Source organism: Nocardiopsis endophytica (assembly GCF_027706725.1).
In the GTDB taxonomy this organism is placed as follows: Bacteria; Actinomycetota; Actinomycetes; order Streptosporangiales; family Streptosporangiaceae; genus Nocardiopsis_A; species Nocardiopsis_A endophytica.
Genome location: NZ_JAQFWQ010000029.1, coordinates 1 through 57,671 on the forward strand (window position 1 = coordinate 1; position 57,671 = coordinate 57,671).

The following is a 57,671-nucleotide window of genomic DNA, read 5'->3' on the forward strand; positions in this document are numbered from 1 at the left end:
GTCCCCACCTCCGCCTTTCCCGCCCCGGTGCCGATTTCAGGCACCGGGCCGGGCCCGGGGGGCGTCGGCCGGGCCGAGTTCGGGTTCGGGCCCGCTCAGCGGCGCGGGCTCCATTCCGGGGGCGGCCGGTTCGGAGGCGGGCATCGCCTATCCCACGGCCCAGCTCGTCCAGTCAGAGGAAATGCGGGCGCGGGCGATGACCACCCGCCACACCGCATCCTTCGTGCCCCTGCTGGTGTCCGGTCCCAGGATCAGGTCTCGGACGGCGAGAAGGGGGCCGGTTCGTCCACCAGCCGCCGGGCCGCCCCCTACGCATCCGCCCACGGGTGGGTGGACTGGTACAACAACACCCGCCTGCACGATGAGCTCGGCCACGTCCCGCCGGTCGAATACGAGGCGTCCTACTACGCCCGGAACACCCAGGAACCACAGGTCACAGCACAGAAAGCGAGTTTCTAAACAACCCCGGGGAGATTCACTGTGCTGCGCCGCCTGGAGCGCGCCATGGCCCCACACCGGAAGGTGATGGCCGAGATCATCGCGCAGGACCCAGGTGAGCAGCAGCGGCGTGCCCATTTAAAGAACAAGACCCGCACCGCGGACGCTGCCGGGCTGTCGTCCTGGACCACGAGCGACCTAACGCTCGAGAAGGCGCTACAGGACCCGAACGACCTGGCCGAGAACCTCATCGACTAAGTCAGGAGGTTCTCGTCGCACCTGGACACATTCAAGTCGTTCGAGTTCGAGAGCGTGATCCACACCCTCGAATCACGCAAGCGATCGGACTCGATCAAGTCCGGACCGGCCAACATAAGCATGCATTAATAGGAATAAAGCAATCCTTCCGATACCCCTTCGCCATTTGAACATCCACTCCCTCCCCAAATAAAAATCCCGCCCTCCCCAAGAAGGGATTCAGAAGCCCCATTGCATCTACTGGGAAACTCACTTGACCGCCAAGAATAAGATTTCATTCCCGGAATTGACAATCGACTGATTCCGCGATCCGAGATAGAATAAATAGATTCTCCGTCAATCCAACTCATTCCGACATTCAGGGGGTATTGCATCAAATCAATATCGCCTACATACTCACCGCTTACCCTTTTGGCTTGCACCCCCTCCTTATCAATCTCTACAAAAGAAGTCGCATCATCACCATCGACTATCCCGTACACTGTTCCTGAATTCGAGCTCACAAGACTTACACTTCCTCCCATTTTTGATACTGGGATGCGATCAAGTCTACTAATCGCACCGCTTTCGACATCCACGCGAAGTAAGCCGACCTCATCTCCCCTGTTCCCAAATGTAGCAGCCACAAGAGTACTAGTATTTAGTGCGGCCAGGCCAAGGACTTTTTCCCCCAAATCAAGACGAGTCCATGATTCGTCCTTAAGTGAAAATACGTCAATACTCTCGGCACCTATGGCCGGATCTGCATTCCCACCAAAAATATACACACGATTGGAATGATAAATCGACCTCGCTGACGCGCGGGCCACCGGCGCATCAGGAAGTGTTCTCCATTCGTCACTCTCAAAGTCAAACGCTGCCCCATTTTTAAAGAAACTCCTGCTGTCCTCCGGAGCGTCACCTCCCCAGATCAACATCTCACTTCCTGCTAGTACCGCAGTATGGCGCATTCTGGCTTCCAGGGGGGCCTCAGGGAGCAATTCCCAAGTATCTTCACTCAGATTGTACAATAGCCCATCGTTTGAGACAGAACCAGAGTCAAGGCCTCGCCCTCCCCAAATACCTACTCCTTCTGGGGCCACAACTGCTGAATGACCGCTCCTGGACTCCGTCGGGGCCGAATCTGTCGTTTTTCCAGTAAATGGAAAGTCATTAGCTCCTTGCCAAGAACACGAAGTACCGAACAAGAAAATAGATACAAGCCCGTAAGATATAATTGACCGCTTCTTGTAGAAGCCTATCCTGAGACTCCGATCTTCTTCAGACATTCGGCAGTCCCTTCTTGAGATGCATGCGAGTTGCTTTCAGCCTGCACCCAGGCAATCCTCTCCTGATCATCAACGCAACTCCTTACCAACGAGTCACTGGCAAGTGGATCGCGTGGAGCATAGCCACTGGTTGACGTGCGGCCAATTGCGTCGCGCACAAGTTTTCGCAGTTCACCCCCGACAGTCGGGAAGCCCGTGCTCCTGCCTTCCGCGCCCCAGCCCTATCGGCTAAGAATGCATGACCTGGGCGTTCCTTACTACGCAACCCCCTCTCTATAGTGACCGAATCCGGCCGTTCACTTCTCATCCGATGGGAAGGTATAGCGCAGCAGTGCCACGCCGTTGCCGAAGATGTGGTGCTCGGCCAGGGTGAGGGACCTGAGGCCGCCCTCGTCGAGGAAGAGGCGGCGGCCGCCGCCCACGAGGACCGGGTGTACGTACAGCCGGAGCTCGTCCACCAGGCCCTGTCGGAGGAAGGCTCCGGTCAGGTCGGTTCCGCCCAGGTAGAGGTCCCCGTGGAGCTCCTTCAGCCCGCGGATGTGCTCCGGGTCCACCTCGCGGACGACCGTGGTGTTCCACCCGGCCTCCGCAAGCGTCCGGGAGAAGACGTACTTCGGCTTCTCCCGCCACATGCGGGCGAAGTCCGCGACCGGGGCGGGGGCCTCGGGGTCGGCGTCGGCCTCCGGCCACACCTCGACCTCCAGCTCGTAGCCGACCCGGCCGGACATGAACGCCCCGGCGCCGCGCAGGACGTCGTTGAAGTGCGTGTGGAGTTCGTCGTCGACCATGTGCCAGGCCAGGCTGCGCTCCGGCCCCTCCATGAACCCGTCGACCGAGACCGATGACATCACGATGACCTTTGCCATGCACCGACGCTAGTGCGCACCGGTGACATTCGCGGGGACCCACACCGCGGCGGGGCGTCGGCGCCGAGGTCCGGAGCGCCGCGCCCGGGGCGCGGGGATCCCCGTGCTCAGGGCAGGAAGTCCAGGAACGCCTCGCGGCCCGCGATGCGCCCCAGCGTCGGCAGCCCTGTCGTGCGGGTCCACAGCAGGCGGTCCACGACCCGGTAGGCGACCCCGGTCATCTCCGCGGGCGCCGCGGGCGGCACCCGCAGCACCACCGCGTCGCCGCGCGCCGGGCGCTCGGCGGCCAGGTAGGTGACCGCCTCCCCGGCCCGGCCGCCGCCGGTGCGCACCTCGATGCGCAGCAGCGCGAAGCGCTCCCCCGCCCGCGCCGACCAGGCCTGCGACGACGCGCTCAGCTCCTCCAGCAGCATCGCGTGGCGGAGCGGGACGGACGCCTCGGGCCCGGGGGCGCGGGCGGCCTGCCCGCCGTCGCCGGCGGGCGGCACTACCGGGCCGCCCGGGCGCAGCGCCTCCACCAGCGCCGCCGCCCCCGTGCCGGCGTCGACGCGCACCCGTCGCTCCCGCCCGCCGGGCCAGGAGGCGATGATCGCGGGCCGCTCCCCGGTCAGGTCCACCGTGTGGACCAGGAGCCCGTGCGCGGCCCCGGCCCGCTGCACGCTCGCCAGCCGGTACAGCAGCGGGGCCCACCACTCGCCGCCCGCCCAGGAGCCGCGGCGGGTGGCGGTGCCCGCCGGGACGGCCGGAGGCGCCGGGTCGCCCCCCTCACCCCCGGTGCCGCCCGCGCTCGCGGCCCCGCCCGCGTCCCGGACGGCATCGACCCCGTCGCTCTCCGTGCCCATGGCCGCCTCCCCTGCCGCCCGGACGGGGGCGGCCTCCCGTCTCAGCCCTTTGAGGAGTCCTCCCCAGGCCCCGTTCCGGGCGGCCCGGTGCCGCCCGGCGGGGCGGTCATTGGCCCCCGGTCTCTTCGGTTCCGCATTCATCGGCCCTGTCGTCATCGATTCCGGCTTTCATGGTCGAACCGCACGGACAATGCCCCGCGACCGTAAACAGGCGGCCGCGGGGCGGACAGGGCCGAGAGTCCATCGACCGTCACGGTCGGTAGCCCCGGCGCCGCCACCTGCCGGGGCGGGCGACAGGGCGCGTGGCCGACTCCGGTCAGGGATGCGCGTGTCGGTTCACGTGCAGGTTCATACGGCGGAGCCGAGCCAGAGGGAGGCCGCCACGGGGGCCAGGTAGAGCAGCGGCGCGGGGATGTGGGAGTAACGCCGCGCACGCAGGACGGTGATCTCCGCGCCGATGAAGTACAGGACCAGGCCGATTCCGGCGGCCGCCCCGATGGCGGGGACGAAGAGGCCGACGAGCAGCCCGAGGGCCCCGGCCGCCTTGGCGGCGCTCAGCCACGGCCACCAGGAGCGGGGGACTCCGTAGATCTCCATGGAGTGGGCGATCCAGTCGACCCCGCGATAGAGGACGACGGCGGAGAACCCCACCATGGCGGCGGCGAGCAGGGTCACGGCGATGTAGGCGATGGTCATCTCGGATGCTCCTCGGGTCGGGGGACGTTCTCACCGCTCTGACGGAGCGCACCGCACATGTGTGACCGGCGGGGCGGAAGGCCGCGTCCGTTGGTGTGGTGTGATTCCATCCGCACAGGTGGACCGGTCACATCGGCCCTCGGTCGAAGCGATCCGGCCTTCGCCGGTCCCGACCGGCGGCCCGCCCGTCGGCGGCGGCGGCCGAAGGTTCCACCACTCCAGCGGACACCATCGGGCGGAACCGCGTCCCGACGCTCCTTCGCTCCATAGCCCCCTCGCCGAGGCCCCGCGGAGCCGATCCCCCGTTCTGGGGACGACACCGTCCCGCGCGGCCCCACCGCCCCGTCGGGATCCCTGGATTCCGTGAGGCCCCGGGGCGCCCGCCCGCCGCAGACTTTGCGGTACCGGCCTCCGGACGCCCCGAATCCGGACACCTCGAACGCCGCCAAGCCGCCCATGGGAACGGAACCATGCGCACTCGCCCCGGCCCGATGTCCCCCCACTCCCCCGACCGCCGGCGCATCGGCCACTGGAACCCCGAGGACGAGGGGTTCTGGCGTTCCACCGGACGCGCCGTCGCCCTGCGCAACCTGCGCGCCTCGGTGTTCGCCGAACACCTCGCCTTCTCCGTGTGGGGCATGTGGTCCGTGCTGCTGCTGTTCATGACGCCCGAGCGCGGGTTCGGCCTCGCGCCCTCGCAGGGCTTCCTGCTGGTCAGCATCGTCACCGTGACCGGCGCCGCGCTGCGCGTCCCCTACACCCTCGCCGCCGCCCGCTTCGGCGGACGGACGTGGACCCTCGCCGCCGTCGCCGTCCTCCTGGTGCCCGCGTCCCTGGCGGCCGTCCTCGTCGACCGCCCCGGAACGCCCTTCTGGCTGCTGTGCCTCCTCGCCGCCACGGCGGGCCTGGGCGGCGCCAACTTCTCCTCCTCGACGGCCAACATCGACCGGTTCTTCCCCGGGCGCGAGAAGGGATGGGCCCTCGGCGCCAACGCCGGCGGCGGGAACCTCGGCGTGCCCGCCGTCCAGCTGCTCGGCCTGGCCACCGCCGCCGTCCTCGGCCAGGAGCACGGCCGGGTGCTGCCCCTGATCTACGTTCCCCTGCTGCTGGCGGCCCTGTGGACGGTCCGGCGGTCGATGGACGACCTGCCGGCGCCCCGCGCGGCGGCGGCCCCGCGGTCGGCCGTGCTCGCGGACCGGGACTTCTGGCGCCTGTCCCTGCTCTACACCGGCACCTTCGGCTCGTTCATCGGCTTCTCCTTCGCCTTCGGCCTGCTGCTGCAGAGCACGTTCGGCCGCACCCCGGCGGAGGCCGCCGCCGTGGCGTTCGTCGGCCCCCTGCTCGGGTCGCTGGCGCGCCCCCTGGGCGGGCTGCTCGCCGACCGCTGCGGAGGCGGCGCCGCGACCGCGTGGCTGTTCGCCGCCATGGCGGCCGGGACCGGCCTCATCCTGGCGGCGTCCGCCGCCGGAGCACCCGCCGCCTTCATCGCGGGCTTCGTTGCGCTGTTCCTGCTCAGCGGCCTGGGAAACGGAGCGGTGTTCACGCTGATCCCCTCGGTCTTCGCCGCGCGCCCGGCGGCGGGGCCGGACGGCGGGGGCCTGTCCGGAACGGCGCTCGGGCTGACCGGGGCGATCGGCGCCCTGGGCGGCGCGCTCGTCAACCTCGTGCTCTACCGGTCCTTCGCGGCCACGGGCGGGGCCGAGCACGCCTACGCCGCCTTCATCGCCCTCTACGCCGTGTGCATCGCGGTGACCGTCCGCCACTACCTGCGCCCGCGCGCCCCGCACCGAGAGGCGGCCGACCGGTGACCACCACCCACTGCCCCTACTGCGCCCTGCAGTGCGCCATGCACGTCGAGCCCTCCCCCGGCGGGGGATGGCGCACGCGCCCCGCCGACTTCCCCGTGAACCGGGGCGGCCTGTGCCGGAAGGGCTGGACGGCGGCCGGGCTCCTCACCTCGCCCGACCGCATCACCGCGCCCCTGATGCGCGCCTCCCGGGACGCCCCGCTGCTCCCGACCGACTGGGACACCGCGCTGGACCGCGTCGCCGGCCGCCTGGCCGCCCTCCGCGGCGAGTACGGCCCCGACGCGGTCGCCGTCTTCGGCTCCGGCGGGCTGACCAACGAGAAGGCCTACCTGCTGGGCAAGTTCGCCCGCCTGGCGCTGCGCACCTCCCGGATCGACTACAACGGGCGGTTCTGCATGTCGTCGGCGGCCGCGGCGTCCTCGCGCGCGTTCGGCGCCGACCGCGGCCTGCCCTTCCCCGTCACCGACCTGGCGGGCGCCCGCACCGTGCTGCTCGCGGGCGCCAACCCCGCCGAGACCATGCCCCCGCTCATGGGCCACCTGGCCGCGCCGGCGCTCGTGGTCGTCGACCCCCGCCGCACCGCCACCGCCGAGGCCGCCCTCCGCGGCGGGGGCCTCCACCTGGCGCCGCGGCCGGGCACCGACGCCGCCCTGGCCCGGGGCATGCTGCACGCCGCCCGGGAGCTGGGCCTGCTGGACACCGCCTACATCGAGCGGCGCACCCGCGGATTCGGGGCGGCCTGGGCGCAGGCGGCCGCCTGGTGGCCCGAACGCGCCGAGCGCGCCACCGGCGTGCCCGCCGCGCACATCCGGCGGGCCGTCCGGACCCTGGGCCGAGCCCCGGGCGCCTACGTCCTCACCGGCCGCGGTACCGAGCAGCACTCCACCGGTACCGGGACCGCAGCGGCCTGGATCGACCTGGCGCTGGCCCTGGGGCTGCCCGGCAGGCGCGGGTCCGGGTTCGGCTGCCTGACCGGGCAGGGGAACGGGCAGGGCGGCCGCGAGCACGGGCAGAAGGCCGACCAGCTCCCCGGGTACCGCCGCATCGACGACGAGCGGGACCGCGCGCACGTGGCCTCGGTGTGGGGCGTGGCCGCCGCCGACCTCCCCGGGCCGGGCCCCAGCGCCTTCGAGCTGCTGGACGCCCTCGGGACGGAGGGCGGGCCGCGCGCCCTGCTGGTCTTCGGCTCCAATCCGGCGGTCTCGGCCCCGGACGCGGGGCGGATCCGCTCCCGCCTGGCCGCCGCCGATCTTGTGGTGGTGGCGGACTTCGTGCCGTCGGAGACGGCCATGGCCGCCGACGTGGTCCTGCCCGTCGCCCAGTGGGCCGAGGAGGAGGGCACGGTGACCAACCTGGAGGGGCGCGTCCTCCGGCGCCGGGCCGCCCTGCCCCCACCGCCCGAGGTGCGCACCGACCTGGAGGTCATCGGCGCCCTGGCGGCCCGCCTCGGCCAGCCCGCCGAGCGCTTCCCGACCGACCCGGACCTCGTCCTGGAGGAGCTGCGCGCCGCCTCCGAGGGCGGGACGGCCGACTACTCCGGGGTCGGGGCCGACCGCCTGGAGGCCGGCGAGGCGCTGTACTGGCCGGTGCCGCGCGGCGGCGCACCCACGCCCCGCCCGTTCCTCGACCGCTTCGCCCACCCCGACGGCCGCGCGCGCTTCGCCGCTGCCCCGGCGGGCACGCCCGCCGAGGCGCCCGACGACCGCTACCCGCTCACCGCGACCACCGGGCGGATCATGGGCCACTACCAGTCGGGCGCCCAGACCCGCAGGATCGGGGAGCTGGCCGAGGCCGAACCAGAGGCGTTCGCCGAGGTGCACCCGGACACCGCCCGCGCCTACGGCCTGTCCGCCGGGGACCGGGTGCGGGTCGTCTCGCGCCGGGGGTCGGCGGCGGTCCGCCTCCGGCCGACGGGGGCCTGCCCGCGCGGCACCGTCTTCCTGCCGTTCCACTTTCCCGACGGCCAGTCCGCCAACAACCTCACCAACCCGGCGCTCGACCCCGTCAGCCGGATGCCCGAGTTCAAGGTCGCCGCGGTCCGGCTGGAGCCCGCGGACGGCCCCACCGGAGGTGACCCGTGAGCCCTCGCCCCGTTCCTTACCGCCCCCGCCGTCCCCGCCGCGTCGTCGTCATCGGCAACGGGATGGTCGGCGCCCGGTTCGCCGAGGAGGTGCGCCGCCTCGACCCCGGCGGCGACCGGGTGCGGCTGACCGTCGTGGGCGAGGAGCCCGGCCCCTGCAACCGGGTCCTGCTCCCCGGGGTCCTCTCCGGTGCGCTGCGCCCGGAGGAGGTGGGGATGCCGCGGCCGGAGGGGCCGGGCACCGCGGTCCTCGGGGCGCACGCCGCGGCGGTGGACCGGTCCGGGCGCCGCGTGCTCCTCGCGGACGGGCGGGCGCTCGGATACGACCGGCTGGTGCTGGCCACCGGGGCGCGGCCGGTGGTGCCCCCGGTGGCCGGGCTGCGGGCGCCGGACGGCGGCCCGGGTCCGGGTGCGGCGGTCCTGCGCGGCCCGGACGACTGCCGCCGCATCGCGCGCCTGGCCCGGCCCGGCGACCCGGTGGCCGTGCTGGGCGGCGGGCCGCTGGGCCTGGAGACGGCGCGGGCGCTGGCGGTGCGCGGCCACCCGGTGACCGTCGTGGAGGCCGCGCACCGGATCATGCCGCACCGGCTCGACCGGGCGGGCGGCCGCCTCCTGGCGGAGCTGCTGGAGCGGCGGGGGGTGCGGGTCCTCAGCGGGCGCGCGTGCACGGCGTGGGTGCCCGGCCGGGGCCTGGACCTGGACGACGGGACGCGCGTCCCGGCGCGCGCCGTGGTGGTCGCCGTCGGCGTGCGCGCCTCGGCCCGGCTGGCCGAGGAGGCCGGGATCGCCGTGCGCGGCGGCGTGCTGGTCGACGACGCGCTGGCCACCAGCGACCCGCTGGTGCACGCGATCGGCGACTGCGCCGAGCACCCCGGAGGGGGCGCGGGGCTGGTCGGCCCCGGCTGGGAGCAGGCCGCGGTGCTCGCCGGGCGGCTCACCGGCCGCACGCCGGACGCCGCCTACCGGGGCGCCCGTACGGTCACCCGGCTGAAGGCGGACGGGATCGAGATGGTGTCCGTGGGCGAGGTCGGCGACGGCCCGGGGGCACAGACCGCGGGGGATCCGCCGGAGGAGGTGACCGTCTCCGACCCGGCCGGCGGCCGCTACGCCCGGCTGCTGCTGCGGGCGGGGCGGGTGAGCGGGGCCGTGGTCGTGGGCCTGCCGGGGGCGGCCGCGGCGGTCACCGCGGCCTTCGACGCCGACGCGCCGGTCCCGCCCGACCGCCTCGGACTGCTCCTGGGCGCCGACCTCGCCTCCGCGGACGCGGGCGGCGGGAGCGGCGACGGGCGGGCGCCGGTGTGCCGCTGCAACGGGGTGTCGCGGGACAGGATCGAGCAGGCCTGGCTGGAGGGCGCCCGCGACCTCGCGGGGATGGCGCGGGCCACCCGCGCCACGACGGGCTGCGGGGGCTGCGCCGGCGACGTGGGGGCGCTCCTGGACCGCTGGTCCAAGGACACCCCGGAGCCGGCCCGCGGCTGAGGGCCCACCGCCGGTGCCGTGCCCGGCGGCGGCCCCGGCGGGTGGAGGCGGGTGGATGGTGTCCCGCCGAAGAGCGGGTCTCAGGTCGGGACGGGTCGACCCCGCCCCCCGGGGCCGTCACCGGCGGGCCGACCCGGGCCGATGGAAAACACACCACTCCGAGGACACTGTTGGTGGATTTCCCATGGACGAGGACCGGTGGAGCGGGAGGACCGGGCGCGCTCGGACAGGCCGTGCGCCCGAACGCTCCCGGCCGGGTGCGCAGGGGCTCGGCGGCACGGGCCCCGACATCGGCCCGTGCGCGGCCCGCCGCCGTCCGGCCGGGTCACGGCTTGGAACACGCACGCGAAAGGATTCGCCGACAGTGCCCTCCGAGGGACACGGCCGGCGGGTGTCCTCCGCCGTGCTCGGGCGGGGAGCGGCGGAGGCGGGGCGGCACCCTGTCCCCCGCCCCGCCTCCGGTCTCCGGCGGGTCACTGCTCCCGGCAGTACTCCTCGATCGGATAGCCGACGTGCCGGTCCTCGGTGGGCAGGTGCCCCAAGACCTTGTCGCCCGGCTTCAGCTCGGTGGAGTTGAGCACCGCGTCGCCGGGTCCGAGGACGCGCACGTGCCAGTCGTCCTGGAGGATCAGGTTCACCTCCTCGCCGCCGTCGGCCACCGCGCGCACCGACAGCAGCGGCCGGGTCTCGATCTTCACCCGCCCCACGGTCACCATCCGGGTGCGCCCGGAGGTGTCCACCGCCATCACCTGGCCGCCCGATCGCAGCTCGCTCAGGTAGTTGGTGCGCCCGTCGCGGGAGAGCGTGTAGGAGTGGATCGCGCCGGCGTTCACCCGGAACGGGCGCGTGGGCATGTACGGCAGGGGGTGGGTCTCACTGACGCACAGGATCATCCCCTTGGAGGTGGAGCCGACGAGGATGCCCTCGTTCTGCTCGAAGTAGGTGCAGGTGTCCACGCACGCGCGCTCGCCCATCCCCACGTGCTCGACCTCGGTCACGGTGAGCTCGGCCAGCCCCACGTCGGGGACCTGCGCGGCGGCGGTCTCGCGCAGCCGGGTGGCGTCCCCGACGGCGCGCGGGGCCATCATCACCCCGTCGGACCCGTGCTCCAGCACGCCGAAGATGATCTCGGCCTCCTGCACGTCGGCCGCGCGGGTGATGATGCCGCCCTCGGCACCGTGGGCGGCGGCCAGCACGATCTCCAGGGGGATCTTCGTGGGGTCGCGGAAGTCGAGCACGCTGAAGCGCTCCTCCCGCGCCGCCCTGCACGCCGCGTCCAGGGTCGGGGCGTCGACCACCTCCACGTAGAGCCCGGTCTCCACCTCCGGGTGCTCTTCGGCGAACCCGGCGGGCACCCCGCCGTCGGGGAACAGCACCACGTCGGCCCCGGCGACGTCGCCGGGCACGCCGCCGCGGGGCAGGTACACCCGCCGGACGGTCGGCGGCACCAGCGCGAGGCCCCCGGTGTCGTCGGAGACGATCGCGTCCACCCGCTGGTGGACCGCCTCCTCGATGACGGCCTTCTTGGCCTCGCCCAGTCCGCGGATGTCGATCCAGCACAGTTTCATGTCCGCTCCTTCCCGATCCTGTCGCATCGTGCTCGGTGCGCGCCCCGCGCGGCATCACGTGTACGCGGGACGGCGCCCGCGCCCGTCCCCCCGTCCCGGAACCGCGTGAACACGTGACGTGTGCGCACGCGGCCGCGGCACAGACTCGGGGGCACCGGCAGGCGGACCCGGACCTGCCGGCGGAGGCCACGGCGAAGGGACGCCACACCGCCATGAACGCAATCGCCGTCCAGAAGTTCGGCGGGTCCTCGCTCGCGGAGCCCGGGCAGGTGCTCCGGGCCGCCGGGCTCGTGCGGAGCGCGCACCGGGCCGGGAACCGCACCGTCGTGTGCGTGTCCGCCCGCGGCGACACCACCGACAGGCTGGTCGCCGAGGCCGGGGCGTTCGGCGCGCCCGACCCCCGGGAGGCGGACCAGCTCCTGGCGACCGGCGAGACCGCCTCGGCCGCGACCATGGCCATGGCGCTGGGCTCGCTCGGGGTGCCCGCGGTGTCGATGACCGCGGCCCAGGCCGGGATCGCGGCCGCCCCCGCGGGCGGGGAGATGCGCATCTCCGGCATCGACACCGCGGGCATCCGCGCCGCCCTGGGCGCCGGACGCGCCGTGGTCGTCGCCGGCTTCCAAGGGGTCGACGCCTCCGGCGCCACCCGCACCCTGGGCCGCGGCGGATCCGACACCACCGCCGTCGCCCTCGCCGCCGCGCTCGGCGCCCCGCGGTGCGCGATCTACACGGACGTGGACGGGGTCTACACCGCCGACCCGCGCACCGTCCCGGACGCGCGGGCGATCCCCCGGCTCCCGCTGGGGGTCATGAGCGAGATGGCCATCTCCGGCGCGCGCGTCCTGCACGCCCGGGCGGTGGAGCTCGCCGCCGTCCACGGCATCACGATCACCGTCGCCGCGCCGGATTCCGGGCGCCCGGGGACGGTCGTCCACGGAGGGAGCACCGACGTGCTGGAAGGAACCGGATTCGCCGTCGCCGTCACCCACACCCCGCGTGTGGCGCGCATCCTGCTGCAGGGCCCGGGCGGGCCGCTGACCGGCGTGCTGGCCGGCGTCCTGGCCGAGCGCCGCATCCCCTTGGAGCCGGTGGGGTGGACCTCGGGCGCGGCGGGGTCGGAGTTCGCGGTCCGCGCCGAGCACCTGCCCGCCGCGGAGGAGGCGCTGCGGGAGGCGGCCGCGCACACCCGCCTGACCTACGCGGTCGACGCGAGCGCGGGCCAGGTGTCCCTGGTCGGCGTGGGCCTGCTGAACCGGCCCGAGTACACCGGCCGGATCCTGCGCGCCCTGGAGGAGCGCGGCATCCCCGCCGAGTGGGCGCTGACCACCCAGTCCCGGGCGAGCGTCCTCGTGCCGGCCGAATCGGTCGGGCGGGCCGCGGCGGCGGTGCACGAGGAGTTCGGACTCGCCCGCCCGGACGCGTCCCCGGCCGGGGCCGCGACGTGAGCCCCGCCCGCACGCCGAACCGATCGCACGGAGAGGACCTGGGAGCATGACCCCATACCGATCGTCGGCGGCGCTGATGCGGCTGCGCCGCCTGCACCGCCACGGCGACGACCGGCTGTTCGTGGTGCCGCTGGACCACTCGGTCGCCGACGGCCCGATCGTGGCCGCCGAGCGCCTGGACCCCCTGGTGGGCACGCTCACCGACAACGGGGTGGACGCCGTCGTCCTGCACAAGGGCCGGGTGCCGTTCATCGACCCGGCCCGCTTCGCGGGCATGCGGCTGGTGGTGCACCTGAGCGCGAGCACCGGCCACGCCCCCGACCCCGACGCCAAGTACCTGGTCGCCAGCGTGGAGGCCGCCGTGCGGATGGCGGCCGACGCCGTGAGCGTCCACGTCAACCTGGGCTCGGACGACGAGCGCCGGCAGATCGCGGACCTGGGCGCGGTCGCCGAGGCCTGCCGGGAGTGGAGCGTTCCGCTGCTGGCCATGGTCTACCCGCGGGGGCCGCGGGTCGTCGACCCGCGCGACCCGGCGCTGCTGGCCCATGCCGCGTCGCTGGCCACCGACCTGGGGGCGGACATCGTGAAGCTGCCCTCGACCGCCCGGCCCGACGAGATGGCCGACGTGGTCCGGCAGAGCGCGCTCCCGGTGATCACGGCGGGCGGCCCGGTCGGGGACGAGGCGGGGGTGCACGAGCACGTGCGGCGCCTGCTGGAGGCCGGGACGTCCGGGGTCGCCATGGGCAGGAACGTCTTCTGGGCGGCCGACCCCGGGCGCGCCGCCCGCCGCCTGGCCGAGGTGGTCCACCCCTGCCTGCGCCCGGGCCTGGGGGCGCGGGGAGGGCCGGCGTCGCTGCCGGCCGGTGTGTAGCCGGTTCCGAAGAAGCGGGAGGGGCGGGCCGCGGCGGCCCGCCCCTCCCCGTCCGCGCCGTGGGCCCCTACTCGGGCTGGCCCTCGTAGATGGTGACCCGGTAGCCGTCGGGGTCCTGGAAGATGAACTCGCGCCCGCAGGAGCCGTCGCACAGCGGCTTGACCATGGGCCCGCCCGCCTCCTGCATACGCGCGGCGAGCTTGTCGGGGTCCTGGGCCTTGATCCAGACCACCACACCCCAGGCGAGCTCGTCGACGGCGTCGAGGTCGTCGGTGGCCTGCCGCAGTGCGATCTTGATGGGCTCGGCCCCGAGGACGGCCGCGTTGGGCACCTTCGAGGGGACGGTCGTGAAGCCCACGAGTTCGGTGTAGAAGCGCTTGGACCGCTCCAGGTCCCGGACCTGCAGGGTGAGGAAGTCGGGGCCGACGACGTTGGTGTTCTCGCTCATGGGTGCGGCTCCTATGCGTCGAGTGAGCTGGGAGGGCCCGTCCCGCCCGTGGTGGGACCGGCCGTCCCAGCCTCGCCCCGGCCCGGGGCCGGGAGCATCCCTGCTTCCCGCCATCGCCGCACCGGGGCCGAATCACGCGATCACGGGACGTGCACGTCCGCGGCGTGGGACCAGACTGCCCGGTGGAGCGATGTCGCGCGCCCGCCGGACGAGGAGAGGTTCGCTGATGACGGGATACCGAAAGAGACTCGACACGGTGGTCATCGGGGCCGGTGTACTGGGCCTGGCCGCCACCGACGCCCTCGCACGCCGGGGCGTGGACGTGGTCTGCTTCGAGGGCCGGCGGCCCGGGCAGGCCCAGTCCGGCGGCCGGTCGCGGACCTTCCGGCACCGCCACGACGACCCGGACGCGGTCCGCCTGGCCGCCGACGCGCTGGCGCTGTGGCGCCGGTGGGAGGAGCGCGCCGGCGCGGTGCTGGTGGGCGGCGAGGGCGCCGTCTACGCGGGCATGACCGCTGCCGACGCCGAAGGGCTGCGCCTGCACGGCGTCCCCCACGAGTGGGCCGACGGCGCCCGCCCCTCCCCCCACTTCGGGGCGCTGGCCCCGGTCTCGGGACCGCTGCTGGTCGACCCCACCGCCGGCGCCATCCGCACGCGCACCGCCATCGAGGCCCTGTGCGACTGGGTGGGCGACCGCATCATCGCCCAGGACGTGCACGGGGTGACCGTGCCCCCGGACGGCGAGGGCGTGGAGCTGCACACCGAGGACGCGATCTACCGGGCGCGGCACGTGGTCGTGTGCGCGGGGGCGCAGACCCCGGCGCTGGCCGCGGGGGCCGGGATCGGCATCCCCCTGGAGCAGGCCCTGCACACGCGCCCCCACTACCGGGTGCGCCGGGAGTTCGCTGACACGCCGCGCCCGTGCTGGGTGGACCGCGGCGGCGAGTTCGGGGAGACGGTCTACGGGTCCGCGATCGGCGGCACGGACACCTTCGTCGTCGGCCTGATCGGGCAGGGCGTCGACGTGCCGATGGACGGCGGCCTGCCGGTCGGCACCGAGATGGAGGAGCACGTCCGGCGGCTCACGGCCTACGTCGCCAAGGCCCTTCCCGGCCTGGAGCCCGAGCCGGTCGGCGTCCGCGTGTGCGTGATGACCAAGCTGCCCGGGGGCAGCGACGCCTTCGGGGTGTGGACCGCCCCCGGGGTGACCGCGGTGACCGGGCACAACCTGTTCAAGCTCGCGCCGCTGCTGGGCGAGGTGCTCGCCGACAGCGCCCAGGGCGGGGAGCTCCCGCCGCCGGTGCGCAGGCTCACCCGGGCCGGGACGGTGGCGGCGTGAGCGCCGCCGCGCCGGACCCGGTCCTGGTGACCGGGGCGACGGGGACGGTGGGCCGGATGCTCACGGCCGGGCTGGCCGCCCAGGGAGTGCTCCCCCGGGTGATGCTCCGGCCCGGTTCGGAGTCGGCGCCGCCGGAGGGCGGGGTCCCGGTGAGGGCCGACGCGGACGACCCGGCGTCGCTGCGCGCGGCCTTCTCCGGGGTGCGGTCGCTGTTCCTGCTCACCCCGCTGGGCAGGCGCCAGGACCTGCGGCACGCGCGGCTGCTGGAGGCCGCCGAGCGGGCCGGGGTGGAGTGGATCGTCAAGGTGTCGGCGCTGGGCGCCGACCCCGCCTCCCCCGTGCCGGTGCACCGCGAGCACGGCCTGTCGGATGCGGCGCTGGCGGCCTCCGGCATCCCGCACGCGGTCCTGCGGCCCAACGCGTTCATGCAGAACACCGCCCAGTGGAGGGCCACGATCGAGCGCATGGGGGCGATCCGGCTGCCCATGGGCCGGTCCCGGGTGAGCATGGTGGACGCGCGCGACGTGGCCGCCGCGGCGTGCGCGGCCCTGGTCGCCCCGGGCCCCGGGCCGGTCGCGGTCGACCTGACCGGGCCCGAGGCGCTGTCCTATGACGAGATCGCCGCCGCGGTGTCCGGGGCGGCCGGGGTCCCGGTGCGCTACTGCGACGTGTCGCCGGAGGAGGCGGCCGAGGGGATGCGCGCGAACGGCATGCCCGACTGGGCGATCGAGTCCAGGCTGGCGCTGTACGCGACGATCCGCGCGGGCGAGGCGGAGGCGGTGACCGACGGCGTGCGGATGCTGACCGGGCGCCCGCCGCGCCGGCTCGCCGACCTGTTGGCCGAGACCGGGTACCCGCTGTGACCCGGGAGAGGGAGGGGAAGCCGATGCGGATCTTCGCCGTCGGGGCGACCGGCGTGCTGGGCGGCGCGCTGGTGCCTGAACTGCTGGGGCGCGGCCACCGGGTCACGGTGATGGCCCCCGACCGCCTGGACGGGGTGCCCGACCGGGCCGAGGCGGTGGCCGGCGACCTGCTCGACGCCGGGACGGACCTGGCGCCGCTGGTGGAGGGGCACGACGCGGTCGTCAACGTGGCCACGAGCATGCCGCGCGACCCGTCCCGGCCGGGCGCCTGGGCCCTGGCCGGGCGGGTGCGCTCGGAGGGCACGCCGCGCCTGGTCGACGCCGTGCGCCGGGCGTCGGTGGGCCGGATGGTGCAGATGAGCATCACCATGGCCTATGCCCCCGGCGGTGACCGGTGGCTGCGGGAGGACGCCCCCTTCGACCCCGACCCGGCGCGCCGTGCGCTGGTGGGCCCGGTGGCGGAGATGGAGGACGCGGTCACCGCCGTGCCGCCGGGCGAGCTCGCCTGGACGGTGCTGCGCGGCGCGCGCTTCGTCGGCCCGGGGACGGTCCAGGACGCCCAGCGGGACCTGCTGTCCCGCGGCGCCCTGAGCGTCCCGGGCGAGGAGGGGTCCTATGTGTCCATGGTGCACGTCGCCGATTTCGCCGACGCGGTCGTCGCGGCCGTGGAACGGGGGCTCGTCGGGCGGGTCCTGAACGTGGCCGACATCCCCGTGCGCGTGGGGGACTACTACCGGGCGCTGGCCGAGCGGACCGGCACCCCCGCCCCGCCGACCGACCCGGGGACCGCGCCGGACCTGCCGTCGCACCGGGTGTGGAGCGGCGCGGCCGGGACGGAGCTGGGCTGGGCACCGCGCCGGGGCGTGCTGCCCGAGCCGGTGCCCGCGCACGGGTGACCGGCGCCGCCGTCGGGACGGCGGGGGCCGCCGGGGACGGGTGTCCGTCCCCGGCGGCCCCCGCGGTCTCAGGGCGGGTCTCCGCGGTCTCAGGGCAGGCGCACGGATTGCGCGTGGTGGAACACGTCCTTGGGGTCCCAGCGCTTCTTGGCCTTCTGCAGCCGCTTGTAGTTCCCCTTGAAGTACAGCTCGTGCCACGGGGTCCCCGAGGTGTTGTACTTCTCGTCCGAGAGGTCGGCGTCGCAGTAGTTGATGAAGCAGCCGTCGGTGTCGGCGTTGGGCACGGGCACGCCCCCGGTGTCCGCGTAGACGGCCGAGTAGAGGCCGCGGTGCCACTCCAGGTGGCGGTCGTCCTCCTTCTCGCTCTGCCAGGCGGTGCCCCACAGCAGCAGCATGACCGCGTCGCGGTGCGGGTTGGCCGTGTCCCCGGGTGCGAGCTCGTTGATGCGGCCGCCGTAGGAGGCGATGGAGACCACGAACGGCGGCTGGGCGTAGTCGGTGTCGGAGAGCCTCTGGTAGAAGGCCGCGATCTGGGCGTCGGTGAACCCCTTGCGGTGGTAGCTGGACTTGTACTTGTAGCGGTCGGTCGGGTTGCTCATCCACATGCCCGGCCAGCCCGAGGCGTGCAGCCAGGGCATCCTCCGGTGGTCGGTCACGGTCGGGGTGACGCCCGAGCCCGCGTTGACCTCGGCCAGGAAGTCGTCGAGCAGCCCCTCGGCGCCGGGCTTGCCCGCGTCCATCTGCACGACCAGGTGGAAGGCGCCGGAGGGGCGGGTGGTCAGCTCCAGCCGGGAGAACAGGCCCGTGTAGGGGGTCCCGGCCCCGCTGTTGGCCTCCAGCCAGGCCCCGTAGTTGCGCATGATGGTGGTGAACGCCTTCTCGGTCATGGACTCCCAGGACCATTCCGAGCGGTGCACCCAGACCTCGGACGGCGGGGCGGGCAGGGCCTTCTCGGGGGTGGTGCCGCCGCCGGGCGAGCGGAACCAGAACCGGGTGGCGATGCCGAAGGAGCCCCCGCCGGCGCCGGTGTGCGCCCACCACAGGTCGCGCGCGGGGTCGTCCTTGCCGCGGGTGGCCACGACCTTCCTGACCGTGCCGTCGGCGTCGGCCACGACCGCCTCCACGGCGCTGAGGTGGTCGCTGATGAGCCCGTGCTCGCGGCTGAGCTGCCCGTACCCGGCGCCGGGGACGTGGCCTCCGGCGCGGACCGTGTAGCAGGACCCGCCGGGCAGGGTGCGCCCCCACTGTTTGATCAGGGTGTAGTAGACGTCCCCGAGCGCGGCTCCGGCCTCCACGCACACGGCGTTGCGGTCGGCGTCCCAGGAGATGCCGTCCATCCGGCTCATGTCCACGACCGCCCCGACCCCGGGGCGGTCGACGAAGTTCTCATAGCAGTGGCCGCCGCTGCGCACGGACAGCTCGTGGCCGGATTCGAGCGCCCGCTCCACGGCGGCGACCGCGTCGTCGGCCGAGGCCGGCAGGTGGACCCGGTCGGGCGCCCCGATCCAGCGCTGGTTCTGCCCGCGGGTGAGCGCGGGGTAGCGCGGGTCGTCGGCGCCCAGGGACACGAGCCCGCCCGCGGGCGCCGGCGCCGCCTGGGCGGACCGGGCCGGGGCGAGGAAGGCGGCTCCCCCGGCGAGCGCCGACCAGGTGAGCATGCCTCGGCGTGAGATCGCATTCATCGGACCTTCTCGCAAGACTCGCGGGGCCGCCCGGCCGGGAGGCCCCTGCGCTGCATGGACACGCCCAGGGTCCCGGGAGGGCCCAGGTGGGCGATATAGCGCAAATAAGGGATTCGCACGAAATGCGCACAGTGTGACGCTTGAGCGACGCATCGTGCCTGCGGCGACGGCGCCGGCAGGACCGGTTCCAGGAGAGGAGAGCGTTCGGTGAGCGCTGAGGAGAGCAAGGCCAGAGCCGTCCACGTCCCGGCCGGAGAGGGGCCGAGCGTGTGGGCGTTCAGCGGGGACCGCTACACCCTGAAGGCCGCGACCAAGGACACCCACGGCGCCCTGGGGGTGATGGAGGCCGAGATCCCCCCGGGCAGCGGCCCGCCCCTGCACCTGCACCAGAATGAGGACGAGATCTTCTACCTGCTGGAGGGCACGCTGGAGATCACCGACGTCGACCGGACCTTCGTCGCGCACCGGGGGGCGTTCCTGCTCCTGCCCCGCGGCTCGGCGCACCGGTTCCAGAACATCGGGGACACGCCCGCCCGGATGCTGATGCTGTTCACCCCGAGCGGCTTCGAGGAGTTCTTCATGGAGGTCGGCGAGCAGGTGCGGGAGGGCGAGGCGGCCCCCTCGCCCGACCGCTTCGCCACCGACGTCGAGCGCTCGATGCGCATCGCCGCCGAGAAGTACGGGATCGAGCAGCTCTGAGGGCGTAGGCCCCCGCAGGCGGTCAGGACGCCGGAGAGGCCGCGTCCGGGCGGGCCTGCCGGGCGAGCCGGTCCCAGCCCGCCATGGCGGCGTCGACCACCGCGTGCACCCGCTCCCGGTCGGCGCCGTCGCGCGCCTGGATGGACAGGCCGTGCAGGACGGTCAGCGCGTAGGAGGCCAGGGTGTCGGCGTCGGCCCCGGGGGGCAGGTCGCCCTCCTCGGTGCCGCGCACGATGCGCCCGCGCACCTTGGCGTGGTCCCGGCGCCGGCATTCGGCCAGGTAGGCCCGGATGTGCTCGTTGCCCTCGGCCAGGTTCACCCCCGACAGCACGACCATGCAGCCCGCCGGGGTCTCGGGGTCGACATAGGCGTCGGCGTTGCCGCGCAGCATGGCCTCGACCGCCTCCCGGGCCGTGGGCCGGCCCATCGCCCGGTCGGTGGGCGAGGACTGGGGGCTGTTGTAGAGCTCCACGGCCTCGCGGAAGAGGTCGTCCTTGGCCCCGAAGGCCGCGTACAGGCTGGTCGGGGTGATCCCCATGGCCGCGGTGAGCATCGCCAGCGAGGTGCCCTCGTAGCCGTGCTCCCAGAACAGGCGCATCGCGGTCCTGAGCGCCGCCTCCCGGTCGAACCGCCGCGGACGTCCGCGTCCCGCCATCGGGCCCACCGCCTTCCCTTGACACCCGCCCCCGATCCTAGCAATTATGTAGCGATCACTACATAAAAATCTGCGAGGAGGACACCCCCCATGGGTTCGCTTGACGGCAAGTCCGCGCTGGTCACCGGCGGCAGCAGGGGCATCGGCGCGGCGACCGCCGCCCGTCTGGCCGAGGAGGGCGCCGCGGTCGCGATCACCTACACCTCGGCCCAGGACCGCGCCGAGAAGGTGGTCCGCGGGATCGAGGAGTCGGGCGGCCGGGCGGTGGCGCTGCGCGCCGACGCGGCCGACCCCCAGGCGGTGACGGCCGCGGTGGACGGGGCCGCCTCCGCGCTGGGGTCGCTGGACATCCTCGTCAACAACGCCGGGATCTTCCCCTACGGCGACATCCGGGAGTTCACCCTGGAGGACTACGAGAACACCATGGCCGTCCACGTGCGCGCGGTGTTCGTGGCCGTCCAGGCGGCCCTGCGCCACATGGGGGAGGGCGGGCGCATCATCACCATCGGCAGCAGCCTGACCGAGCGCGTCCCGGCCCCGGGGATCAGCCTGTACGCGATGAGCAAGTCCGCGCTCATCGGGTTCACCAAGGGCCTGGCCCGTGATGTGGGCCCCCTCGGGATCACCGCGGCCATCGTCCACCCCGGCTCCACCGACACCGAGATGAACCCGGCCGACAGCGAGGAGGCCGACGAGGAGCGCGCCCTGACCGCCCTGGGCCGCTACGCCCGCCCCGAGGAGATCGCCGCCTCGGTGGCCCACCTCGCCGGGCCCGGCGGCGCCTACATCACCGGCACGTCGATCACCGTCGACGGCGGCGTGACGGCGTGAGCACGGTCCAGCACCCCCGCCCGCGCGGCGCCGAGCCGCGCGGCGGGGGCCGCCGCGCCGCGTTCTTCTGGACGGTCCTCGTCGTGGCCGGGCTGCTGGAGATCGTCTGGTCGCTGGCGCTCAAGGAGGCCGAGGGCCTCACCCGGCCGGGCTGGGCCGCCGCGGGGATCGCCACGGCCATGGCCAGCCTGGGCCTGCTCTCCTACGCCCTGAAGGGGCTCCCCGTGGGCAGCGCCTACGCCGCCTGGGTCGGCATCGGAAGCGTCGGCGTCGCCGTCGCCGGGATGCTCGCCCTCGGCGAGCCGGTCACCGTCCCGCGGCTGCTGTTCCTGGGACTGATCGTCGCGGGCGTCGTCATCCTCAGCCTGGCCGAGACCCCGCCGGGCGAGGATGGGGCGGCCGAGCGCCCCGGGGCGGCGAACGCCGCTGAGCAGAGCTGACAGAGCTGACGAGGAATGCGAGGAGGCACCGATGGCATGGGTGGTCCTGACCGTCGCCGGACTGCTTGAGATCGTCTGGTCGCTGGCGCTCAAGAAGGCCGACGGACTGACCCGCCCGGGCTGGAGCGTGCTGGGCGTGGGCACGGCCATGGTCAGCCTGGGCCTGCTCTCCTACGCCCTGAAGGACCTCCCGGTGGGCACCGCCTATGCCGCCTGGGTCGGCATCGGGACCGTGGGCGTCGCCGTCGCCGGGATGGCCGCCTTCCGCGAGCCCGCCTCGCGCACGCGCCTGGCCGGCCTCGCGGCGATCATCGCGGGGGTGGTGGGGCTCAACCTGATCGGAGGCTGAACCACCGCTCCGCGGGCGCCCCGTGCGCGCGGACCGGCGGGGCGCCGCCCGCGCGACGGGCGGCGCCCATTCGGCGTGCCCGCGGCAAGAGAATAGGAATTCACACACGGCAGGCGAGTGGCGCATTCTGGCCAACCCCCTCTCCAGAGAACTTCGATCACGGTCCTGAATGTATGATCGCCCGGGGGCCGAAGGGCCCGGCCCATTGGGTCCTCCCCCACTGCCCCCCATTTTCCGCGCCCGTCGACGACCTGCACCGGAACCACAGACAATGCTCTGACCAGCACGGACACGACCCGTCTCGCACACGGGCCACGATTAGGCCATTCGGACCGCAGTCCACCCACGAATAAAGGGGCCGCCCCCGCTACCGCCCCGCCACGGTCCGTTCGCAACTCATCCCCCCATTCGTGGGCACCAACTCCCCGACGGAGGCCCGGCAATTGTCCGCGTTCACGCAAACGGTGAGTTCTGACCAGGAATCCGGCAGTCACGCTTCCCTGACGACCACGGCGACCGGCCTTTTCACGCTCTCCCCCACGCCCTCCGGCGGTTCGGACCTTCCGGCACTGGCCGGGCTGACGGACCGGGCGCGGTGGCTCCTCAACGCCTGCACCATCCTCGAGCAGCCGTTCACGGCCGAGCAGCTCGCGGCCGTCCTGGGCGCCTCCCCGCCCGACGTCCTGCCCGTGCTCCACGAGGTCCTGCAGGCCGGCGCCCTCGTCGACGAGGGCGGCCGCTTCCGCTTCCGCAGCGACCGGCTGCGTGCACGGCTCTCGGGGGCGCTCACCATCGGGGTCCGCGAGGCCCTCAGGTCCGCCGCCCGCGGCGGCGGCACCGGGCCCGGGCCCGACCCCGCCATCGACACGCTGCTCACCCTCACCGAGGAGATGAAGGCGACCGCGCCCCGGACCGCGGCCGACCTCACCGTGCACCTGCTCTCCCTGCTCCCGGCCGACGACCGGCGCCGCCCCGGCCTGGGCGCCCAGGCCGTCCGCCTGCTCGCCCTGTCCGGCCGCTCGGCCGAAGGCACGCGCCTGGGCGACGAGCTGCTGCAGAGCCCGCTTCCCCCGACCGCCTCCGGCGAGGTCTACCTGGCCCTGGCCGACACGGCCTACATGCACGGGCACGCCGACGACGCCGTGGCCTACTCCGCCAAGGCCCTGGCCCTGCCAGGGCTCCCCCCGCAGACGCTGGCGCGCATCCGCAGCATCCGGGCGCACGGGCTGCTGGACACGGCGCCCGGCGAGGAGGCGGTGCACGACGCCGACGCCCTGTCCTGCCGGGCGGTCGACGGCGCCGCCCGCACCGGGGACCTGGTCTCCCTGGTCTGCGGCTACTCCAGCCGCTGCCGCAGCTCCCTGGAGCTCGGCGACATCGAGGCCTCGGTGCGCTTCGGCACCACGGCGGTGCGCATCGCCGACGAGTCCGGCGGCCAGGCGGGCCACCGCCACCCGCGGCTGTGGCTGGCCGCGGCCTACACCGCCGCCGACCGGACCGCCGAGGCGCTGGACACCCTGACCGCCGACCGGGAGGAGCTGGAGCGGTTCGGCACCTCCTGGTCGCAGCCGCTGTGGCACCTGCGCCTGGCCGAGCTGGCGGTGCGCTCGGGCGACCTGGACCAGGCCCGGCTGGAGGCGGAGCTGGGCGCGCGGGCGCTCGGCGGCCGCCGCGGCTCCCCGCACGGGGTGCGGCTGGAGCTGGTCCATGCCGCCGTCGCCCTGCACCGCGGCGACCTGGAGCGGGCCGGCGGACACATCGCGGACGCCGAGGCCGGGGCCGCCTCCGGCCGCTTCTCGCCCCCGGCCGACCTGCCGTGGCTGCGGGCCCAGCACACCGAGGCGGTGGCCGGGCCCGGCGGGGCGCTGGCGCAGATCGCCGAGACCGCGCGGGACCGCGGGCGGCTGCGGCGCCTGCTCGTGCGGCACCCCGACGCGGCCGCCCGGATCGCCGTGTGGGCCCGCGGACACGGTCCGCACGGGCTCGCGGAGGCGGTGGCGGCCCAGGCCCGCGCGCTGGCCGACCGGAATCCGCAGGTGGAGCTGTTCACGGCGGCCGCGCTGCACGCCGAAGGGGTGGTGGGTGGGTCCGCCGCCTCCCTGCGCGACGCGGTGGAGGCCTACGCGCGGGGCAGCAGGGTCCTCGCCATGGCCGGGGCCGTGTACGACCTGGCCGCCCTGGAGACCGGGGCGGCGGGCGCGGCGCCCCGGACCGGGGCGGCGCCGGCCGGCACCGCCGCGCTCGTGGAGGAGGCCGTGGCGGCGACCGCCGCCGTCGGCGCCGAGGCGCAGGGCGCCCGGCTGCGCCCGCTGCTGGAGCTGCTGCGCGCCGAAGCGGACGCGTCCGGGCCCGACCCGTCCGGGCTCACCGGATCGGAGATGCGGGTGGCCCGGCTCGTCGCCGAGGGACTGACCAACCGGGAGGTGGCCGCCCGCCTGCACCTGTCCCCGCACACCGTCGACAGCCACCTCCGGCACAGCTTCACCAAGCTGGACATCAGCAGCCGGGTGGAGCTGACCCGGTGGGTGCTGGCCAACGACGGGAACGCCCGCGCCCGGCTGCGCCCGGCCGCCCCCGAGGGCGGGCTTGGCGCGAACGCGGGATGAGCCGCGGCGGCCGCCGCGGCCATCCTTCAAAGGTGCGCGGGCGGGCCGGGGCCGTCCCCCGCCGCCCGCGCCCCGACCCCGAGCGCACTGGAGGACCCGCGATGTCCACCGCCCACCGCACCGAGGACGGCACCCACGCCCCGCACGCCGCCGTCCCGCCGGCGCTGCGCGCCCGCCTGCACGACGATCCCGGCCTGGGCACCGGCAACTTCCTGGACCGGGTGCGCGCCGTGCACCCGGCCGCCGACCGCCCCTTCGTGTGGGCCGTCCCCTCCGGCGGCGGCCCGGAGGCGGCCCAGGCGTGGAGCCTGGACCGGATCACCGCCGCCCGCGACGCCCTGGCCGCCTGGTACCACGGGGCGGGCGTCTCCAAGGGGGTGCCCGTCGCCGTCCAGATGGGCGACGGCTTCGGCTACTTCCTCCACTTCCTGGCCCTGAGCTCCCTGGGGGCCGTGCCCGCGCTGGTCAACGGGGGCATGCCCGCCGCCGTCGCGGCCGACTACATCCGGCGCACGGGAGCCGCCGGGGTGGTCGCCGACACGCCCCGGCTGGAGGCCCTGCGCGCCGCCGGACTGCGCGCGGGCCCCGGCATGTTCCTGCAGGAGGCCGGGGCGCTGCCGCTGGAGCGCTCCCCGGGCGACCGGCTTCCCGGGGTCTTCCCCTACCCGCACGCCGACACCGACCCGGTCATGCTGTGCCACACCTCGGGGACCACGGGGGCGCCGAAGGCGGCGACCTTCGCGCACCGGCAGTTCTTCCTGGGCAAGCGGGAGCGGCTGGTCTCCTTCCCCGCCCCGGAGGACGGGAACCGGCTGCTGTCGGCGCTGCCGCAGTCGCACTCGGCGGGGATCAGCTACCTGATGACCGCGACCCTGCTGGGGCTGCCGACCATGGTGCTGTCCGACCCCGGCGGCCCGTCGGCGGTGGCGGCCATGCGCGCGTTCGCGCCCACCGTGGTGGCGGCGTTCCCGCAGACCTGGGTGGACCTGGCCGGGACGGACCTGGACGGGGCCGCCGACCGGGTGCACACCTGGATCAACACCGGGGACTCCGCGCACGAGGCGCACGTGCGGGCGCTCGTGCGGTACGGGCGCCGGCCCGAGGGCGGCGGCTTCCGGCCCGGCTCGCGGTTCATCGACGGTCTGGGCTCCTCGGAGATGGGCATGGCCCTGTTCCGGAAGGTCAGCGACCCCGAGACCGACGACTACGGCCGGTGCGTGGGGGTGCCCATCGGCGTCGTGGAGGAGGTGGCGGTCCTGGACGGGGACGGGCGCCCGGTCGAGGACGGCCGGCCCGGCCGGCTGGGCGTGCGCACCCCCACCGTGACGCCCGGCTACTGGAACGACTCGGGCCGCACCGCGCTGTCCTCGTTCTCCGGCTACTGGCTGACCGGGGACGTGGTCTACCGGGACACCGACGGCAGGATCTACCACCTGGACCGCGTCCCCGACGTCGTCCACACCGCGGACGGGCCGGTCTTCAGCCTGCCCCTGGAGGAGGTCGTGCTCTCGGAGCCGGGGGTGGCCGACTGCGCGGTGGTCGCGGTGCCCGACCCCGGGACCGGGGCGATGGCGCCCTACGCCGTGGTGCGCCCCGCCGAGGGCGCCGAGCCCCCGGCCGACCTGCTGGGTGCGCTCAACGCACGCCTGGAGGCGGCGGGGCTGGCGCGCCTGCGGGGCGCGTCGGCCGTGCGGTCCGAGGAGGACTTCCCCCTGGGCCCCACCGGCAAGGTCCTCAAGCGCCGGCTGCGGGAGCGCTTCGCCGATGCCCTGGGCGGCCCGGTCGGGTCGCCCGCCTGACGGTACCGATGACGGGAGAGCGGATGGAATCGACCGAACCGTACGGCGGCGAGGGCACCGACATGCCCGGCGGGGCGCTCAGCGGCGCCGGCCGCCCCCCGGCCGTGCGCATGTACGAGATGCTCTACAGCTCGCTGGTGAGCCAGCTGCTGGTGGCCGTCGCCGAGGCCGGCGTGGCCGACCAGGTGGAGGAGGGGCCGCTCGGCGTCGCCGAGATCGCCGAGCGCACCGGCACCCACCCGGACGCGCTGCAACGAGTGCTGCGGGCGCTGGCCTCCACCGGGGTGTTCCGGGAGACGCAGGCGGGGGTGTTCGGGCAGACCCCGCTCTCGCGCACGCTGTGCAGCGCCCAGGAGGGCTCGATGCGCGACGTCGCCCGCTACGTGGGCCTGCCCGCGCGGCAGTCGGCGTTCGCCGCGGTGGGGCACAGCCTGGCCACCGGGGAGCCGGCCTTCCCGCACGTGCAGGGGCGCACCTGGTGGGAGTACTTCGCCGAGCACGCCGAGCTGGCGACGCTGTTCAACCGGGCCATGGGGACGATGTCCCGGCGGGTCAACTCCGAGGTGCTGGAGTACTACGACTTCTCCCGGGCCCGGTCCCTGGTGGACGTGGGCGGGGGGCAGGGCCACCTGGCGGTGCTCATCGCGCAGCGGTACCCGCGGCTGCGCGCCACCGTGTACGACCTGCCGCGGGTGGTGCCCGAGGCCGAGGAGGTGGTGCGGCGCGGCGGCGTCGCCGACCGCGTGCACTGCGTGGGCGGCGACTTCCTGGAGTCGGTTCCGGAGGGGGGCGACCACTACGTCATCTCCTGGACGCTGCACGACTGGGACGACGGCGACGCGGCGCGCATGCTGGCGAACGTGCGCCGCGGCATCGCCGACGGCGGCACGCTGCTGGTGATCGACGAGGTGCCCCCGGTGGGGAACGCCCCGCACTTCGGCAAGTTCGAGGACATCGTGATGCTGACGCTCCTGCGCGGCCGGATCCGCGACGAGGAGGCGCTGCGGAAGCTGTTCGCCGGGGCCGGGTTCGAGATCGCCGAGGTCCGTACGACGGCGTCCCCGACGAGCGTGATCGTGGCCCGCCCGGTCTGATGCGGGGGGCGGTGCGGGGGCGTGTCCGGGCCGCGCCCCCGCACCGCGTGTGCTGCAACAAATTTTTCGGACACTGTATACGGTAGGCCCCTTTACGGGTACAGTCCCTCCCGTTCGTGATCTTGCCTCGTCCCCCCGGAGGTGAGCCGGTGTCCCCCGCCCTGCCGCGCCCCGCCCTCGCCGCGGTGCTGGCCGTCCCCCTGCTGCTGCCGCTGGCGGCCTGCGCGCCGCTGGTCGACCCGGTCGCCGCCGCCGACGAGGAGCGCTCCTCGGTCCGGGCCCCGCTGGCCGACGGCGGTGAGCTCGTGGTCGGCCTCGACGCCGAACCCGACGCCCTGGACCCCACCCTGTCCACCACCCTGGTCGGACGGCAGGTCTTCGCCGGGATGTGCGAGAAGCTCTACGACGTCGACGCCGAGTCCGGCCTGGTCCCCCAGCTCGCCGCCGGGGACCCGGTGGTCTCCGGGGACGGGCTGGAGGTTCGGGTGCCGCTGCGCACCGACGGGGTGCGGTTCAACGACGGCACCCCCTTCGACGCCGACGCGGTCGTGCGCAGCCTGGACCGGCACCGGGAGATGCCCGGATCCACCCGGGCCACCGAGCTGGACGCGGTCCAGGACGTGCGGGCCGAGGGCGAGGACACCGTGGTGCTGCGCCTGTCCCGCCCCTACGCGCCGCTGCAGTCGATCCTCGCCGACCGGGCCGGGATGGTGATGTCCCCGGCGGCGCTGGAGGCCCACGGCGAGGACTTCGCCCGCGACCCGGTGTGCGTGGGCCCGTTCCGCTTCGCCGAGCGCGTGGCCCAGGACCGCATCGTGCTGGAGAAGAGCCCGGAGTACTACGCCGCCGACGAGGTGCACCTGGACCGGGTCGTCTACCGGCCCATCCCCGACGACTCCATCCGCCTGGCCAACCTGCGCGCCGGACAGCTCGACGTGATCCAGGAGGTCGGCCCCACCGACGTCGCCCAGGTCTCGCGCGAGGACGGCCTGGTCCTGCTGAACCAGCCCTCCTCGCACTACATGGGGATGACGATCAACCTGCGCGACCCCGACGGCATCGGCGCCGACCCGCGCCTGCGCGAGGCGCTGGCCCTGTCGCTGGACCGGGAGACCATCAACGAGGTCGCCTTCGGCGGGGTGTACCAGCCCGCCTGCGGGCCGATCCCGCCGATCAGCGAGTACGCCGACGAGACCGTCCTGGCCTGCCCCGGGCACGACCCCGGACGCGCCCGCGAGCTGGTCGCCGAGAGCGGCGCCGAGGCCCCCGTCCCCGTGGAGCTGATGATCCCCAACGACCCGGTCAACATCCTGCTGGGCCAGACCGTGCAGGCGATGGCCGCCGAGGCGGGCTTCGCGGTGCGGCTGGAGCCCACCGAGTTCGCCTCCTCCATCGCCGCCGCACAGGCCGGGGACTTCGAGGCCTACATCTCCGGCTGGTCCGGGCGCCCCGACCCCGACGGCAACATCGCCTCCTTCTTCACCACCGGCGGCGCCAACAACTACTCCGGGCACTCCGACCCCGAGGTGGACGCGCTGATCGAGGACGCGGCGGCCGCCACCGACCCGGATGAGCGCCAGGAGCTCTACGACGAGCTCGTCCCGCGCATGCAGGAGGCCAACGCGGTCGTCTACCTGTACCGGCAGCGGTACTACGTCGCCCACCGCGACGGCGTGGCCGGGGTGGAGCTCTACCCCGACGGGCTGATCCGGGTCGCCGGGGCCGGGCGCACGGCCGCCGCGGCCGGGGACGGGGGGTGAGGCCGTGATGGTGCGCTACCTGCTCGGCCGCCTCGCCCAGGCGGCGCTCACCCTGCTGCTGGTCTCGGCCGCGGTGTTCGCCGGGCTGCGCGCCATGCCCGGGGACCCGGCCGTCCTGCTCGCCGGGGAGGACCCCGACCCCGAGACGGTCGCGCAGATCCGCGCCGAGCTGGGGCTGGACCGGCCGGTGCCGGTGCAGTACCTGGTGTGGCTGGGGAGGATGGCGCGGCTGGACTTCGGCGAGTCGGTGCGCACCGGCCTGCCGGTGTCCGACACCCTGCTCACCCGGCTGCCCGTCACCCTGGAACTGGCCCTGCTGAGCCTGCTGGTCGCCGCGGTCGTCGGGGTGCTGGCCGGGGTCGCCGCCGCCGTCCGGCAGGGGCGCCCCACCGACTGGGCGGCCAACGCCGGGGCGCTGCTGGGGCTGTCGGTGCCCAACTTCTGGCTCGGCCTGATGGGCGTCCTGCTGTTCGCGGTGGTGCTGGGCTGGCTGCCCGCCTCGGGCTACGTGCCGCCGAGCGAGTCGCTCACGGGCAACCTGGCCGGGATGCTCATGCCCGCCCTGGTGCTGGGCACCGGGCTGGCGGCGGTGGTGATGCGCCAGACCCGCTCCTCGATGATCGAGGTCCTGGGCTCGGACTACATCCGCACCGCCCGCGCCAAGGGCCTCTCCCCGGCCCGCGTGGTGCTCGTGCACGGGCTGCGCAACAGCATGGTGACCGTCCTGACCATCCTCGGCCTGCAGCTCGGGGCGCTGATCTCCGGCGCCGTGGTCACCGAGCAGATCTTCGTGCTCGCCGGGTTCGGCAACCTGATGGTGGAGTCGGTGTTCACCCGCGACCTGCCCGTGGTGCAGGCCGCCGTGCTCGTCACCGCCGCCGGGTACGTGCTGGTGAACCTCGCGGTGGACGTGTGCTACTCGCTCGTCGATCCGCGCATCCGGATCCAGGGGGGCCGCTCGTGACCGCAACCGCGACCCCGGCACGGCGCCTGCTCCGCAACCCCGCCGGGGCGTTCGGACTGGCCCTGACCGTGCTGCTGGTGGGCGCCGGGCTGCTCGCCCCGCTGGCGGCCCCGCACGACCCGGCCGCCGTCGGCTTCGACCGGCTCTACGCCCCGCCGTCGTGGGCCTCCCCGCTGGGCACCGACGAGCTCGGCCGCGACCAGCTCTCCCGGATCCTGTACGGGCTGCGGGCCTCGGTGCTGATCGGGGTCGCCGCGGTGCTGATGGCCGCCGCCGTCGCCGTCCCCCTGGGCCTGGCCGCCGGGTACTACCGGCGGGTGGTGGACCCGGTGGTCTCCCGCCTCAACGACGCGGTGATGGCCTTCCCGTTCCTGGTGCTGGCCGTGGGGCTGGCCGCGATCCTGGGGCCCTCGCCGGTCAACGCCGCGGTGGCGATCGGCGTGTCCCAGGTGCCCAACATCCTGCGGGTGATGCGCGGCGAGGCCCTGCGCCTGTCCGGGGAGCAGTTCGTCGACGCCGCCGTCGCCGGAGGTGCCGGGGACGCCGCCGTGCTGTTCCGCCACATCCTGCCCAACGCCGCCAACGCGCTGCTGGTGCAGGTCACCGTCGGCATCCCGGCGGCGATCATCGCCGAGGCGATGCTGTCCTTCCTGGGGCTGGGGGTGCAGCCGCCCACCCCGTCGCTGGGCGTCATGCTCTCCTCGGCCCAGTCCACCTTCGCCCAGGCGCCCTGGCTGGCGGTGTTCCCCGGTGTCGCGCTGGTCCTGCTCACCCTGGGCTTCAACCTGCTCGGCGACGGACTGCGCGACGCGCTCGACCCGAAGGGGGCCCAGCGATGACCCGGCCCGAGGAGGCACCGCGGCGGCGGGAGGAGCGGGAGGAGGAGCCCGTGCTGCGGGCCAGCGGGCTGACCGTCCGCTTCCCGGGGCAGGAGGGGCACGGGGCCGCGGTGCGCGGCCTGGACCTGCACGTGGCCCCCGGCGAGGTGCTGGCGCTGGTCGGCGAGTCCGGATCGGGCAAGAGCGCGGCGACCATGGGCGTGCTCGGGCTGGTGCCCCGTGGCACCGAGGTCGGCGGCTCCGCCGTGCTGGGCGGGCGCGAGCTGGTCGGCCTGGGCGAGCGCGGCCTGCGGGGGATCCGCGGGCGCCGGGCGGCCGTCGTCTTCCAGGAGCCCATGACCTCGCTCAACCCGGTGTTCACGGTCGGCTGGCAGCTGCGCGAGGTGCTCCGGGTGCACCTGGGGATGGGGCGGGCCGCCGCGCACGCCCGGGCGAGGGAGCTGCTGGAGCTCGTCGGGCTGGACGAGGCGGAGCGGCGGCTGCGCGGGTACCCGCACCAGCTCTCCGGCGGGCAGCGGCAGCGGGTGATGATCGCCATGGCGCTGGCCTGCGACCCGGAGGTGCTCATCGCCGACGAGCCCACGACCGCGCTCGACGTGACCGTGCAGGCCGGGATCCTGCGGCTGCTGCGCGGCCTGGCCGACCGGCTGGGCACCGCGATCGTGCTGATCACCCACGACATGGGGGTGGTGGCCGGGGTCGCCGACCGCGTGGTGGTGATGCACCGGGGCGAGGCGGTGGAGTCCGGGGAGGTCGGGCGGGTGCTCGGCGCGCCCCGGCACGACTACACCCGCCGCCTGCTGGCGTCCGTGCCCCGCCTGGGCGCCTCCTCGGCCGCCGGCGCCCCTCCGGCCGACGCCCCTCCGGCCGCCGACTCGGGCGCCGCCGCCCCCGGCTCCGGGGACGCCGCGCCCGCCCTGGCCGTGCGCGAGCTGTCCGTGCACTACGGCTCCGCGGTCGCGGTGTCCGGGGTGTCGCTGACCGTGGCCCGGGGCGAGACGGTCGGCCTGGTCGGCGAGTCGGGCTCGGGCAAGTCGACGCTGGGTCGGTGCGCGGTCGGACTGCAGCGCCCGTCCTCGGGGTCGGTCGCGGTGTGCGGCACGGAGATCTCCGGGCTGTCCCGCCGCCGGATGCGCCCGCTGCGCCGGTCGGTGCAGATGGTGTTCCAGGACCCGGCCTCCTCCCTCAACCCGCGCATGACCGTCGGGGCGATGCTGGCCGAGCCGCTGCGCCGGTTCGGCCCGGCGCGCGGCGCCGCACTGGATCGCCGGGTGGAGGCGCTGCTGGAGGACGTCCGCCTGGACCCGGACATGCGCCACCGCTACCCGCACCAGTTCTCCGGCGGGCAGCGCCAGCGGGTGGCCATCGCCCGCGCGCTGGCCCTGGAGCCGGACCTGCTGGTGGCGGACGAGCCGACGAGCGCCTTGGACGTCTCCGTGCAGGACGAGATCCTGGAACTGCTCACCGCCCTGCAGCGGGAGAAGGGGTTCGGGTGCCTGTTCATCAGCCACGACCTGGCCGTGGTGGAGCGGATGTCCTCCCGGGTGGCGGTGATGCGCGGCGGAGAGCTTGTCGAGGAGGGCCCCACCACCCGGGTCCTGTCCGACCCCGAGCACCCCTACACACGCACGCTGCTCGAGGCGGCACCCTCGGTCGACGCGGCGCCCCGGGCGACGGGCTGAACCGAGCGGGTCGCCGCCGCGGCGGGTAGTGGCGGGGCCCCGGTCCTCACGTCCCCGGATCGTCCGGCGGGGCCGGGGCCGGCCCCGCCACGCGCACCGCGCGGCTGGGGCACAGGCGTTCGGCCTCGCGCGCCGCCTCCTGCCGGGCGCCCGCGGGTTCCGGGACGAGCACCCGCACCCGGCCGTCGTCCTCGTCCTGGTCGAACAGGTCGGGGGCGGTCAGCACGCACATCCCCGCGCCGACGCACACCTCCCGGTCCGCGGTGACCTTCACTGGTCGCCACCCCAGCTCACCGGGAGGCTGTGCAGGCCGAAGACCAGTCCGTCGTGCTTGTACGGCAGCTCCGACACCGGCGCCTCCAGGCGCAGCCCGGGCAGCCGCTCGACCAGCGCGGGCAGCACCACCTCCAGCTCCATCCGCGCCAGGTTGGCCCCGAGGCACTGGTGCACCCCGTAACCGAAGGCGAGGTGGCGCTGGTCGCCGGAGCGCACCCGCAGCCGGTCGGGGTCGCCGAAGGCCTCCGGATCCCGGTTGGCGCCCGCCAGCAGCGCGATCGCGCCCTCACCGGCGCGGATGTCGACGCCGCCCACCCGCGTGTCCCGCACCGCCACCCGGACGGGGATGAGATCGGCGATGCTGAAGTACCGCAGCAGCTCGGCCACCACGTCGGGCACGCGGTCGGGACGTTCGCGCACCACCGCCCGCAGGTCGGGGTCCTCCGCCAGCGCCACGGCCCCCAGCGCGATCATGTTGGCGGTCGTCTCATGGCCGGCGGTCAGCACCATGGCGCACATCTTCACCGCCCCTTCCCTGCTGAGCTCCCCGGCGGGCTCCATGTGCCGCGTCGCCAGGCGGCTCATCACGTCGTCCCCGGGGTCGCGCCGCTTGCGGGTGAGGAGTTCGTCCATGTAGCCGAAGAGGCGCCCCAGCGCGGTCAGCGTCTCCTCCCGGGTGCTGGTGCGGGAGACGACCGCCCGCGCCTGCTCCTGGAAGAACGCGTGGTCGTCGTAGGGGACGCCGAGCAGGCGGCAGATCACGGACGAGGGCAGCGGCAGCGCCAGGTCCTCCACCAGGTCGGCGGGCGGCCCCTTGCGCCGCATACCGTCCAGCAGCTCCGCCGTGGTGCGTTCGACGCCGGGGCGCAGCCCTTGGACACGGCGCAGCGTGAACTCGGGGATCAGCAGGCGGCGTTCGGCCGTGTGCCGCGGCGGGTCCTGGCGGAGGAACGGCGGGTCGGTCAGGACGCCCCGCATCTCGGGCTTGACGGCCGGCAGGTCGGGGTTGCGGCCGTCGGCGCTGAAGTCCGGGCTGGAGAGCAGTGCCCTGACGTCGGCGTACCGCGTCACCGCCCACACCCATCGGCCATCGCGCGTGCGCACCCGGGTGGGGCCGCCGGTCCGCAGGTCCGCGTACTCGGCGGGCTCGGACATCGGACAGCGGCGGGGAAGGGGCAGCTCGAGGGCGGGCCGCCCGGTGTCGTGGAGAGTCGGTCCGGCCATGATGGCCTCCATAAACGAAGGGAAATCCTCCACTTTCATTCCCTACGCTAGCATAAGCGAAGGAGCATCCTCCAGATAGGAGAAGCCGGAGTGACGGACGGCGGCGAAGACGCCTCAGGACTGCGCGCCGACGCGCGGCGCAACCGGCGGATGGTGATCGACGCCGCCCGGGAGACCATCGCCGAACGCGGCGCCGACGCACCGCTGGAGGAGATCGCCCGCCGGGCCGGCGTCGGGATCGCCACCCTGTACCGCCGGTTCCCCGACCGCCTCTCCCTCGTGCGCGCCGTCGCCGAGGACAACATGAGGGTGTTCGGCGAGGAGGCGGAGCGGGCCCAGGCCGAGGAGCCCGATCCGTGGCGGGCCCTGACCCGCGTCTGCCACGCCGCGGTCGAGCGGAGGGTGGGGATGCTGCTGCCCTCGATGCTCCCCCACCTGCGCGAGGCGCTGAGCGAGCACGGCACGCTGTGGAAGCGGCGCGCCGAGGTGGTCGGGCGCTTGGAGGGCCTGCTCGCCGAGGCGCAGCGGGAAGGGCTGGTCCGGGGCGACATCGGCCTCGGCGACCTCCTGCTCGGAATCGTGAAGCTCGCCCGCCCGCTCCCGGGGATGGACGCGGAACTGGACGGGGAGGCCGCCCACCGGCAGCTGGCCCTCTACCTGGAGGGCCTGCAGGCGGCACGGCCGGGCCCCGGGGCGCACCGCCCCCGCACCATCGCCGACGTGGACCGCGAGCTGGGGATCTGAGCGGCGCGCGCGGGCGGGCGTTCGGCTGGGAGGCAGGTCTCCCGCCTATCGGGCCCTGCCCCGAGCCGCCCTTTCCCCGCGCTGCCCGGGTCCACGGACGGGCGCCCCTCCCGGTGCCGGGTACCGGAATCGCTGGAAGCCCGGCAGAATCGGGCTTCCAGCACCTCGAGGGAGGACGATGCCGGACCCTGTGCTCACGCTGGGCGCCACCGTCGTGAAGACCGCGCTGAAGCTTTGGATGGGCAACGTGCCCTTCGCGGCCGACGTCGGGGCCACCGCGACCGACCTGCTCGGCAAACGCGTCACCGATGCCATGGACCGCCGCAGGCTCCAGCGCCGGTTCGACGAGTTCGGGGACACCATCGCCCAGCGGGTGATCGACCAGCTCGGACACGAGTTCGCCGGGCTGCCCGGCAACGAGCGCGAGGCGGCCGTCCTCGCCGTCACCGACGCGTTCGAGCACGCGGAGCTGACCGATGGCTCCCTGTTCGACCAGGACCTCGACCCGCTCCACCTCGAACGCCGCATCCGCCGGTCCCGGCCGCAGGCGACACGCGACCTGGGCGAGGCGGCGGTCGGCGTCTACGACCGGCTGCTCCCCGAGTGCTGTGCCTACGCGATCGCGACCGCCACGTCGCTGCCGACGTTCCACGCGGATGCGTTCACCGAGCTGCTGCGGCGCGACACGATGATCCTGCAGCGGCTGGACAAGATCCTCCGCCAGATGCCGAAGCACTCGGCGTCCGACGGCGAGGGGAAGGAGGCGCGTTTCGCGACGGCGTACCGCCGGAAGGCGGCCGAGCGGTGGGACCGGCTGGAGCTGTTCGGCACGACGGCGCGGACGCGCGCCTACCCGCTGAGCCTCGCCTACCTGAGCCTCAACGTGACCCTTCCGAATCCCTCGGGCGACGTGCGCGGCCGCCGGGAAGAGCTCTTCGCCCAGGCCTCTGACCGGCGCGGCGGTGGGATCCAGTCCGCCGAGGCCGCGCTCGCGGGCAATCCGCGCCTCTTCCTCCGCGGCGCCGCCGGGTCGGGCAAGACGACGCTGCTCCATTGGATCGCCGTGCGGGCCAGCCGCTGCGACTTCCCCGCCGCGCTCGACGAGTGGAACGGGCTCGTCCCCTTCTTCCTGCCGCTGCGGCGCTACGTCGGCGAGCGCCTGCCCGAGCCCGAGGAGTTCATCCGTCCGACCGGAAGCCACCTGCAGAAGGCGTCGCCGGAGGGGTGGGTGCACCGGCTCCTCGACGAGGGCAGGGCGCTCCTGCTGATCGACGGGGTCGACGAGCTGCCCAAGGACGAGCGCGAGGCCGCCCGCCGGTGGCTCCGGGAGCTGCTCGCCGACTTCCCGCGCTGCCGCTACGTCGTCACGTCGCGTCCGGCGGCGGTGGGCGAGGACTGGCTCTCCCACCAGGACTTCACGAGCGCCGAGGTGCAGCCGCTCCGCGACGACGACATCCGGGCGTTCATCCGGTACTGGCACAGGGCGGTGCGGAGCGAGATCAGGGAGGAGGACGAGGAGGAGCACGCACGGCTGGAGAAGTACGAGTGGGAGCTGACCGCGAAGGTGCTCGGCCAGCGCCACCTGCGCAGCATCGCCACCACCCCCTTGCTGTGCGCGCTGCTGTGCGCCCTGAACCGGGACCGCAGAACGGCCCTGCCCCGGGACCGGATCGAGGTGTACCAGGCGGCGCTGGCGATGCTGCTGACCGACCGCGACGACCAGCGCGGCATCCCCGCGGACGGGCCGAGCATGTCACTGACGGAGAAGACCCGGCTGCTCCAGGAGCTCGCCAAGTGGCTGGTCCTGAACGGCAGCTCCGACGTCCCGCGCGCCGTCGCCGAGCGCCGGATCGAACGCCTCCTCCCGTCCATGCACCGGGTGGACGGAAGCGCGGCCGAGGTCTTCGAACACCTGCTCCTGCGCTGCAGTGTCCTGACGAGCCCGGCGGTGGACAGGGTCGCCTTCGTCCACCGGACGTTCGAGGAGTACCTGGCGGCGCGCGCGCTGATCGACGAGGACAGCCTTCCGCTCCTGGTCAAGAACGCGCACGACGACCAGTGGCGCGAAGTCGTGGTGATGGCGGCCGGGCAGGCGGGGCAGCGGCAGCGGGAGGAGCTGATCCGCGGCCTGCTGGAGCGGGCGGACGGGGTGAAGAGGCACCACGACCGGTTGCAGATCGTCGCGCTCGCGTGCTTGGAGGCGTCGACGACGCTGTCGGAGGAGCTGCGCGCCGACATCGAGGAGCGCGTGCGGGCGCTCATGCCCCCGCGCACGAAGGCTCAGGTGGGCGCCCTCGTCGAAGCGGGAGAGGCGGCGCTCCGCTTCCTCGACGGGGCCCAGGCCTCCGATTCCCGGAAGGCCGCGGCGACCATCCGCGCTGCGGCCGGGATCGGGGGCGACGGCGCCACGGAGGTCATCGCGGCGGTCCTGCGCGGCCGTCCGGGTGCGGGCGAGCTTGTCGCCGACGCCGTCTCGTACGCGTGGGCGAACTCCCCGACGGAGCGTTTCGCGGAGACCGTCTTTCCGCACTGCCCGCCCGAACTCCTCCGCTTCTTCACCACCGACGCCGAGTCGCTTGGGGTCCTGGCCCGGCACGCGCCCCACGTATCCCAGCTCGTCGTCAATGGACGCCCGGGCGACACCCTCCACCCCCTGGAGGTGTTCCCGGAACTGCGGGGCGTCTACGTGAACGGGAAGGACAGGAACGAGGTCTGGAGAATCGATACGGGGGGCGGATTCGCCCTTCCCTCCTCGGTCGAGAATGTGAACTCTTATTCGGAGACCGTGTTCAGCGACGCCGGCTTCCTCGCGGGGTCGGGCGTCACCACGCTGGGTCTCGGGCGCCCCCGGGAGACGGGGAACATCGAGGCCCTCCTCCAGGCGGAGAAACTGGAGCGGCTCCATCTGAACGGCAGGCTTCCGGACCTCCCCTTCGAGGGCTACATTCCTCGCGGCTTGAGGGAGCTGGACATCCGCGCCGACGCCGGAATCGATGATATCGGCGGCCTCGCCGGGCTGGCCGGGACGGACGTGGACCAGCTCACGCTCTCCGACCTCCCCGCGCTGCGTTCCATCTCCGGAATCGAGGACCTCGGAATCGACCTGAAGGGGTTCGCCTTCCTGGGGCTGAACGCCTATCAGGACATCGACCTCTCCCCTCTCACCGGGCTGCGCTCCCTCACGTGCGTCGGGCTCCTCTTCCACCAGCTGCTGCGGCACGAACACACGCTGACCCGCCTGGAGAACCTGGACACGCTGAACGTCTTCACCGGTGACGCCCACCGCCGGCACATGGCGTTCCCCGGCTGGCTCCGACGGATCCCCCGGCTTCGGAGGATCGAGGTCGTCGGGACCCCGGTCGTCGACGTGACCGGACTCGCCGGGGCGGAGAACCTCACGGTCCAGCGGCCGTACAGGGCACCGAAACGGGTGATCGGTGCCGAGATGCTCGGAGCGGGGTGCACGGTGTTCCGCGCCGGCCGCAAGGACTGACCCGGCACGGCGCCCGGGCACCCCGCCGCGGCCTCACGGCATCTGCCCGAGCGCGATCGCCGTGCCCCACAGGACCAGCGCCGCGAAGACCACGTTCACCGCCGGCATGATCCACGAGTACCACCGGGCCGGGGTCGCGCCGGGGCCGCCCGTCTCCCGCCACCGGAACCCGGCCGTGACCAGCGATGCCGCGATCAGGCCTCCGCCCAGCGCCCACACCGCCGGGGGCACCGTCCCCCAGTCCCCGAGGACGAACGCCCACGCCCAGGCCGCTACCGACACCGCCAGCTCGGCGACCGTGTTCACCCGCGCCAACCGCACCCGCAGGAGACGGCCCCGGGCGATCCGCACCAGGGTGAACAGGGGGACCAGCACGGCCAGGAAGACTCCGATCCCGGCGCCCCAGTAGGCGGAGACCCCGCCCTCGCCGTCGTCGGCGAAGGGCGTGGCGCCCATCCCCAGCAGCGCGAAGCCGATCCGCTCGGCGGGCGCCTCAGCCGAGTTCGCCATCACGACCACCGAACGGCCGTCGTCGGTGTGCGCCATGAACGTCCGCACCCCGCTCGTGGCGCCGTTGTGCCAGGCCACCTCGGTCCCGTCGACGTTCCACAGCACCCAGGCCAGCCCGGACCGCTCGTCGAACCCCTCTTCGGCGACACCGCCCTCGGTCTCGTGCGGCTCGTGGGTGAGCTCGGTGACCGGGTCGCCGGTGTCCTGGGCCGCGCCCAGGAACCGGTGCAGATCCCCCGGGGTGCTCCACGTCCCCACGCCCGCCGGCGCGAAGCGGCCCACCCTCCACTGCACGGCCGGCGAGGACGCGGCCCGGAACGGCAGCGCCACCCCATCCGGGGGTTCGGGGCCGTCCTCCGGGACGTGCACCACCGTCGCGTCCATGCCGAGCGGCTCGAGGACCCGCTCGGTGACCGCCGTCCGGTAGTCCGTCCCCGCCACCTCGCCCAGCGCCTCGCCGAGCAGGGCGAACCCGAAGTTGGAGTAGACGTAGGGGGAATCCGGTGCCGCGCCGCTGTTCTCCATGGACGCCGCGGCCTGGACCGGGGAGCCCGTCCGCCCGTACGGGTCGGCGCCGAAGAAGTTGGCGGCCAGTATGGACCGGGTCATGCCCGGGTCCGATCCGATGGGCAGGGGCGGCAGCCCGGAGGTGTGCGTGGCCAGGCTCTCCAGGGTGGTGTCGGCGACGGCCCGGTCCGCGAAGTCCACGTCCGGCCAGATCTCGCCGAGGGTGGTGTCCAGGCCGACGTCGCCGTCCTCCACCATCTGCGCGAGGAGCCGGGCGGTGACCACCTTCTGCAGGGACCCGGTCTCGAACCGCGTCCCCTCCCCCACCGGCGCGCCGTCGCCGCGGGTGCCCAGTTGCGCGGTGCGCGCCTGCCCGTCCTCCTCCAGAAGCACCGACACGCCGACCGCCGACCCGCGCGGGAGCTCGGCCAGCACCGCTTCGGCGACCTCCTCGTCCCCGGAGACGTTCCGCTCCACCGGCGGCGTCACCGGGAACACCAGGTAGGCGCCGATGGCAGCGGCCACGCCGACCGCGGCGGCCACCGCCACGGCCTTCCGCGGGCCACTCGCCCTCGGCGCCGGACCGGGGCCTTCCGCCGGTGCGCCGTGTCCTGCCTGTTCCGTCCCCGTCCACTGCATCGCAGCCTCCGTCCCCCGCGCGGTCAGCGCCGCGCGGCCATCAGCATCGTCAGGAGCGGCACGATGCGCTCGGGCGGCACCCGGTAGCGCCCGCGCCCGGCCGAGCGCAGCCACCCGTCGGCGGTGAGCCGGCGCAGGTGGTGGTAGAGCTGGCCGGTCGTACCGAGCTCGGGGTCCTCCTTAAGGGCGGCGGTGTCGCCGACCCCCGACAGGACCCGCTGCAGCAGGGTGAGCCGGACCGGGTGCCCCAGGGCCTCGATGGAGGAGGCGGCCTCGGTCCAGTCGGACTGGAGCAGCTCCACCGCCTCGGCCGCCATCTGCCACTCGTAGTTCTCGCCGGTGGGAAGCGGCACCTGCCCGGTGAACAGCACGGCCCCGCGGTCGGGGTCGGCCATCGCCTTGAGACGGTTCAGGGCCCAGAAGACCTCGCCGGCCGGCTCGCTGTCCGGCTCTCGAACCGGCTTGCTGTCCGAATCTCGAGCCGACTCGCTGTCCGGACCGCCGCCCGCTTCGTCGGCGCCGTACTCCGCAGCCCGCTCCAGCAGCCGGACCCGCTCCTCCAGCTCGGCCAGCCGCTCCTCGATGTGCTCCTCGCGGTTCTCCACGCTTCGATACTACGGACTTACGTAATTACGTACAAATCGAAGCAGACCCCGCCCCGGGTCGGCCATGGACCGGCGTACGAGTGGTCGCCGCGATGAGCAGCGACGACAAGAGGGGGCACCTCCCCACCCCTGCCTGCCGGGCGCGAGGCCCTTCACGGTCCGGGTGAGCGGGCGGCTGGGCAGGTACCCCGCTCAGGGTCTCCGGCCGGGCGGCGGCCTGGCGGGGTGTGGCGTGGAGGGCGGCGACGGAGAGAGCCGGTCGATTCCCCGGCCCTGCCTGCCGGGCGCGGCGCGTGTGCGTGGTCGCCGTGATGGGCAGCGACGGAGAGAGCCAGCCGGTTCCCCGACCCTGCCTGCCGGGCGCGGAGCCCCTCGCGGTCCAGGTGAGCGGCTGGGCAGGTACCCCACTCAAGGACCCCGGCCGGGCGGAGGGTCGGCGGGGCGCAGGGAGGAAGGCGGCGACGACGAAGGTCAGCAGCCCTTCCGGCAGCACTGTCGGGCGCGGCGCGTGTGCGTGGTCGCCGCGATGAGCAGCGACGGAGAGCTCCGGCCGGTTCCCCGGCCCTGCCTGCCGTCCGACAGGCCCCGGGTGGCCCAGGAAGGCGGCGCGACCGGGTGGGTGCATGGCTGAGCGCGTTCGTGGCGACCGCCGCCCCGGTGCCCCTTTCCTGGCGATGATCTCGACAAGAGTGCTGTCAAAACCGCCGGAATGACAGCACTCTTGTCGAGATCATCGCCGAAGGGGGCGGGAAGGGGATGCGTGGGTCATCTTGGGTGGTGAAATCGACACCTAATCTGCATGAAAGCGTCGATTTCACGACACAGGATGCCCACCCCCTCACCCGTTGCCCGTTATGCCAGGTATGCGCCGCCCGGACGGCCCCCTCCGCGTTGATCTCGGGGAAGTCGGGGTTAAAACGGACACGATAACCCCGAGTTTCCCGAGATCAACAACAGCGCGCCCCTGCAACGCCGCTCCCTCGTTGATCTCGGGGAAAAGGACGCTAAAACCGGCCCGGTAGCGTCATTTTTCCCGAGATCAACGAGCAGGGGGCGCCGAGGGCCGCCGTCCGGCCGGGGTCCGTGAGCGGGGTACCAGCTCGGCCGCCCGCGCACCCGGACCGCGAGGGGCCTCGCACCCGGCAGGCAGGGCCGGGGAACCGCCGGACCTTTCGCCGTCGCCGCCCACCACGGCGACCACGCACACGCGCCATGCCCGACAACGCTGCCGGAAGGGCCGCCCACCTGCGTCGTCGCCGCCCTCCACGCCTCACTCCGCCAGGTCGCCGCCCGGCCGGGGGCCGTGAGCGGGGTACCTGCCGGTCCCGTCGTCGATGGTGCCGGAGGGGCGACGGCGCCGACGACGTCCGCCGGGGCGGACCACGTCACCGCGACACTTCACCGCGAGTGGCAAGGACCCCCTGGGAGCCCCCTAATTCCCCCGCCTGGCCATCAGTCCCTCCACGACCTCGCCCACGAGGCGCTCGACCTCGGTGCGCGCTCCGCGCTCCTTGGCCTCCAGGTGGCCCGACAGGGCGAAGGTCATCAGCCCGTGCACCGTCGACCAGGTCAGCAGCGCCAGGTCCGCCGGGTCGCCCTGGCGGATCACCCCCTCGCGCTGCCCCTGCGCCAGCATCCCCGCGCACAGCTCGAACAGCGAGAGCGCCGCCGTGTGCAGGGGCCCGCCGGCGTCGCCTTCGGCCCGCTTCTGGGCGATCACCCACTCGCCGAACATCAGCCGGTACTGCTCGGTGTGCTCGGAGGCGAAGTCGATGTAGGCCAGCAGCACGACCCGCAGCACCGACGGCGTGTCGTCCGCTTCCCGGGCCGCCGTGCGCATACGGTCGCCCAAGGCGCGGAAGGCCTGTTCGGCGACGGCGCGCAGCAGCGCGTCCTTGTCGGCGAAGTGGCGGTAGGGCGCCGTCCGCGAGACCCCGACCCGCGCGCCCACTCCGCGCAGCGTGACCGCGCCGGGGCCGCCCTCGCCGAGCAGGTCCCAGGCGGCGCGGATGAGCCGCTCGCGCGTATCGGGCGTCCGACCAGGAATCACGCGAGAACCGTAAGAGACGGCGTTGACATCGTCAACTCACCCTCCTAGGTTGACGGCGTCAACTCAATCTCTCCGGGGAGCGACGCCTTGGACACCACAGTCAACGGCGAGCACACCACCGTCCACCCGGCCCCCGACGACGCCGCGGCCGAGACCCTCCGCGAGGAGCTCGGCCTGACGGGGGCCAAGATCGCCTGCGGCCAAGGGGTATGCGGGGCCTGCACCGTCCTCGTCGACGGGGCGCCCACCGCCTCCTGCCTGCTGCCCTCCACCGCGCTGGAGGGCCGCTCGGTCACCACCGTCGAGGGCCTGGAGGGGCGCCACCCCGTGCAGCGCGCCTTCGCCGCCCACGACGCCCTGCAGTGCGGCTACTGCACACCCGGCTTCGTCGTCGAGGCCGCCGCCTTCCACGACCGGTGGCGGGCCGAGCACGGGACCACTGAGCCGGACCGCTCCGCCATCGCCGACGTCCTCTCCGGCCACCTGTGCCGGTGCGGGGCCTACGAGGGGATCTACGCGGCCGTCGCATCCGCGTGCGCCGGGCGCTTCGACGAGGACTCCCCCTCCCCCGGCGCCGACGGCGGGGTCCGCGCCGACGCCGCCGACAAGGTCACCGGCCGCGCCCGCTACACCACCGACGTCCGCCCCGAGGGGTGCTGGGAGGCGGTGGTGGTGCGCTCGGACCGGGCCCACGCCCGTGTGGAGCGCATCGACGCCGCCGGGGCGGTCCACGTCGACCTGCTGCCCGACGACCGGACCGTGCGCTACGCGGGCCAGCCGGTGGCCGCGGTCGCCGCCCCCACCCGCGCCGAGGCGCGGGAGGCCGCAGCCCGGGTTCGCGTCGACTACCGGGAGCTCCCGGCCGTCCTCGACACCGGCGCGGCCACCGCGCCGGGGGCGCCCCTGGTCTACTCCGGGAAGGAGGAGCAAGCGGCCGCGCCCTCCAGCAATGAGGGCGGCATGACGCCCGGCGCGTGGCGGGGCAACCGGCGCGGGCCGCTGAACCTCGGGTTCCGCCGCGGCACCGCCGTCAAGCGCCTCAACGACGCCCACGCGCGCGGCGACCGGCTGCTGTTCTCCGCCGAGTTCAGCACCGCGGTGCAGGTGCACACGGCCCTGGAGCCGCACGCCTGCGTCGCCCGCTGGGAGGGCGGCGACCTGTACCTGAACGTGTCCACCCAGTACGTGCGGGGTGTGGCCAAGGCCGCGGCCGAGCACTGGGACCTGGACCCCGAGCGGGTGCACGTCCGCGCCGAGCACGTCGGCGGCGGGTTCGGCTCCAAGTCGGCGCTGAGCACCGAGTCCATCGCCGCCGTGGAGCTGTCCCGCCTGGCCGGCGCACCGGTCCGCCTGGTCTTCGACCGCTCCGAGGAGCTGACCGACGCCGGGAACCGGCCGGGCACCCGCACCCGGCTGGCGATGCTCGCCGACGAGAAGGGGGACCTGTCGGCGCTGTCCATCGACGCCTGGGGCGACGGCGGGGTGTCCATCGGGTCGGCCGTGGCCGTGCACGGCATGTTCATCTACGGCCGCGCCCCGCGCCGCCTGCGCGACTTCGACGTGGTCACCAACCGCCCGCCGGGCCTGCCGTTCCGCGGCCCCGGCGGTCCGCCGCTGGCCTGGGCGCTGGAGCAGGCGGTCGACGAGATGGCGCTGCGCCTGGGCGAGGACCCGATCGCCCTGCGGCAGCGGTGGGACGGCAACCCCAAGCGGGCCGCCCTGTACGAGCGCGCCGCGGCCCTGCCGATGTGGCGCGACCGTGAGCGCGGGCCGCGCTCCGGCCGGTTCCGGCGCGGCGCGGGCGTGGCCGTCTCCAACTGGCCCTACCTGCTCGACCCGAGCGCCCAGGTGGAGCTGGTGGTGGAGGACGGGTGCGTGGTCGTGCGCACCTCCACCCAGGACATCGGCACCGGCGTGCGCACCGTACTGGCGCGGGTCGTGCGCGAGGAGCTGGACCTGGACGCCGACCAGGTTCGGGTGGAGACCGGGGACAGCGGCCCGGTACCCGGCCCCGGGTCGTTCGGCAGCCGGACGACGACGTCGGTGGCGCCCGCGGCGGCCGACGCCGCCCGCCGCCTGGGCGAGCGGCTGCGCGCGGCGGCCGACGGCGGCCCCGCCTCCTCCAGGGAGAACCTGAAGGCGGCCGAGGGCCTGCGCACCACGGGCACGCGCGCCCGGGACCGCAGGGGGTTCCTGACCCCGCCCTTCAACAACGCGGAGATGGCCCTGGGCCGGGGCCTCGCGGGGGCGGTGCACGTGATGGAGGTGGAGGTGGACACCCTGCTGGGGCGGGTGCGGCCGCTGCGCTGCTGGGCGGGGATCGCCGCCGGGCGGATCTACGCCGAGGCCCAGGCCCGCAACCAGGCGCACGGCGGGGTGGTCCAGGGCATCGGGTACGCGCTGTACGAGCAGCGGGTGACCGACCCGGCCACCGGCCGGACGCTCAGCGACAACCTGGAGGACTACCGGCTGCCGGGGATCGGCGACACCCCGGAGATCGAGGTGTACTTCCACCAGGAGGGCTGGGATCACGTGCCCGGCGGCGGTGTGGGCCTGGGCGAGGTCTCCACCGTCGGGGTGGCCGCATCGGTGGCCAACGCGGTGCGCGACGCCGTCGGCCACCGCCCCCTCGACCTGCCCGTGCGCCCGGACCGACTGCTGGAGGGACTGCAGCGATGAGCACTGTGAGCACCGACGACCTCGCCCGTCTGGCCGCCGAGCTGCGCTCGGGAGCCGAGGCGCGGGCCGGGGGAACCGACACCATGGCGCGGCTGCGGGCCGGGCTGGACGCCGGGCCGTTCGCCGACCTGGGCGGCCTGGAGGGGCTGCGCGGGGTGGCCTGGGGGCCGGAGGGGGGCGCCCGCATCGGGGCGCTGACGACGGTCGCCGAGATCGCCGCGGACCCGGTGCTGGGGGCGGCCTACCCGGCGCTCACCGCCACGGCGCGGGCGCTGGCCACGCCGCAGATCCGCAACGCGGCCACGCTGGGCGGGAACCTGCTGCAGCGCAACCGCTGCTGGTACTTCCGCAACCCGGCGTTCTCCTGCCACCAGGACGGCGGCGATTCGTGTCCGGCGCGGGCCGGTGACCACCGGGGCGGCGTCGTGTTCGACACCTCGCCGTGCGTCGCACCGCACGCGTCGTCGCTGGCGGTGGCGCTGCTGGCGTACGGCGCGCGGGTGGAGACCGCCGACGGGCGCTCGGAGCCGGGGTCGCGGCCGGTCCGGGAGCTGTACGACCCCGCCGACGGGACCCGGGACCACGTGCTGGAGCCGGGCGAGGTGCTGGCGGCGGTCGAGCTCCCGGCGCCCGAGCCCGGGGAGACGGCCGCCTATGTCAGGGCGACGGGGCGCTCGCGCGCGGAGTGGCCGCTGGTGGAGGCGGTGGCCCGGGTGGTGCGCGAGGACGGCGCCGGCGGCCGGGTCGCCCGGGTGGCGGTCGCGGCGGGGGCGGTGGCCCGCACCCCGGTCCGCCTGGGCGAGGTGGAGGCGGCCCTCGAAGGGGCGCCCGCCGACCCGTCCGAGGCGGCCAAGGCGGTGGAGGGCCTGCCGGGCCAGTGCTCGCCGCTTCCGGGCACCCGGTACAAGGCGACGCTGCTGAGGGACACGGTGCGCGACGCCCTGGAGCGCGCGCTGGCGTGAGGTGACGGTGCGCGGCCCTCGCATCCGGGGGTCGCGCACCTCCGCTTACCGCAGGAGGACCGCTCACATGCGCCCGGCAGGCCCGCCCCGCGCTGTGGCGCGAGCACGAGACCCCCTCACAGTTCTGGGGCGCCGACGCGCCTAGCCCCGCAAGACCGACGGCGCCCGCGCACCGCACGAGCGGATCCACCGTGCGCGGCGCCGCGTGAGCGCCCTCGGGCTCAGCCCCGCAGCATCGCCCTGTGTGCCAGTTCCCGGCACACTACGGCGAAGTCCATCCCCGCGGCCTCTACGGCCATCGGGAACAGGGACGTCTCCATCATCCCCGGGGCGACGTTGGCCTCCAGGAAGACCACGCGGCCCGACTCCTCCACGATCATGTCCGTGCGGGACAGGTCGCGCAGGCCCAGCGCGCCGTGCGCGGTCAGGGCCGCCTCCTTGGCGGCCTCCATCACCGGGGCCTCCAGGCGCGCCGGGGCGAAGAACTCCGTGCGCCCGGCGGTGTAGCGGGCGGCGTAGTCGTAGACGCCCCCGTCGGGCACGATCTCCACCGGCGGCAGCGCCGTGGGCCCGTCCCCGGTGTCCACCACCGAGACGGCCACCTCGGTGCCCGCGATGCGCTCCTCCACCAGGGCCGTGTCCCCGTAGGCGAAGCAGTTCACCAGCGCCGAGGACAGCGCGTCGGCGGTGTCGACCGTGGCGGCCCCGAACGCCGACCCGCCCTGGTCGGGCTTGACGAACAGCGGCAGGCCCAGGGCGGCGGCGATGCGGTCGACCAGCTCGCGCGCGCCCAGGTCCCGGAACGCGGCCTTGGGCAGCGCCACCCCGCGCGGCACCGCGACCCCGCGCGCCTCCACCAGCGCCTTGGCGACCGGCTTGGCGTAGGCGCGGCGGCAGGCGTCGGGGCGCGCGCCCACGTAGGGGACGCCGCTGACCTCCAGGACCTCGCGCACGACCCCGTCCTCACCGGGGGCGCCGTGCAGCACCGGGAAGACCGCCTGCGGCGGGTCGGAGGACAGGCGCCCCAGCAGGGCGGAGTCCACGTCGGCGGTCTGCACCTCGATGTCCAGGCGGCGCAGGGACTCGGCCACGCGGCGCCCGGAGCGGACGCTCACCTCGTGCTCGGGGGAGAGCCCTCCGGCCAGCACCAGCACCCGGTCCAGGTCGGCCACGGTCGCGTCCTCTTTCCGCTTCTTCTCGTGCACTAGGGAAGGTCGGGGGTCGGGGCCTCGCCGCCGCCGTGCGGGGCCGAGGGGGCGGTGCCGAAGGTGTCGCGCAGCGACATCTCGTTCTCGATGACGCCCACCAGCCGCCGGACGCCCTCGCGGATCTCGGCCGGGGCGGGGTAGCAGAACGACAGCCGCATGTTGCGGTGGCCCTCGTCGTCGGCGAAGAAGCCGGTGCCGGGCACGTAGGCGACGCGCTCGGAGACGGCGCGGGGCAGCATCGCCTTGGAGTCCAGGCCCTCGGGCAGGGTGAGCCAGACGAAGAAGCCGCCCTCGGGGCGGGTCCAGGAGGCCCCGGCGGGCATGAGCGCCTCCAGCGCCGCGAGCATGGCGTCGCGGCGCTCCCGGTACATCTCGTTGAACTCCTTGATCTGCTCCCGCCAGGGGTGCTCGGCCAGGTAGCGGCCGACCACCATCTGGTTGAAGGTGGAGTGGCTGAGCATGGCCGACTCGGCGGCCAGCACCAGCTTGGCGCGCACGGCCGAGGGCGCCAGCGCCCAGCCGATGCGGAAGCCCGGCGACAGGGTCTTGGAGAAGGACCCCAGGTAGATGACGTTGTCGGGGGCGTCGGCGCGCAGCGCCCGCTCGGCCTCGCCCTCGTAGCGCAGCAGGCCGTAGGGGTTGTCCTCCAGCACGAGCAGCCCGTGCCGGTGGCAGATGTCCAGGACGCGGCGGCGGCGCTCGGCGGTCAGCGTCACCCCGGCCGGGTTCTGGAAGTTGGGGACGGTGTAGAAGAACTTGGCGCGGCGCCCCTCGGCGGCCAGCGCCTCCAGGTGCTCCTCCAGGGCCTCGGGGACGACGCCGAGGCCGTCCATGGCCACGTGGCGGATGTCGGCCTGGAAGGCGGCGAAGGTGTTGATGGCGGTGACGTAGGTGGGCGCCTCGGCCAGCACCACGTCGCCGGGGTCGACGAAGACCCGGGTGACCAGGTCCAGGGCCTGCTGGGAGCCGACGGTGACGATGACGTCGTCGGCCGCGGCCTCGATCCCCTCCAGGGCCATGACCTCGCAGATGCGCTCGCGCAGGTCGGGGTCGCCCTGGGCGGAGCCGTACTGCAGGGCGGTGGCGCCCTGCTCGGTGGCGACGCGGCGGACGATGTCGCCGACCTGGTCCAGCGGCAGCGCGCTCACGTTGGGCATGCCGCCGGCCAGGGAGACCACCTCGGGGCGGGAGGCGACGGCGAACAGGGCGCGCACTTCGGAGGCGACCATCCCCTGGGCCCGTGCGGCGTAGGAGCCGACGTAGGGGTCGATGCGCGAGCCCCGCCGGGGGGCCGCCTGCCGTTGGGGATCATCCGAGGACACGATCCACCTCCGCGTGAGCGATCGTCGATCGGCCCAGTGTACGTGCGCTGCGCGGGTGGACGGCCCGCGGGGGCGGCGGCCGGGGCCGGGCGCCGCCGGGAACCGGGGGAACGCGAATGCGCCCGATGTCCCGATGAAATGCCCGCACCCCCAACACGAACTCCTTTCACATAACGCCTTCAACCCATTTCCAACCCGAAATCAAAAATGATCAGGTAATGTCGTGGCCAGCGACCGGGGGGAATCGCGGCGACCGACTGGAGGACCGGGGCGTGGGGCGACCCGACGCGGACCAGGTCAAGCTGTACGGACGTGAAGAGGCCGCCGAAATCGTCGGCGACCTCCGCAGAGCCCCGCGCACGGATGCGCCGTCCCTGGTGCGCGGAATCGACGTGACCCGGGGGCCCATTCTGGTCGTCACCGGAATGCACGCCTCCGGGAAAAGCGCCCTGCTTTCCCGGATCGAGCGGGAGTGCCGGTCGCCGGCCGCGCGCGGCGACGCCGTCCCCTGCGCCCTCCTCGACATGGAGACGGCCCGGCTGCGCGACGTCCCCGACGCCGTGTTCGCCCTGTCGCGCAAGCTGGCCGTATGCACCGGCACCTACCACGGCCGCCTCCGCTTCCCCCGTCTGGCCGCCGCACGCCTGTTCCTGGACTCCCAGGACGGCGGGCAGGGGGGAACCGCCGGAGTGCCCGCGACCGTCGGGGACGGGGGCCCCGCGGGGCCCGGGGCCGAGCAGGAGATGCGCGCTCGGGCGCGCGAGCGCCTGGACACCTCCTCCCGCCACGCGTCCCGGCTCGTCCACCACCTCGCGGAGATCGCCGGGAAGGCCGCGGCGGGCGGCTTCAGCGCCGGGATGTCCGACGGGTCGGACACCTCGGTCCCCGTGGCGGTCGCCGCCGAACTGCTGGGGTACACCGCCGAGTCGGCCGCCTCCATGGTCACGCGGCGCCTGTCCCTGCTGTTCTCCTTCCGGCGCCGGCTGGAGGAGGTCCTCGGCTGGTTCGGGCAGCGCCGGCTGCTCCTGCCCGGCCTCGACGACGACGCCGCCCCGGACGGGTACCTGGCGCTGGCCACGCTGGAGCGCATGGCCGCGGTACGGCGGGCGACCGGCGGCGGCAGCGGCAGCGGCGACGACGGCACGCTCGACACGGTCCTGTGCCAGGCCCTGCTCGCCGACCTGCGGGACTCGTACGCGAACAGGAGCAGGCACAGCGCCCTGCTGGACCACCGCGTCGCGCTGATCGACGGCGCCGAGGCCGCCCCGGGCCGGGACCTGCTCCACCACCTGCTGGAGGCGCGCCGCCAGGACCGGAGGGAGGGCGCTGGGCCCGACCGGCTCACCGTGGTCGCCACCGCGCGCTTCGACCTCTTCCCCGGGGCCCTGGACGACCGGCACCGGGTCCTGGTCCGCGACCGGAACGGGACGGGCGTCCACGCGTCGGAGGACGCCCTGTGGGGGCCCACGGCCCCGCGTGAGGGCGGCGCGCCCGACGTGCTCTGCTACCGGCTGCCCCTGCTCTCCCCGGTGGACTGCTCCGAGCTGAGCGGGTCGGTGGGCCACCGCTGGCCCGACGCGAAGCGGACGGGACTGCTCCTGCACCGGTCGGTCGGCGGCCACGCGGGAGCGGCCTCTCTGATCGCCCGGCATTCGCTGAAGCCGGGGCCGCACTGGCCGGAGGGCCACGCCGGTCCGGACCTGCACACGCTGCTTCCGCCCTTCGATCCCGACGGCAGGCCGTACTCCCGGACGGGGGCCGAGGAGGAGCTGTGCCGCACACTGCTCGGCGGGCGGGTCGACACATGGGACCACACGCTGTGGGTGCACAGCGCCGCCCGCGACGGCGACGCGGCCCAGGCGGTGCTCCACCCCGGGACCCGCGGCCTGGAGACCAGGGCGGCGCGGCTGACGCCCGGCCGCAAGGACCTGCTGTGGGGGCCCGATCCCGGCTTCGTGCTGCTGCGGCGCCTGCTGCAGCGGCGGCTCGCGCACAACAACGGCGAGCCGCACCTGTTCCGCCGGGTCCACCAGAGGCTCGCCGAGCACTACGCGGGCGCGGACTCCGACGGCGTGGTCCACGGGGCACAGGCCGGGCTGCTCTACCACACCCTGGCCGCCGAGGGGATCGCCGCCGCTGCCGCCGAGGCCGCCCGGATGCTCGACGAGACCGGGGGCGACCAGGGGCGGACCCGGGAGTGGGTCGCGTGGGTCGAGGAGGCGGCGACCGCTCCGATGCTCGCCGCCGCGCGGGAGGACGGCGGCCCCGGCGAGGAGCCGATCGACCGCGTCCTGCGGCTGGCCTCCGGGGCGGCCCCGCAGGCGGCCGATCCGGAGGCGCCCGGACGGGCGCTCCCGGTGGTCGCCTCCCTGCTGGCCGGGCTGGTCGTCGCCCGCGACCCGTTCGTGTGCCCGTGCCTGCGCCGCGTGCACCTGCACGTCGCCCGGCAGTACGCGGCGCTGCGGGAGACCGGTCCGGGCGACCCGGGCGCCCTGCTGTCGGCCTCCTACGGCCATGAGTCCGAGGCCGAGAAGGGCTGGGCCTGAAAGAACCGAGAGGAAGGGAAGTCCCCGTGCCCGAACAGCGGCAGGCCGACACTCCGGCGCACACCCCTCCGCAGCGCCCGCCCTGGTGGCAGCAATGGTGGTTCCGCCTGTCGGCCACCGGACTGGCCCTGGTGCTCGTCGTCTCGGCCGCCTTGTGGGCGGTGCCCCGCCTGCTGTGCGGCGGTGAGGCCGGCCTGGTCCGGGTCAGCGGCGAGTGCGTGGGGGTGACCGACGGCTCCTACCTGTTCCCCGCCGAGCGCGCCTCGCTCACGAACGCCTTCCCCGCCGACGACGCCGGGGCCGACGCGGAGTTCGACCGGTTCGCCGAGGACTTCCGCGAGGTCCAGGAGGGCATCGCCGAGCAGAACGAGAAGGTCGCCGCCTCCGGCGACGACTACGTCAAGGTGGCCTTCCTCGCCCCGCTCATCCCGCAGGACGACCGCTCCTTCGACCACACCCGGCTGCTGAGCTCCCTGTGGGGGGTGCTCGCCGCCCAGAAGCGGATCAACGGGTCGCGGGACTTCTACGACCCCGCCTACCCCGCCGTCCAGGTCCTCCTGGCCAACGAGGGGGACCGCCAGGAGCACTGGCGCCACTCCGCGGAGGAGCTCGTCGCCCTGAGCAGGGACGCCGACCACCCGCTGGTGACGGCCTTCGGGATGCCCCTGAGCTCGCAGGCCACCCAGGACTCCGTGGCCCTGCTGTCGGAGGCGGGCGTTCCCATGGTGGGCGGGGCGGCGGCCACCGACGAGCTCAACCGGGAGGACGTGCCCGGCTTCGTCCGCGCCACGCCCGACGTCACCGACTTCACCAAGGCGCTGTCGCGGCACCTGGCCGCGGAGGACCTGGACCGGGCGATGACCGTGTTCGACGACGCCGGACTGCAGGAGGGGCCGGACCGCTTCGTCGACTCCCTCCGGGGCGCCTATGCCCGCGACATCCGCGGTGTCGAGCGCCTCAGCCAGCAGCCCTACACCGGGCAATCGCTGGTCAAGCCGCCCACACCGCGGCTGTTCGCCGGGATCGCGCGCAAGATCTGCAGCGCCGCCCCCGACCTGGTCCTGTTCGCCGGGCGCACCAACGACCTGGCGGTGTTCGTCGAGTCCTGGGCGGCCGAGGAGCGCGACTGCTCCAACGACGTCGACCTGACCATCGCCTTCATGACCACCGGGCTGTCGGTCTCCCGCGATGACGCGGTGATGCGCGACCTGGAGGAGGCCGACGCCCGGCTGATCCTGGCCACGACCATCGACCCGGCGTGGACGCGGGGCGCGGATTCCGCGCCCGAGGGGTACGGCCGGTTCGAGGAGGCGTTCATCGAGGTCGCCGGCGAGGAGGCGCGGCCGACCCTGGTCGACGGGTACGCGGCCATGGCCCACGACGCGCTGGCCGTCGCGGCCAAGTCGGTGCGCGCGACCGCCCTGGAGATCCGGGAGAGCGGTGCGCAGGACGAGGGGCTCCCGCTCCCGGCCATCATCGCCGGGCAGGAGAAGCTCAACACCTCCCCGGAGGACATGGTGGTCGGAGCCGGGGGCACCCTCTCCTACTCCACCGGCGGCGACGGCAGTCCGGAGGGCAAGCCGATCCCCGTGGTGGAGCTGCCCGCCGACAAGGAGGGGGCGGCCTCGGAGGACTACTACACGACCGGCGGAGACTAGCCGTTCGGCCGGGCCGGCCGGGCCGGGGGCTCTGCCAGGATTGCCGCGTGCACGACGACGCGACGCCCCCCATCCCCGTGACCGAGCTCGACGCGCCGGTGCGCCGCCCCGACGGGCCGGTGCGCGGCGGTGTGCCCGAGCACGGGCGGGTGCCCCGGTACTACGCGGTGCGGACCTCCATCGAGGGGCTGCTGGAGCACATGCCCGAGGGCGGGCTGCTGCCCACCGAGCGGGAGCTGGCCGAGCGGTTCGGCGCCGCCCGGGAGACGGTGCGCCAGGCGGTCCGCGACCTACTGCTCCAGGGGCGGCTGCGGCGGCGCGGGCGCGGCACGGCCGTCGCGGGCCCCAAGCTCGCCCAGCCGCTGGCGCTGCGCAGCTACACCGAGGGGGTGCGGCGCGGCGGCCTGGTGCCCGGGCGGAGCCTGGTGGCGCTGGAGCGGCGGCCGGCCGGGCCGGAGCTGGGGGCGGCGCTGGCCACGGGGGCGGACGCGTCGGTGTGGCACCTGGAGCGGGTGCTGCTCGCCGACGGGGAGCGGGTGGGGCTGGAGAGCGTCTACCTGCCGGTGGCGCGCTTCCCGAGGCTGGACCGCGACTTCGACCCGGGGGCGTCGTTCTACGCCTACGCCCGGCAGGAGGCGGGGGTGCGCTTCGGCGCGGCCGAGGAGCGGGTGGAGACCCTGCTGGCGACCCCGCGCGAGGCGCTGCTGGTCGGTACTCCCCCGGCGCTGCCGATGCTGCTGGTCCACCGGGTGTCGCGGGACACCGGCGGGGTGCCGGTGGAGCGGGTGCGCGCGCTGTACCGGGGCGACCGGTTCAGCTTCACCGCCGAGCTGCACGCCGCCACCGATATAACGGATCAATAACGGGTCTGGTCCAAGATTGCCCTCCGGTTCATGCTCCGGTGGGGGCGGTGTCACGGCCGCACCACCCGGTGCCCGGATCGTCGGGGGCATGAGCATGAGAGTGATCGTCGTCGGAGCGGGCGTCCTCGGGACCATGCACGCCTGGGAGGCGGTGCGGCGGGGCCATGAGGTGGTGCACCTGGAACGGGAGGCCGAGGCGCGGGGCGCCTCGGTGCGCAATTTCGGGCTGGTGTGGGTCGGCGGGCGCGCGCCGGGCGCCGAGGTGCGCACCGCTCTGCGCGCCCGCGCGCTGTGGGAGGCCATCGGCGCGCAGGTGCCGGGTGTGGGCTTCCGGTCCGGGGGATCGCTGACCGTGGTGCGCGACGAGGAGGAGCGCGCCGTCGCCGAGCAGGCGCTGGAGCTGCCCGACGCCGCCGAGCGGGGGCTGGAGTGGCTGGAGCCGGACCGCGTGCGCGCGGCCAACCCCGCACTGCGCGGGAAGATGCTCGGCGCGCTGCGGTGCGAGCGGGACGCGGCCGTGGAGTCCCGGGTGGCGCTTCCCGCGCTCCGCGCCGAGCTGGAGCGCAGCGGCCGCTACACCTTCCTGCCGGGGCACGAGGCGCGTTCGGCCGACCGGGGGCGGGTGCGCGACGACCGCGGCCGCGAGCACGCCGGGGACGCGGTGGTGCTGGCCACGGGGGCGGCGCTGTCGGGGCTGGTGCGCGAGCTGGCCCCGGACCTGCCGGTGCGCAGGGTGCGCCTGCAGATGATGCAGACCGGGCCGCTCGGCGACGCGCTGACCACCTCGGTCGCCGACGCCGACAGCTTCCGCTACTACCCGGCCTACGCCGGGCCGGCGCTGGAGGCGCTGCGGGAGGAGCGGCCGCAGCCCCCGGTGGCCGCGGCCGAGCGGATGCAGCTGCTGATGGTGCAGCGGCTGGACGGCGGGCTGACCATCGGCGACACGCACGAGTACGAGGAGCCGTTCGCCTTCGACGTGCGCGAGGCCCCCTACGACCACCTGGCGTGCACCGCCGAGGAGCTGCTGGGCCGGCCGCTGCCGCGGGTGGAGCGCCGGTGGGCCGGGGTGTACGCCCAGTGCACGGAGCCGGGCCGGGTGGTGCACCGCTCGCGGGCCGCCGAGGACGTGTGGCTGGTGACCGGGCCCGGCGGGCGCGGAATGACCTGTGCCCCGGCGATCGCCGAGGACACGGCCGACGAGCTGGGATGGTGACCCGGATGCGAAGCGATAGCAGCGCGCCCCCGCGCACCGTCCGCCTGGTGGTGTGCGACATGGCCGGGACGACGGTGGCCGACGAGGGGCTGGTCGAGCACGCCTTCGACGCCGCGGCGCGGGAGGCGGGGGTCGTCCCGGGCGGCGAGGAGCACGCACGGATGCGCGCGTACGTGCGGGCGACCATGGGCGCCTCGAAGATCACGGTGTTCCGCGACCTGTTCGGCGACGAGGACCGGGCCCAGACCGCGAACGCGGCGTTCGAGCGGGCCTATGCCGAGGCGGTCGGCCAGGGCCGCTGCTCCCCCGTGCCGGGGGCCGAGGAGGCGATGGCCCGGCTCCGGTCGGAGGGCAGGGCGGTGGTGCTGACCACGGGGTTCGCACCGGCCACCCGGGACGCGATCGTGGACGCGCTGGGCTGGCGCGACCGGGTGGACGGCGCCTTGAGCCCGGCGGACGCGGGCCGCGGGCGCCCGTATCCGGACCTGGTGCTGGCGGCGCTGCTGCGCACCGCCGCGGCCGACGCGGTGGACGAGGTGGCGGTGGTGGGCGACACCCGCTCCGACATCACGACCGGCAAAAGGGCCGGGGCGGGGCTGGTGGCCGGGGTGCTGACCGGGGCCCACGGCGAGGAGGAGCTCAGCGAGGCCGGAGCCGACGCCGTTCTGGATTCGGTGGCGGACCTGCCGGACCTGCTCCGGGATCGGGGACGGTAAGGGCCGGCGCGGATGGGCGGGCGCGCTGGTGTTGATCTCGGGGAAGTCGGGCTTATCGTGTCCGGTTCAACCCCGTGTTTCCCGAGATCAACACGGTAAGGCCCCGGACCTCACCCATGGCGAACGGCGGCGGCCCGGGGGCTCCCCCAAGCCCCGGACCGCCGCCGTTTTGGGAGGTCCACCCACGTGCACACTCCCGAAACCCCCCTCAAGGCACGGGCGCGGGCGGACAGGGTCCGCGTCGGCGGGCGGAGGCCGCATTCCCGGCTCCGGCCGGTACTCCCCCTCCGAGCGCTCCGCGCGCGCCGACGGATGACAGTCCATCAACCACCGCACCCACCTCGCAAACGTTGCAGCGGGTTGCAGCGGGGTGACGCATTGTCGTTAGGGGGCCGCGCCCCGTCCCGCCGCCTCCGCACGGGCGGCCCGGATCTCCGGGGCCTGCGAGGCGGGCAGCGCGCACGGGTCGTCCGCCCCCCGCACCCGCACGTCGACGCGCTCGCTGAACCGGTACGGGCGGCTCTCCAGCAGCCCGCCGAGGTGGCGGCGCAGCCGGGACATCTCCGCCCGCACCGTCACCAGCCGGTCCGGCGCCCCGAACAGGGCCTGCGACAGCTCCGCCGCGCTGCACCCCTGGCGGCGCCGCGCCAGGACGAACAGCACCTCGGCATGGCGCACGGTCAGCCGGTGCGACCAGCTCCCGCTCGGCCCGCTCACCGACAGCTCCGGCCCCCGCAGGTCGAGCACGGCCTGCGACGCCGGGGCGCCCTCGCGCGCGCTGGGGCGCACCAGCCACCCGCCCGGAAGCGGCTCCAGCCGGCACTCCCCCAGGTTCGGGATCCACGCCGCGTTCCCGTCCACCCGGCGGGGCAGCAGCACGCGGCGCGCCGGCTCGGTCCCGGTGACCGCCGCGGTCCACCCGTTCTCGTCGACCACCAGGGCCGGACCGGCCATGCCCGCCAGCAGCGGCGCCGCCACCGCGCGCAGCCGCTCCAGGTTGGCGTCGTGCCGGCTGCGCAGGTGCGACTCGGCCAGCCGGGCCACCGCGTTGACCAGCGCCAGGGTGGAGGCGTGCGCGGTCGCGGCGGGCCCGGTCACGTCGATCGCCCCGATCACCCGCCCGTCACGGGGGTCGCGCACCGGCGCGCAGGCGCAGGTGAGCCGGTGCAGGCCGCGCACGTAGTGCTCGGCCGAGTACACCTGGACGGGCCGCCCCACCACCAGCGCGGTGCCGATGGCGTTGGTGCCGGTGGAGCCCTCGTCCCAGGCCGCCCCCTCCACCAGCCCGGCGCTGTCGGCCAGGCGGCGCATGTCCCGCGCCCCGTCCCGCCACAGGATGAAGCCGCGCGGATCGGTGACGAGCATGACGTGCCCGGCCTCCTCCCGGGCGCCCAGCAGCGCCGAGCCGACCAGCGGGAGCACCTCCTCCAACGGGTTGTCCCCGCGCTCCCGGTCGACCTCCTCGCCGCGCAGGCTCGGCACGGGGCGCCCGCTGTCGGGGTCGACCCCGTACCGGCGCACCCGCTCCCAGGAGTCCTCGATGACCGGGCGCGGCGGCACCGGCGGCCGCCCCCCGGTCAGCGCCGCCTCGTGCACGCGCCGCAGAAGGCGCGCATGGCGCTGCGGGTCCGCGCCGGCGGGCAGTGCGATGTCGAGCCGTTCCTCCCCCACGGTGGTGTCCCTCCCCATCGTTGCGGCCGCCTCCCCTGCGCCCGCTCCGGAGCACACATCCTTATCAGGAGGAAGGCGCGCGGCAACCCTGGGACCGGGCCGGAATGCGGGTCGGTGCGCGGGACGCCCCGGCGCCGCCGATCCCTTAGCCCGCGGCGCCTGCGGGACGACGGAACGGCGGCGCTGCCGCTAGAGGGCGCGAAGCGATCCGGCCGATCAC

The 57,671-nt window shown here is 74.6% G+C and carries 45 protein-coding genes; 29 read left to right on the plus strand and 16 right to left on the minus strand.

Going from position 1 to position 57,671, the window contains the following annotated elements:
- Positions 1-480 precede the first annotated feature (480 nt).
- On the plus strand, positions 481-696 hold the full coding sequence (locus tag O4J56_RS12215; RefSeq protein WP_270685854.1) for a hypothetical protein: 216 nt from the start codon (positions 481-483) through the stop codon (positions 694-696).
- Between the two features lie 125 nt (positions 697-821).
- Here O4J56_RS12215 and O4J56_RS12220 read toward each other — a convergent pair whose 3' ends face one another.
- From O4J56_RS12220 to O4J56_RS12235, 4 genes are all read right to left on the minus strand, one after another.
- Positions 822-1,964, minus strand: coding sequence for a Kelch repeat-containing protein (locus O4J56_RS12220; protein WP_270685855.1), 1,143 nt, complete (start codon positions 1,962-1,964; stop codon positions 822-824).
- A gap of 296 nt (positions 1,965-2,260) precedes the next feature.
- Positions 2,261-2,830: a dihydrofolate reductase family protein gene (locus tag O4J56_RS12225; RefSeq protein ID WP_270685856.1), complete on the minus strand. Its 570-nt coding sequence runs from the start codon at positions 2,828-2,830 to the stop codon at positions 2,261-2,263.
- Positions 2,831-2,937: 107 nt separating this feature from the next.
- On the minus strand, positions 2,938-3,672 hold the full coding sequence (locus tag O4J56_RS12230) for a hypothetical protein (RefSeq protein WP_270685857.1): 735 nt from the start codon (positions 3,670-3,672) through the stop codon (positions 2,938-2,940).
- A 348-nt stretch (positions 3,673-4,020) separates the two neighbouring features.
- Positions 4,021-4,368, minus strand: coding sequence for a DoxX family protein (locus tag O4J56_RS12235; RefSeq protein ID WP_270685858.1), 348 nt, complete (start codon positions 4,366-4,368; stop codon positions 4,021-4,023).
- Between the two features lie 470 nt (positions 4,369-4,838).
- On the opposite strand from O4J56_RS12235, the gene O4J56_RS12240 reads away from it, so the two are divergent.
- Genes O4J56_RS12240 through O4J56_RS12250 form a run of 3 tightly spaced genes read left to right on the plus strand, consistent with a single transcriptional unit; the run spans position 4,839 to position 9,735 of the window.
- Positions 4,839-6,176: an MFS transporter gene (locus O4J56_RS12240; protein WP_270685859.1), complete on the plus strand. Its 1,338-nt coding sequence runs from the start codon at positions 4,839-4,841 to the stop codon at positions 6,174-6,176.
- Positions 6,173-8,257: a molybdopterin oxidoreductase family protein gene (locus tag O4J56_RS12245; protein WP_270685860.1), complete on the plus strand. Its 2,085-nt coding sequence runs from the start codon at positions 6,173-6,175 to the stop codon at positions 8,255-8,257. Before O4J56_RS12240 ends, O4J56_RS12245 begins: the two co-directional genes overlap by 4 nt.
- Positions 8,254-9,735: an FAD-dependent oxidoreductase gene (locus tag O4J56_RS12250; protein ID WP_270685861.1), complete on the plus strand. Its 1,482-nt coding sequence runs from the start codon at positions 8,254-8,256 to the stop codon at positions 9,733-9,735. Before O4J56_RS12245 ends, O4J56_RS12250 begins: the two co-directional genes overlap by 4 nt.
- A 473-nt stretch (positions 9,736-10,208) precedes the next feature.
- Here the strand turns inward: O4J56_RS12250 and O4J56_RS12255 are convergent, their stop codons facing one another.
- The gene (locus tag O4J56_RS12255; protein WP_270685862.1) at positions 10,209-11,303 is read right to left on the minus strand and encodes a 3-dehydroquinate synthase II; all 1,095 of its coding nucleotides are present in this window, start codon (positions 11,301-11,303) and stop codon (positions 10,209-10,211) included.
- 212 nt (positions 11,304-11,515) lie between these two features.
- Here O4J56_RS12255 and O4J56_RS12260 point away from each other — a divergent pair, with 212 nt between their 5' ends.
- A complete protein-coding gene (locus tag O4J56_RS12260; protein ID WP_270685863.1) occupies positions 11,516-12,748 on the plus strand; it encodes an aspartate kinase in 1,233 nt (410 codons plus the stop codon).
- A gap of 46 nt (positions 12,749-12,794) precedes the next feature.
- The gene (locus tag O4J56_RS12265) at positions 12,795-13,619 is read left to right on the plus strand and encodes a 2-amino-3,7-dideoxy-D-threo-hept-6-ulosonate synthase (RefSeq protein ID WP_270685864.1); all 825 of its coding nucleotides are present in this window, start codon (positions 12,795-12,797) and stop codon (positions 13,617-13,619) included.
- A 67-nt stretch (positions 13,620-13,686) separates the two neighbouring features.
- Here the strand turns inward: O4J56_RS12265 and O4J56_RS12270 are convergent, their stop codons facing one another.
- Positions 13,687-14,067 carry a VOC family protein gene (locus tag O4J56_RS12270; RefSeq protein WP_270685865.1) on the minus strand — a complete coding sequence of 127 codons (381 nt, stop codon included), beginning with the start codon at positions 14,065-14,067 and terminating at the stop codon, positions 13,687-13,689.
- Positions 14,068-14,293: 226 nt separating this feature from the next.
- Between O4J56_RS12270 and O4J56_RS12275 the strand changes: the two genes are divergently transcribed.
- Genes O4J56_RS12275 through O4J56_RS12285 form a run of 3 tightly spaced genes read left to right on the plus strand, consistent with a single transcriptional unit; the run spans position 14,294 to position 17,165 of the window.
- Positions 14,294-15,406, plus strand: a complete 1,113-nt coding sequence (locus O4J56_RS12275) for an NAD(P)/FAD-dependent oxidoreductase (RefSeq protein ID WP_270685866.1) — start codon at positions 14,294-14,296, stop codon at positions 15,404-15,406.
- Positions 15,403-16,269, plus strand: coding sequence for an NmrA family NAD(P)-binding protein (locus tag O4J56_RS12280; protein ID WP_270685867.1), 867 nt, complete (start codon positions 15,403-15,405; stop codon positions 16,267-16,269). The genes O4J56_RS12275 and O4J56_RS12280 overlap by 4 nt, the downstream gene beginning before the upstream one ends.
- A 23-nt stretch (positions 16,270-16,292) precedes the next feature.
- A complete protein-coding gene (locus tag O4J56_RS12285) occupies positions 16,293-17,165 on the plus strand; it encodes an NAD-dependent epimerase/dehydratase family protein (protein WP_270685868.1) in 873 nt (290 codons plus the stop codon).
- Positions 17,166-17,254: 89 nt separating this feature from the next.
- Here the strand turns inward: O4J56_RS12285 and O4J56_RS12290 are convergent, their stop codons facing one another.
- Positions 17,255-18,847 carry an FAD-binding oxidoreductase gene (locus O4J56_RS12290; protein WP_270685869.1) on the minus strand — a complete coding sequence of 531 codons (1,593 nt, stop codon included), beginning with the start codon at positions 18,845-18,847 and terminating at the stop codon, positions 17,255-17,257.
- A 207-nt stretch (positions 18,848-19,054) separates the two neighbouring features.
- Here O4J56_RS12290 and O4J56_RS12295 point away from each other — a divergent pair, with 207 nt between their 5' ends.
- Complete coding sequence (locus tag O4J56_RS12295; protein ID WP_270685870.1) at positions 19,055-19,546, plus strand: cupin domain-containing protein; 492 nt, start codon at positions 19,055-19,057, stop codon at positions 19,544-19,546.
- 22 nt (positions 19,547-19,568) lie between these two features.
- Here the strand turns inward: O4J56_RS12295 and O4J56_RS12300 are convergent, their stop codons facing one another.
- Positions 19,569-20,201, minus strand: a complete 633-nt coding sequence (locus tag O4J56_RS12300) for a TetR/AcrR family transcriptional regulator (RefSeq protein WP_270685871.1) — start codon at positions 20,199-20,201, stop codon at positions 19,569-19,571.
- A 90-nt stretch (positions 20,202-20,291) separates the two neighbouring features.
- Between O4J56_RS12300 and O4J56_RS12305 the strand changes: the two genes are divergently transcribed.
- From O4J56_RS12305 to O4J56_RS12350, 10 genes are all read left to right on the plus strand, one after another.
- Positions 20,292-21,032, plus strand: coding sequence for an SDR family NAD(P)-dependent oxidoreductase (locus tag O4J56_RS12305; RefSeq protein WP_270685872.1), 741 nt, complete (start codon positions 20,292-20,294; stop codon positions 21,030-21,032).
- Positions 21,029-21,472 (plus strand): DMT family transporter, encoded by a 444-nt coding sequence (locus O4J56_RS12310; protein WP_270685873.1) that lies wholly within the window; start codon positions 21,029-21,031, stop codon positions 21,470-21,472. The genes O4J56_RS12305 and O4J56_RS12310 overlap by 4 nt, the downstream gene beginning before the upstream one ends.
- A gap of 31 nt (positions 21,473-21,503) precedes the next feature.
- On the plus strand, positions 21,504-21,821 hold the full coding sequence (locus O4J56_RS12315) for a DMT family transporter (RefSeq protein ID WP_270685874.1): 318 nt from the start codon (positions 21,504-21,506) through the stop codon (positions 21,819-21,821).
- A 464-nt stretch (positions 21,822-22,285) separates the two neighbouring features.
- Positions 22,286-24,427 (plus strand): LuxR family transcriptional regulator, encoded by a 2,142-nt coding sequence (locus tag O4J56_RS12320; protein WP_270685875.1) that lies wholly within the window; start codon positions 22,286-22,288, stop codon positions 24,425-24,427.
- A 101-nt stretch (positions 24,428-24,528) separates the two neighbouring features.
- Positions 24,529-26,226, plus strand: a complete 1,698-nt coding sequence (locus O4J56_RS12325) for a class I adenylate-forming enzyme family protein (protein ID WP_270685876.1) — start codon at positions 24,529-24,531, stop codon at positions 26,224-26,226.
- A 23-nt stretch (positions 26,227-26,249) separates the two neighbouring features.
- Positions 26,250-27,320, plus strand: coding sequence for a methyltransferase (locus tag O4J56_RS12330; protein WP_270685877.1), 1,071 nt, complete (start codon positions 26,250-26,252; stop codon positions 27,318-27,320).
- A gap of 149 nt (positions 27,321-27,469) precedes the next feature.
- Positions 27,470-29,080: an ABC transporter substrate-binding protein gene (locus O4J56_RS12335; RefSeq protein WP_270685878.1), complete on the plus strand. Its 1,611-nt coding sequence runs from the start codon at positions 27,470-27,472 to the stop codon at positions 29,078-29,080.
- A gap of 7 nt (positions 29,081-29,087) precedes the next feature.
- Positions 29,088-30,044, plus strand: coding sequence for an ABC transporter permease (locus tag O4J56_RS12340; RefSeq protein WP_270685905.1), 957 nt, complete (start codon positions 29,088-29,090; stop codon positions 30,042-30,044).
- Positions 30,041-30,883, plus strand: a complete 843-nt coding sequence (locus tag O4J56_RS12345) for an ABC transporter permease (protein ID WP_270685879.1) — start codon at positions 30,041-30,043, stop codon at positions 30,881-30,883. The genes O4J56_RS12340 and O4J56_RS12345 overlap by 4 nt, the downstream gene beginning before the upstream one ends.
- Complete coding sequence (locus tag O4J56_RS12350) at positions 30,880-32,565, plus strand: dipeptide ABC transporter ATP-binding protein (RefSeq protein WP_270685880.1); 1,686 nt, start codon at positions 30,880-30,882, stop codon at positions 32,563-32,565. Before O4J56_RS12345 ends, O4J56_RS12350 begins: the two co-directional genes overlap by 4 nt.
- A 46-nt stretch (positions 32,566-32,611) precedes the next feature.
- Here O4J56_RS12350 and O4J56_RS12355 read toward each other — a convergent pair whose 3' ends face one another.
- Both O4J56_RS12355 and O4J56_RS12360 read right to left on the minus strand, forming a co-directional pair.
- Positions 32,612-32,839, minus strand: coding sequence for a ferredoxin (locus tag O4J56_RS12355; RefSeq protein WP_270685881.1), 228 nt, complete (start codon positions 32,837-32,839; stop codon positions 32,612-32,614).
- Positions 32,836-34,065, minus strand: coding sequence for a cytochrome P450 (locus tag O4J56_RS12360; RefSeq protein WP_270685882.1), 1,230 nt, complete (start codon positions 34,063-34,065; stop codon positions 32,836-32,838). Before O4J56_RS12360 ends, O4J56_RS12355 begins: the two co-directional genes overlap by 4 nt.
- A 90-nt stretch (positions 34,066-34,155) precedes the next feature.
- Here O4J56_RS12360 and O4J56_RS12365 point away from each other — a divergent pair, with 90 nt between their 5' ends.
- Entirely contained in the window at positions 34,156-34,809 is a 654-nt protein-coding gene (locus O4J56_RS12365; RefSeq protein WP_270685883.1) for a TetR/AcrR family transcriptional regulator, read from the plus strand.
- 178 nt (positions 34,810-34,987) lie between these two features.
- Positions 34,988-38,302, plus strand: coding sequence for an NACHT domain-containing protein (locus O4J56_RS12370; RefSeq protein WP_270685884.1), 3,315 nt, complete (start codon positions 34,988-34,990; stop codon positions 38,300-38,302).
- 33 nt (positions 38,303-38,335) lie between these two features.
- Here O4J56_RS12370 and O4J56_RS12375 read toward each other — a convergent pair whose 3' ends face one another.
- From O4J56_RS12375 to O4J56_RS12385, 3 genes are all read right to left on the minus strand, one after another.
- Positions 38,336-39,868 (minus strand): serine hydrolase domain-containing protein, encoded by a 1,533-nt coding sequence (locus tag O4J56_RS12375; RefSeq protein WP_270685885.1) that lies wholly within the window; start codon positions 39,866-39,868, stop codon positions 38,336-38,338.
- Positions 39,869-39,981: 113 nt separating this feature from the next.
- Positions 39,982-40,563, minus strand: a complete 582-nt coding sequence (locus O4J56_RS12380) for an ArsR/SmtB family transcription factor (RefSeq protein ID WP_270685886.1) — start codon at positions 40,561-40,563, stop codon at positions 39,982-39,984.
- Positions 40,564-41,995: 1,432 nt separating this feature from the next.
- Positions 41,996-42,613, minus strand: coding sequence for a TetR/AcrR family transcriptional regulator (locus O4J56_RS12385; RefSeq protein ID WP_270685887.1), 618 nt, complete (start codon positions 42,611-42,613; stop codon positions 41,996-41,998).
- Positions 42,614-42,700: 87 nt separating this feature from the next.
- On the opposite strand from O4J56_RS12385, the gene O4J56_RS12390 reads away from it, so the two are divergent.
- Both O4J56_RS12390 and O4J56_RS12395 read left to right on the plus strand, forming a co-directional pair.
- Entirely contained in the window at positions 42,701-45,292 is a 2,592-nt protein-coding gene (locus O4J56_RS12390) for a molybdopterin-dependent oxidoreductase (protein WP_270685888.1), read from the plus strand.
- Positions 45,289-46,254, plus strand: coding sequence for an FAD binding domain-containing protein (locus O4J56_RS12395; RefSeq protein ID WP_270685889.1), 966 nt, complete (start codon positions 45,289-45,291; stop codon positions 46,252-46,254). The genes O4J56_RS12390 and O4J56_RS12395 overlap by 4 nt, the downstream gene beginning before the upstream one ends.
- A 221-nt stretch (positions 46,255-46,475) precedes the next feature.
- On the opposite strand, the gene O4J56_RS12400 is transcribed toward O4J56_RS12395, so the two are convergent.
- Positions 46,476-47,426 (minus strand): D-alanine--D-alanine ligase family protein, encoded by a 951-nt coding sequence (locus O4J56_RS12400; protein WP_270685890.1) that lies wholly within the window; start codon positions 47,424-47,426, stop codon positions 46,476-46,478.
- A gap of 32 nt (positions 47,427-47,458) precedes the next feature.
- Positions 47,459-48,691: an aminotransferase-like domain-containing protein gene (locus O4J56_RS12405; RefSeq protein ID WP_270685906.1), complete on the minus strand. Its 1,233-nt coding sequence runs from the start codon at positions 48,689-48,691 to the stop codon at positions 47,459-47,461.
- A 365-nt stretch (positions 48,692-49,056) separates the two neighbouring features.
- Here O4J56_RS12405 and O4J56_RS12410 point away from each other — a divergent pair, with 365 nt between their 5' ends.
- The 5 genes from O4J56_RS12410 (at position 49,057) to O4J56_RS12430 (ending at position 55,780) form a co-directional block, all read left to right on the plus strand.
- Complete coding sequence (locus O4J56_RS12410) at positions 49,057-51,330, plus strand: hypothetical protein (protein WP_270685891.1); 2,274 nt, start codon at positions 49,057-49,059, stop codon at positions 51,328-51,330.
- 26 nt (positions 51,331-51,356) lie between these two features.
- A complete protein-coding gene (locus tag O4J56_RS12415; protein ID WP_270685892.1) occupies positions 51,357-52,988 on the plus strand; it encodes an ABC transporter substrate-binding protein in 1,632 nt (543 codons plus the stop codon).
- 119 nt (positions 52,989-53,107) lie between these two features.
- A complete protein-coding gene (locus O4J56_RS12420; protein ID WP_270685907.1) occupies positions 53,108-53,851 on the plus strand; it encodes a GntR family transcriptional regulator in 744 nt (247 codons plus the stop codon).
- 94 nt (positions 53,852-53,945) lie between these two features.
- Positions 53,946-55,064 (plus strand): TIGR03364 family FAD-dependent oxidoreductase, encoded by a 1,119-nt coding sequence (locus tag O4J56_RS12425; protein ID WP_270685908.1) that lies wholly within the window; start codon positions 53,946-53,948, stop codon positions 55,062-55,064.
- A 5-nt stretch (positions 55,065-55,069) separates the two neighbouring features.
- Entirely contained in the window at positions 55,070-55,780 is a 711-nt protein-coding gene (locus O4J56_RS12430) for a phosphonatase-like hydrolase (RefSeq protein WP_270685893.1), read from the plus strand.
- 384 nt (positions 55,781-56,164) lie between these two features.
- On the opposite strand, the gene O4J56_RS12435 is transcribed toward O4J56_RS12430, so the two are convergent.
- On the minus strand, positions 56,165-57,469 hold the full coding sequence (locus tag O4J56_RS12435) for a GAF domain-containing protein (protein WP_270685894.1): 1,305 nt from the start codon (positions 57,467-57,469) through the stop codon (positions 56,165-56,167).
- Positions 57,470-57,671: the final 202 nt, after the last annotated feature.

Coding starts and splice junctions, on each gene's coding strand:
- O4J56_RS12360 (WP_270685882.1), bottom strand. CDS start 34,065: ATGGCCGGACCGACTCTCCACGACACCGGGCGGCCCGCCCTCGAGCTG.
- O4J56_RS12395 (WP_270685889.1), top strand. CDS start 45,289: ATGAGCACTGTGAGCACCGACGACCTCGCCCGTCTGGCCGCCGAGCTG.
- O4J56_RS12265 (WP_270685864.1), top strand. CDS start 12,795: ATGACCCCATACCGATCGTCGGCGGCGCTGATGCGGCTGCGCCGCCTG.
- O4J56_RS12370 (WP_270685884.1), top strand. CDS start 34,988: ATGCCGGACCCTGTGCTCACGCTGGGCGCCACCGTCGTGAAGACCGCG.
- O4J56_RS12330 (WP_270685877.1), top strand. CDS start 26,250: ATGGAATCGACCGAACCGTACGGCGGCGAGGGCACCGACATGCCCGGC.
- O4J56_RS12235 (WP_270685858.1), bottom strand. CDS start 4,368: ATGACCATCGCCTACATCGCCGTGACCCTGCTCGCCGCCGCCATGGTG.
- O4J56_RS12325 (WP_270685876.1), top strand. CDS start 24,529: ATGTCCACCGCCCACCGCACCGAGGACGGCACCCACGCCCCGCACGCC.
- O4J56_RS12425 (WP_270685908.1), top strand. CDS start 53,946: ATGAGAGTGATCGTCGTCGGAGCGGGCGTCCTCGGGACCATGCACGCC.
- O4J56_RS12435 (WP_270685894.1), bottom strand. CDS start 57,469: ATGGGGAGGGACACCACCGTGGGGGAGGAACGGCTCGACATCGCACTG.
- O4J56_RS12300 (WP_270685871.1), bottom strand. CDS start 20,201: ATGGCGGGACGCGGACGTCCGCGGCGGTTCGACCGGGAGGCGGCGCTC.
- O4J56_RS12220 (WP_270685855.1), bottom strand. CDS start 1,964: ATGTCTGAAGAAGATCGGAGTCTCAGGATAGGCTTCTACAAGAAGCGG.
- O4J56_RS12340 (WP_270685905.1), top strand. CDS start 29,088: ATGGTGCGCTACCTGCTCGGCCGCCTCGCCCAGGCGGCGCTCACCCTG.
- O4J56_RS12405 (WP_270685906.1), bottom strand. CDS start 48,691: ATGGTCGCCTCCGAAGTGCGCGCCCTGTTCGCCGTCGCCTCCCGCCCC.
- O4J56_RS12315 (WP_270685874.1), top strand. CDS start 21,504: ATGGCATGGGTGGTCCTGACCGTCGCCGGACTGCTTGAGATCGTCTGG.
- O4J56_RS12430 (WP_270685893.1), top strand. CDS start 55,070: ATGCGAAGCGATAGCAGCGCGCCCCCGCGCACCGTCCGCCTGGTGGTG.
- O4J56_RS12285 (WP_270685868.1), top strand. CDS start 16,293: ATGCGGATCTTCGCCGTCGGGGCGACCGGCGTGCTGGGCGGCGCGCTG.
- O4J56_RS12305 (WP_270685872.1), top strand. CDS start 20,292: ATGGGTTCGCTTGACGGCAAGTCCGCGCTGGTCACCGGCGGCAGCAGG.
- O4J56_RS12230 (WP_270685857.1), bottom strand. CDS start 3,672: ATGGGCACGGAGAGCGACGGGGTCGATGCCGTCCGGGACGCGGGCGGG.
- O4J56_RS12260 (WP_270685863.1), top strand. CDS start 11,516: ATGAACGCAATCGCCGTCCAGAAGTTCGGCGGGTCCTCGCTCGCGGAG.
- O4J56_RS12350 (WP_270685880.1), top strand. CDS start 30,880: ATGACCCGGCCCGAGGAGGCACCGCGGCGGCGGGAGGAGCGGGAGGAG.
- O4J56_RS12270 (WP_270685865.1), bottom strand. CDS start 14,067: ATGAGCGAGAACACCAACGTCGTCGGCCCCGACTTCCTCACCCTGCAG.
- O4J56_RS12255 (WP_270685862.1), bottom strand. CDS start 11,303: ATGAAACTGTGCTGGATCGACATCCGCGGACTGGGCGAGGCCAAGAAG.
- O4J56_RS12240 (WP_270685859.1), top strand. CDS start 4,839: ATGCGCACTCGCCCCGGCCCGATGTCCCCCCACTCCCCCGACCGCCGG.
- O4J56_RS12225 (WP_270685856.1), bottom strand. CDS start 2,830: ATGGCAAAGGTCATCGTGATGTCATCGGTCTCGGTCGACGGGTTCATG.
- O4J56_RS12290 (WP_270685869.1), bottom strand. CDS start 18,847: ATGAATGCGATCTCACGCCGAGGCATGCTCACCTGGTCGGCGCTCGCC.
- O4J56_RS12275 (WP_270685866.1), top strand. CDS start 14,294: ATGACGGGATACCGAAAGAGACTCGACACGGTGGTCATCGGGGCCGGT.